General features: G+C 67.8%; 51 protein-coding genes, 1 tRNA gene and 1 riboswitch (2 of these 53 only partly in view). Of the genes, 21 read left to right on the forward strand and 31 right to left on the reverse strand.

Annotated elements, in window-relative coordinates; all coding sequences use genetic code 11:
• A protein-coding gene (locus BMY69_RS05370) for an ATP-binding protein (RefSeq protein WP_177191082.1) crosses the window boundary here: on the reverse strand, positions 1–2,391 show its 5' portion. The gene continues 1,161 nt to the left of window position 1, outside the view; 2,391 of the gene's 3,552 nt are visible here — the first part of the coding sequence; its start codon is at positions 2,389–2,391; its stop codon lies beyond the left edge, outside the window.
• 85 nt (positions 2,392–2,476) lie between these two features.
• Here BMY69_RS05370 and BMY69_RS19245 point away from each other — a divergent pair, with 85 nt between their 5' ends.
• On the forward strand, positions 2,477–3,121 hold the full coding sequence (locus BMY69_RS19245; RefSeq protein ID WP_090052789.1) for a response regulator: 645 nt from the start codon (positions 2,477–2,479) through the stop codon (positions 3,119–3,121).
• Between the two features lie 97 nt (positions 3,122–3,218).
• On the opposite strand, the gene BMY69_RS05380 is transcribed toward BMY69_RS19245, so the two are convergent.
• Positions 3,219–4,007, reverse strand: a complete 789-nt coding sequence (locus BMY69_RS05380; RefSeq protein WP_090175861.1) for a DUF3025 domain-containing protein — start codon at positions 4,005–4,007, stop codon at positions 3,219–3,221.
• A gap of 4 nt (positions 4,008–4,011) precedes the next feature.
• A complete protein-coding gene (gene rimO / locus BMY69_RS05385; RefSeq protein WP_090175863.1) occupies positions 4,012–5,328 on the reverse strand; it encodes a 30S ribosomal protein S12 methylthiotransferase RimO in 1,317 nt (438 codons plus the stop codon).
• Positions 5,329–5,463: 135 nt separating this feature from the next.
• On the opposite strand from rimO, the gene BMY69_RS19850 reads away from it, so the two are divergent.
• Together BMY69_RS19850 and BMY69_RS19855 are read left to right on the forward strand one after the other, a co-directional pair.
• Complete coding sequence (locus BMY69_RS19850) at positions 5,464–6,135, forward strand: dienelactone hydrolase family protein (protein WP_255364470.1); 672 nt, start codon at positions 5,464–5,466, stop codon at positions 6,133–6,135.
• Positions 6,132–6,551 (forward strand): HIT domain-containing protein, encoded by a 420-nt coding sequence (locus tag BMY69_RS19855; protein ID WP_255364471.1) that lies wholly within the window; start codon positions 6,132–6,134, stop codon positions 6,549–6,551. Before BMY69_RS19850 ends, BMY69_RS19855 begins: the two co-directional genes overlap by 4 nt.
• A 319-nt stretch (positions 6,552–6,870) precedes the next feature.
• Here the strand turns inward: BMY69_RS19855 and BMY69_RS05395 are convergent, their stop codons facing one another.
• The 3 genes from BMY69_RS05395 to apbC all read right to left on the reverse strand — a co-directional run bounded on the left by BMY69_RS05395 (position 6,871) and on the right by apbC (position 9,168).
• Complete coding sequence (locus BMY69_RS05395; protein ID WP_090175865.1) at positions 6,871–7,362, reverse strand: hypothetical protein; 492 nt, start codon at positions 7,360–7,362, stop codon at positions 6,871–6,873.
• An 87-nt stretch (positions 7,363–7,449) separates the two neighbouring features.
• Complete coding sequence (dcd, locus tag BMY69_RS05400) at positions 7,450–8,016, reverse strand: dCTP deaminase (RefSeq protein WP_090052782.1); 567 nt, start codon at positions 8,014–8,016, stop codon at positions 7,450–7,452.
• A gap of 66 nt (positions 8,017–8,082) precedes the next feature.
• On the reverse strand, positions 8,083–9,168 hold the full coding sequence (gene apbC, locus BMY69_RS05405) for an iron-sulfur cluster carrier protein ApbC (protein ID WP_090175867.1): 1,086 nt from the start codon (positions 9,166–9,168) through the stop codon (positions 8,083–8,085).
• A 159-nt stretch (positions 9,169–9,327) separates the two neighbouring features.
• On the opposite strand from apbC, the gene BMY69_RS05410 reads away from it, so the two are divergent.
• The 4 genes from BMY69_RS05410 to nth all read left to right on the forward strand — a co-directional run bounded on the left by BMY69_RS05410 (position 9,328) and on the right by nth (position 13,242).
• Positions 9,328–9,774 carry a DUF2147 domain-containing protein gene (locus BMY69_RS05410; RefSeq protein WP_090175869.1) on the forward strand — a complete coding sequence of 149 codons (447 nt, stop codon included), beginning with the start codon at positions 9,328–9,330 and terminating at the stop codon, positions 9,772–9,774.
• A 99-nt stretch (positions 9,775–9,873) separates the two neighbouring features.
• Complete coding sequence (gene metG, locus BMY69_RS05415) at positions 9,874–11,973, forward strand: methionine--tRNA ligase (RefSeq protein WP_090175871.1); 2,100 nt, start codon at positions 9,874–9,876, stop codon at positions 11,971–11,973.
• Between the two features lie 25 nt (positions 11,974–11,998).
• On the forward strand, positions 11,999–12,607 hold the full coding sequence (gene rsxB / locus BMY69_RS05420) for an electron transport complex subunit RsxB (RefSeq protein WP_090175872.1): 609 nt from the start codon (positions 11,999–12,001) through the stop codon (positions 12,605–12,607).
• 20 nt (positions 12,608–12,627) lie between these two features.
• Positions 12,628–13,242 carry an endonuclease III gene (nth, locus tag BMY69_RS05425; RefSeq protein ID WP_090176916.1) on the forward strand — a complete coding sequence of 205 codons (615 nt, stop codon included), beginning with the start codon at positions 12,628–12,630 and terminating at the stop codon, positions 13,240–13,242.
• A 161-nt stretch (positions 13,243–13,403) separates the two neighbouring features.
• On the opposite strand, the gene BMY69_RS05430 is transcribed toward nth, so the two are convergent.
• From BMY69_RS05430 to BMY69_RS05445, 4 genes are all read right to left on the reverse strand, one after another.
• Positions 13,404–14,921, reverse strand: a complete 1,518-nt coding sequence (locus BMY69_RS05430) for a SulP family inorganic anion transporter (protein ID WP_090175874.1) — start codon at positions 14,919–14,921, stop codon at positions 13,404–13,406.
• 17 nt (positions 14,922–14,938) lie between these two features.
• On the reverse strand, positions 14,939–15,628 hold the full coding sequence (locus tag BMY69_RS05435) for a carbonic anhydrase (protein ID WP_090175876.1): 690 nt from the start codon (positions 15,626–15,628) through the stop codon (positions 14,939–14,941).
• Positions 15,629–15,761: 133 nt separating this feature from the next.
• Positions 15,762–16,115: a hypothetical protein gene (locus BMY69_RS05440; protein ID WP_090175877.1), complete on the reverse strand. Its 354-nt coding sequence runs from the start codon at positions 16,113–16,115 to the stop codon at positions 15,762–15,764.
• 295 nt (positions 16,116–16,410) lie between these two features.
• Positions 16,411–17,793 carry a hypothetical protein gene (locus tag BMY69_RS05445; protein ID WP_090052766.1) on the reverse strand — a complete coding sequence of 461 codons (1,383 nt, stop codon included), beginning with the start codon at positions 17,791–17,793 and terminating at the stop codon, positions 16,411–16,413.
• Between the two features lie 210 nt (positions 17,794–18,003).
• Here BMY69_RS05445 and rnt point away from each other — a divergent pair, with 210 nt between their 5' ends.
• From rnt to phoU, 6 genes are all read left to right on the forward strand, one after another.
• Complete coding sequence (gene rnt / locus BMY69_RS05450; protein WP_090175879.1) at positions 18,004–18,672, forward strand: ribonuclease T; 669 nt, start codon at positions 18,004–18,006, stop codon at positions 18,670–18,672.
• Between the two features lie 146 nt (positions 18,673–18,818).
• Complete coding sequence (pstS, locus tag BMY69_RS05455) at positions 18,819–19,835, forward strand: phosphate ABC transporter substrate-binding protein PstS (RefSeq protein WP_090052762.1); 1,017 nt, start codon at positions 18,819–18,821, stop codon at positions 19,833–19,835.
• Positions 19,836–19,955: 120 nt separating this feature from the next.
• Complete coding sequence (gene pstC, locus BMY69_RS05460; protein ID WP_090175881.1) at positions 19,956–20,987, forward strand: phosphate ABC transporter permease subunit PstC; 1,032 nt, start codon at positions 19,956–19,958, stop codon at positions 20,985–20,987.
• The gene (gene pstA, locus BMY69_RS05465; protein WP_090052758.1) at positions 20,987–21,856 is read left to right on the forward strand and encodes a phosphate ABC transporter permease PstA; all 870 of its coding nucleotides are present in this window, start codon (positions 20,987–20,989) and stop codon (positions 21,854–21,856) included. Before pstC ends, pstA begins: the two co-directional genes overlap by 1 nt.
• Before the next feature lie 82 nt (positions 21,857–21,938).
• Positions 21,939–22,682, forward strand: coding sequence for a phosphate ABC transporter ATP-binding protein PstB (pstB, locus tag BMY69_RS05470; RefSeq protein WP_255364499.1), 744 nt, complete (start codon positions 21,939–21,941; stop codon positions 22,680–22,682).
• Between the two features lie 22 nt (positions 22,683–22,704).
• Positions 22,705–23,418, forward strand: coding sequence for a phosphate signaling complex protein PhoU (gene phoU / locus BMY69_RS05475; RefSeq protein WP_090175885.1), 714 nt, complete (start codon positions 22,705–22,707; stop codon positions 23,416–23,418).
• A gap of 135 nt (positions 23,419–23,553) precedes the next feature.
• On the opposite strand, the gene sugE is transcribed toward phoU, so the two are convergent.
• The 4 genes from sugE to rnr form a co-directional block, all read right to left on the reverse strand.
• Entirely contained in the window at positions 23,554–23,868 is a 315-nt protein-coding gene (gene sugE, locus BMY69_RS05480) for a quaternary ammonium compound efflux SMR transporter SugE (protein ID WP_090175886.1), read from the reverse strand.
• 203 nt (positions 23,869–24,071) lie between these two features.
• Positions 24,072–24,341, reverse strand: a complete 270-nt coding sequence (locus BMY69_RS05485; protein WP_090052751.1) for a CBU_0592 family membrane protein — start codon at positions 24,339–24,341, stop codon at positions 24,072–24,074.
• Positions 24,338–25,084 carry a 23S rRNA (guanosine(2251)-2'-O)-methyltransferase RlmB gene (rlmB, locus tag BMY69_RS05490; RefSeq protein ID WP_090175888.1) on the reverse strand — a complete coding sequence of 249 codons (747 nt, stop codon included), beginning with the start codon at positions 25,082–25,084 and terminating at the stop codon, positions 24,338–24,340. Before rlmB ends, BMY69_RS05485 begins: the two co-directional genes overlap by 4 nt.
• A complete protein-coding gene (gene rnr / locus BMY69_RS05495) occupies positions 25,081–27,543 on the reverse strand; it encodes a ribonuclease R (RefSeq protein ID WP_090176918.1) in 2,463 nt (820 codons plus the stop codon). Before rnr ends, rlmB begins: the two co-directional genes overlap by 4 nt.
• Before the next feature lie 218 nt (positions 27,544–27,761).
• On the opposite strand from rnr, the gene BMY69_RS05500 reads away from it, so the two are divergent.
• Positions 27,762–27,846 (forward strand) — tRNA-Leu (locus tag BMY69_RS05500).
• A gap of 71 nt (positions 27,847–27,917) precedes the next feature.
• On the opposite strand, the gene BMY69_RS05505 is transcribed toward BMY69_RS05500, so the two are convergent.
• Complete coding sequence (locus BMY69_RS05505; RefSeq protein ID WP_090052747.1) at positions 27,918–28,139, reverse strand: hypothetical protein; 222 nt, start codon at positions 28,137–28,139, stop codon at positions 27,918–27,920.
• 135 nt (positions 28,140–28,274) lie between these two features.
• Here BMY69_RS05505 and arsH point away from each other — a divergent pair, with 135 nt between their 5' ends.
• Entirely contained in the window at positions 28,275–29,012 is a 738-nt protein-coding gene (gene arsH, locus BMY69_RS05510) for an arsenical resistance protein ArsH (RefSeq protein WP_177191083.1), read from the forward strand.
• A 10-nt stretch (positions 29,013–29,022) separates the two neighbouring features.
• Here the strand turns inward: arsH and BMY69_RS05515 are convergent, their stop codons facing one another.
• Both BMY69_RS05515 and BMY69_RS05520 read right to left on the reverse strand, forming a co-directional pair.
• The gene (locus BMY69_RS05515; protein ID WP_090175890.1) at positions 29,023–29,697 is read right to left on the reverse strand and encodes an NAD-dependent epimerase/dehydratase family protein; all 675 of its coding nucleotides are present in this window, start codon (positions 29,695–29,697) and stop codon (positions 29,023–29,025) included.
• 61 nt (positions 29,698–29,758) lie between these two features.
• Positions 29,759–30,487 (reverse strand): TetR/AcrR family transcriptional regulator, encoded by a 729-nt coding sequence (locus BMY69_RS05520; RefSeq protein ID WP_255364500.1) that lies wholly within the window; start codon positions 30,485–30,487, stop codon positions 29,759–29,761.
• On the opposite strand from BMY69_RS05520, the gene BMY69_RS05525 reads away from it, so the two are divergent.
• Positions 30,479–31,210, forward strand: coding sequence for an SDR family oxidoreductase (locus BMY69_RS05525; protein WP_090175894.1), 732 nt, complete (start codon positions 30,479–30,481; stop codon positions 31,208–31,210). The two genes, BMY69_RS05520 and BMY69_RS05525, sit on opposite strands and share 9 nt — an antisense overlap.
• Positions 31,211–31,270: 60 nt before the next feature.
• Here BMY69_RS05525 and BMY69_RS05530 read toward each other — a convergent pair whose 3' ends face one another.
• The gene (locus BMY69_RS05530; protein WP_090175896.1) at positions 31,271–33,175 is read right to left on the reverse strand and encodes a ricin-type beta-trefoil lectin domain protein; all 1,905 of its coding nucleotides are present in this window, start codon (positions 33,173–33,175) and stop codon (positions 31,271–31,273) included.
• A gap of 378 nt (positions 33,176–33,553) precedes the next feature.
• A riboswitch (glycine riboswitch) is annotated at positions 33,554–33,648 on the forward strand.
• 28 nt (positions 33,649–33,676) lie between these two features.
• Between BMY69_RS05530 and gcvP the strand changes: the two genes are divergently transcribed.
• The 4 genes from gcvP (at position 33,677) to BMY69_RS05550 (ending at position 41,018) form a co-directional block, all read left to right on the forward strand.
• Complete coding sequence (gcvP, locus tag BMY69_RS05535) at positions 33,677–36,556, forward strand: aminomethyl-transferring glycine dehydrogenase (RefSeq protein ID WP_090175898.1); 2,880 nt, start codon at positions 33,677–33,679, stop codon at positions 36,554–36,556.
• A 217-nt stretch (positions 36,557–36,773) separates the two neighbouring features.
• Positions 36,774–37,439 (forward strand): carbonic anhydrase, encoded by a 666-nt coding sequence (locus BMY69_RS05540; RefSeq protein ID WP_090055614.1) that lies wholly within the window; start codon positions 36,774–36,776, stop codon positions 37,437–37,439.
• Entirely contained in the window at positions 37,436–38,311 is an 876-nt protein-coding gene (locus BMY69_RS05545; protein ID WP_090175900.1) for a bestrophin family protein, read from the forward strand. The genes BMY69_RS05540 and BMY69_RS05545 overlap by 4 nt, the downstream gene beginning before the upstream one ends.
• Positions 38,312–38,621: 310 nt before the next feature.
• Entirely contained in the window at positions 38,622–41,018 is a 2,397-nt protein-coding gene (locus tag BMY69_RS05550) for a GH92 family glycosyl hydrolase (protein WP_255364501.1), read from the forward strand.
• 116 nt (positions 41,019–41,134) lie between these two features.
• On the opposite strand, the gene BMY69_RS05555 is transcribed toward BMY69_RS05550, so the two are convergent.
• The 11 genes from BMY69_RS05555 to BMY69_RS05605 form a co-directional block, all read right to left on the reverse strand.
• Complete coding sequence (locus BMY69_RS05555; protein ID WP_090175904.1) at positions 41,135–43,459, reverse strand: heavy metal translocating P-type ATPase; 2,325 nt, start codon at positions 43,457–43,459, stop codon at positions 41,135–41,137.
• Complete coding sequence (locus BMY69_RS05560; RefSeq protein WP_090052732.1) at positions 43,456–43,872, reverse strand: heavy metal-responsive transcriptional regulator; 417 nt, start codon at positions 43,870–43,872, stop codon at positions 43,456–43,458. The genes BMY69_RS05555 and BMY69_RS05560 overlap by 4 nt, the downstream gene beginning before the upstream one ends.
• A gap of 91 nt (positions 43,873–43,963) precedes the next feature.
• Positions 43,964–44,923 carry an MBL fold metallo-hydrolase gene (locus BMY69_RS05565; RefSeq protein ID WP_177191084.1) on the reverse strand — a complete coding sequence of 320 codons (960 nt, stop codon included), beginning with the start codon at positions 44,921–44,923 and terminating at the stop codon, positions 43,964–43,966.
• A 128-nt stretch (positions 44,924–45,051) separates the two neighbouring features.
• A complete protein-coding gene (locus BMY69_RS05570; RefSeq protein WP_218143127.1) occupies positions 45,052–46,179 on the reverse strand; it encodes an MDR/zinc-dependent alcohol dehydrogenase-like family protein in 1,128 nt (375 codons plus the stop codon).
• A 20-nt stretch (positions 46,180–46,199) separates the two neighbouring features.
• On the reverse strand, positions 46,200–48,254 hold the full coding sequence (locus tag BMY69_RS05575) for a 2Fe-2S iron-sulfur cluster-binding protein (protein WP_090175910.1): 2,055 nt from the start codon (positions 48,252–48,254) through the stop codon (positions 46,200–46,202).
• 12 nt (positions 48,255–48,266) lie between these two features.
• On the reverse strand, positions 48,267–48,881 hold the full coding sequence (locus BMY69_RS05580) for a glutathione S-transferase family protein (RefSeq protein ID WP_090052724.1): 615 nt from the start codon (positions 48,879–48,881) through the stop codon (positions 48,267–48,269).
• A gap of 103 nt (positions 48,882–48,984) precedes the next feature.
• Positions 48,985–49,917 (reverse strand): LysR family transcriptional regulator, encoded by a 933-nt coding sequence (locus BMY69_RS05585; protein ID WP_090175912.1) that lies wholly within the window; start codon positions 49,915–49,917, stop codon positions 48,985–48,987.
• A 154-nt stretch (positions 49,918–50,071) separates the two neighbouring features.
• Positions 50,072–50,977, reverse strand: a complete 906-nt coding sequence (locus BMY69_RS05590; protein ID WP_090175914.1) for a helix-turn-helix domain-containing protein — start codon at positions 50,975–50,977, stop codon at positions 50,072–50,074.
• A gap of 153 nt (positions 50,978–51,130) precedes the next feature.
• Entirely contained in the window at positions 51,131–52,033 is a 903-nt protein-coding gene (locus BMY69_RS05595) for a LysR family transcriptional regulator (protein WP_090175916.1), read from the reverse strand.
• A gap of 51 nt (positions 52,034–52,084) precedes the next feature.
• Positions 52,085–52,978: a GMC oxidoreductase gene (locus BMY69_RS05600; protein ID WP_177191085.1), complete on the reverse strand. Its 894-nt coding sequence runs from the start codon at positions 52,976–52,978 to the stop codon at positions 52,085–52,087.
• Between the two features lie 184 nt (positions 52,979–53,162).
• The gene (locus BMY69_RS05605; protein ID WP_218143128.1) at positions 53,163–54,071 is read right to left on the reverse strand and encodes a LysR family transcriptional regulator; all 909 of its coding nucleotides are present in this window, start codon (positions 54,069–54,071) and stop codon (positions 53,163–53,165) included.
• Positions 54,072–54,190: 119 nt separating this feature from the next.
• On the opposite strand from BMY69_RS05605, the gene BMY69_RS05610 reads away from it, so the two are divergent.
• A complete protein-coding gene (locus tag BMY69_RS05610) occupies positions 54,191–54,541 on the forward strand; it encodes a hypothetical protein (protein WP_090052709.1) in 351 nt (116 codons plus the stop codon).
• A gap of 181 nt (positions 54,542–54,722) precedes the next feature.
• Here BMY69_RS05610 and BMY69_RS05615 read toward each other — a convergent pair whose 3' ends face one another.
• Together BMY69_RS05615 and BMY69_RS05620 are read right to left on the reverse strand one after the other, a co-directional pair.
• Entirely contained in the window at positions 54,723–55,913 is a 1,191-nt protein-coding gene (locus BMY69_RS05615; RefSeq protein ID WP_090175920.1) for an MFS transporter, read from the reverse strand.
• A gap of 72 nt (positions 55,914–55,985) precedes the next feature.
• Positions 55,986–56,269: the 3' portion of an NAD-dependent succinate-semialdehyde dehydrogenase gene (locus BMY69_RS05620; protein ID WP_090052705.1), read on the reverse strand. The gene runs 1,096 nt beyond the window's last position; 284 of the gene's 1,380 nt are visible here — the last part of the coding sequence; the start codon falls outside the window, past its right edge; it ends in the stop codon at positions 55,986–55,988.

The raw sequence follows: 56,269 nt of genomic DNA on the forward strand, positions 1-56,269 counted from the left end.
GAGCGCCGCGTCGATGTCGCTGCGCAGCGACAGGCCCTTCGCCTCCGCCTGCGCCTCCATGATGGCGATCGCCCCCTCGACGATCGCCCGGGGATCGGCGGGCTGCGGATCGAGCGCGAGGTGACCGGCCTCGATCTTCGAGAAGTCGAGCACGTCGTCGAGGATGTGCAGCAGCGCTTCGGCGGAATGCTCGATGGTGGAGACCATCTTGCGCTGCCGGGCGTCGAGCGGCGTGCGCTCGAGCACGTCGAGCAGACCGATCACGCCGTTCATCGGCGTGCGGATCTCGTGGCTGATCGTCGCGAGGAAGTCGCTCTTCGCGCGTGTCGCCGCTTTGGCTTCGTCGCGCGCATGCGCGACGCCACGCGAGGCGAGTTCCTGCGTCGTCACGTCGACCCAGTAGCCGTTCCAGCGCACGCTGCCGTCGGCGGCGGCCAGCGGCACGGCGTCGGAACTGAGGTAACGCACGCGCCCGCCGACCTGCGCCCGCACGGTCACGTGCAGCGGCGTGAGCTCGCGCGCCGAGCGCTCGAACGCGTCGCGGAGCCGCTCGCGATCGTCGTCGGCGACAGGCGCCAGCATCGTCGCGTCGCCCGCGAGCAGCGTGCCGGGCTCCAGGCCCAGGATGCTCAGCGGATCGCCGCCGACATAGGTCATCGTGTAGGCGCCATCGGTACCGCGCACCGCCTCGTAGACGACGGCTGGCACGTGCGCGGTGACCTCGGCGAGGCGCCGCTCGGTGCGTTCGCGCCGCCGGGTCTCGCGGCGAAGATTGAGATAGGCGTAGCTGATCGCCACGAGCGAAATCAGCAGCACGAGCACGAAGGGAAGGACGCGGCCAGCCACTTCGCGCCAGGTCGGGCCCACGACGTAGTGCGCGGCGAACCACGTGTTGCGGATTTCCTGCTGGCGATGGGTGGAGAGGTTCACCAGCACGCGGTTGATCAGCGGCAGCAGCGGCGCGAGGTCGCGACGGACACCGATCGCGATGGCTTCGGTGTCGCCGGTCGGCGCGGCGACCTTCAGCTGTCCGAGGAAGGCCTCGCGGATGTGGTAATCCACGGAGGCGAGGTTGCCGACGAACGCGTCGCCCTCGCCCGCCGCGAGGCGACGCATGCCTTCGAACTCCGTATCGACGGGCATCACGTGCACACCCGGAACGCGCGCGAGCAGGCGGCGGATGGGCTCGCGCGTGACGTTGCCGAGCACCCGCTTGCCCGACAGATCGTCGCTGCCGGCGATGGTGGGCGCGCCTTCGCGCGTCACGATCATGATCGGGAAATCGAGGTAGGGGACGCTCGGTTCGAGGAACGGCGATGTCGCACTCTGTGGGTTGTTGATGGCCGCGACGAGGTCGACGTCGCCCTTGCGCACGCGCTCGACGGTGCCCGACCAGTTCTCGCTGGGTACCTGCGTCAGCCGCAAGCCCAGCTCGGCGGCGATCTCGCGCACGTAGTCGAGCGCCAGCCCCTCGGCCTCGCCCTGCCCGGAGAGCAGGCTGAAGGGGGCGTAGCTCGGGTCGACGCCGAGGCGCAGCGGCGGCAACGCCTTCAGGTAAGCCTTTTCCTTCTCGCTGAGCGGAATGTCCGTTTCGCGCGGGCGAGGGGCGATCTCGCGTCCGACCCAGCGCGCGCGCAGACGCCCGTGATCGGCGGCCGTCAGTTCACGCAGGGCATGGTCGATCGCGTCGCCGAGCGGCGCGGCGTTCGCGGGCACGGCGAAGGCCAGCGCACTGATCGGCAGCGCCAGCGGCGCGCCGACCCGCAGTTCCTGCTCCAGACCCGCGCGCGAGACGAACTCGCGCGCCGAAAACGGGTTGTCGATGTAGGCCGTGACGTCGCCAGAGCGCACGCGGGCGAGGGCGTCCGCCGTGGAGTGGGTCTCCACCAGCGTCGTTTCCGGCAATTCCCGGCGCAGTGCCGCGAGGTCGAAGTAGCCCGTGTGCACGGCGAGACGCTTGCCGCGCAGATCGCCCGGCCGATGGATGATCGGCGCGTCGGCGCGCTCCACGAGCGATGGCAGGGATTCGAAGTAGGTGGCGCCGATGCGGATGCCCGGCATCCCGGCCTCCAGCGGCGTGACGGAGGTCGCCACGTCGATCTCCCCCCGGGCGAGGCCCGCCAGCAGCTCGGGCCAGGTCGCGTAGACCCGCGTCTGCAGGGTCACGCCCAGCTCTCCCGCGATCTGGCGCAGGTAGTCCGGGCCCAGGCCCTCCAGTTCCCCGTCGCGCAGCTCCTCGAACGGCGGATAGCCCTCGCGGTAGGCCCCGACGGTCAGCACCGGGTGGTGACGAAGCCATTCGACGTCCGCGCGCGGGAGCGGCGTCTCAGGCGCGGCCGCGACGGGCAGCGCGAGGATCGTCAGGATTAACAGCAGGAGGCGTCGGATCACGTCGTGGGCTTCGTAAGGGAAAGCTTCGTGGGCATAATCGGGCGGAGTACGCTGGTCCGCAAACGCAGTAAGGAGAACACGAGGCATGCCATCCAAGGCACTCAGGGTCATTCTGGCCGACGATCATCCGCTGGTTCTCGTCGGCGGCGCGCTGGCGTTGCAGAACGCCAACATCGACGTGGTCGGCAAGGCGAAGGCCGCGGACGAGCTCCTGGCCCTGCTGGCCGATCGCGAGTGCGACGTCGTCATTACGGATTTTCTCATGCCGAGCGACCGTCAGGACGACGGATTCGCCCTGCTCGACACCATCGTGAAGCAGTATCCGAACCTCGCGGTCGTGGTGCTGACGATGATCAACCGCCCGGCCGCCCTGCAGTCGATGCTCAATCGCGGCGTGCTGGGCATCGTCGACAAACGCGCGCCGATGGACGAACTGGCCACCGCGGCACGCGCCGTGGTCGACGGCGAGACGTACCTCAGCGAGACCCTGCTCGACATCCTCAACGAGGCCGACGAGGTCTCCGAGGCCATGCCCGGCGCCGCGCTGTCGCCGCGCGAGACCGAGGTGATCCGCCAGTTCGTCGCCGGCCGCTCGCTGCAGCAGATTGCCGACAGCGAGGGCAAGTCGGTCAAGACCATCAGCCGGCAGAAGCGCGACGCGATGCGCAAGCTCGGCGTCGACCACGACAGCCTGCTGGGCGACTACGTGCGGGATCACGGGCTGGTCTGACGGGCCGGGCCGATCGGCTCCCACCGGCTCGGCCGAAAGCCTTGCCTACCGAAGGGGTGGGAGCCGATCGTATCGGCGATGGGTGCTCGCCTCACCGCTACAGCGGCGCGGGATACACCCGCCCCGCGCGCAGCGGCTGGAAACAGGGCGCCGTGGTGTAGAACGCCTCGTCGCCGGTGTCCGGATGCCAGCCGGGAACGCCCGACACCGGCAGCGGCCGCAGTTCGAGCGGATCGTTGAGAATGGCGCCCGAGCCGATCGCCTCCGCGCATCGTGCCAGCGCATCGCCCTGCCCCATCACCACGAGCGCCTTGCCGACGAGAAGCTTGCCCGGCGTGAGCGCGTGCTCGAGCAGCGCGTGGCCGAACACCTCCACGCGCGCGTCGCCACGCAGCCACGCGTCGCGGAAGGTCCAGAACAACGCATGCCAGTCGTGGGTGTCCCACGCCGCCAGCATCGCCGGATCGCGCAGGCTCACCACCATCCCGGCCTCGTCGAAATGCGTGAGCGCACATTGCGGACGCGACCGCTCGCGCGGACCCATGATCGCGATTTCGGCGACCTGCCGCGCGTTCAGCGCGCGCTTGATCGGCCCGTGCCGCAGCCACACGAACGCATTGAAGAGGTCGTGCCAGTTGCGCGGCCGCGTGGCGATCGCGCCGCGTTTCGCGATGCGCTCCTCGTAATGCAGTCCGTCGGCAAGCAGCGCCTTGTCCTGCGTCACGAAACGGTGGCGCGACTCGCCACTCCAGCAGGCGTTGAGCGCGTGGACATCCGGCCACGCGTCGCCTTCGACGAAGGCCGCGTAGCCGGACCAGTGCGACAGCGGCGGCGACGCGAGGACGCGCCGGTCGAGCGCCTCGCGGGTCGGCGCCACGTAGCGCATGGGATCAGGCCAGGCGGCCGTAAAGATCGTGGGCGTCGGCGTCTTCGACGACCACGTCGACGAACTGGCCGGGCTTCAGCAGCTGACCGTCGTCGATGCGCACGGCGCCGTCGATTTCCGGCGCGTCGGCGCTGGAGCGTCCCCATGCGCCATCCGCGTCGATCTCGTCGACCAGCACCTTGATCGTGCGCCCGACCTTGCGCTGCAGTTTCGCGGCGGAGATCTCCGCCTGCACCGCCATGAACTGCTCGAGGCGATCTTCCTTCAGTTCCTCGTCGATCTGCCCCGGAAGATCGTTCGCCTTCGCACCGTCCACCGGCGAATAGGCGAACGCGCCGACGCGATCGAGCTCGGCTTCACGGAGGAAATCGAGCAGCTCCTGGAACTCCTGGTCCGTCTCGCCGGGGAAGCCGACGATGAAGGTGCTGCGGATCGTGAGGTCCGGCACCTGGCGGCGCCAGTTCTGCACGCGCTCGAGTGTCTTGTCGACGTTGCCCGGGCGCTTCATCAGCTTGAGGATGCGCGGGCTCGCGTGCTGGAACGGAATGTCGAGATACGGCAGGATCTTGCCATCCGCCATGAGCGGCATGATCTCGTCGACGTGCGGATACGGGTAGACGTAGTGCAGGCGCGTCCACGCGCCGAGCTCGGACAGGCCTTCGCAAAGCTCGGTCATGCGCGTGCGATACGCCTTCTCGCGCCACGTGTGCTCGGCATAGCGGACGTCGACGCCGTAGGCGCTGGTGTCCTGCGAGATCACGAGCAGCTCCTTCACGCCCCCGCGAACGAGGCGCTCGGCTTCCATCAGCACCTGGTCGACCGGGCGGCTGACGAGATCGCCGCGCATCGACGGGATGATGCAGAAGCTGCAACGGTGGTTGCAGCCTTCCGAAATCTTCAGATATGCGTAGTGCTTCGGCGTGAGCTTGACGCCCGTGTCGGGCACGAGGTCGAGGAACTTGTTGCGCGTCGGCGGGATCGCCGTGTGCACGGCGCTCATCACGCTCGCGTAATCCTGCGGACCGCTGATCGCCAGCACGTCCGGGTAGCTTTCGCGGATCAGCTCCTGACGCTTGCCGAGGCAGCCGGTGACGATCACCTTGCCGTTCTCGTGCAGCGCCTCGCCGATCGCGTCCAGCGATTCCTGCACCGCCGAATCGATGAAGCCACAGGTGTTGACCACGACGGCGTCGGCCTCGTCATAGCTCGGCACGATCTCGTAGCCCTCGACCTTGAGCTGCGTGAGGATGCGTTCGGAGTCGACGAGCGCCTTCGGACAGCCGAGGCTGACGAAACCGACTTTGGGAGCGGCCTGGGACATTGCCGTGGGTACCGGGGAGGGGAAACCGCGCATTATAGCCGGTCGGGCCGGCCGGGGCCGGCGAAGCGTCCGTAAGACCACCGACAGCCTCGTCCGGTTACCCTTGCCGGACTTTTCCCCACACGGAGTTTCCCCATGGGTCGCACCCTGAATCTCGATACCTCCCGGCCGCACGAAGACATGGACGCGTACCTCGCCGAGCCGGCCGGCACGCCCCGGGGCGGCATCGTGGTGATCCAGGAGATCTTCGGCGTCAACGCGCACATCCGCAGCGTCGCCGACCGCTTCGCCGCCGAGGGCTACGTCGCCATCGCCCCGGCCCTGTTCGACCCGATCGAGAAGGGCGTCGAGACGGGCTACGACCAGGAGGGCATGACCAAGGGCCTGAAATGCGTGGCCGAACTCGGGCTGCGTCGCCCGACGGACGACAGCGTCATCGCCGCGAAGTACCTGGCGGACAACTACAAGGTGAAGGTCGGAACCGTCGGGTACTGCTGGGGCGGCACCGTCGCCATGCTGGCCGCGCTCCGTCACGGCCTGCCCTCGGCGAGCTACTACGGGTCGCGCAACGTGCCGTTCCTGACCGAGCCGGCGAAAGCCGACGTGATCTTCCACTTCGGCGAGCGCGACCATTCGATCCCGCCGGACATGGTGGAAAAGCACCGCGAGCTGAAGCCGGAGATGGACACCTGGGTCTACCCCGCCGACCACGGTTTCAACTGCGACGTGCGCGCCAGCTACGACGAACCGAGCGCGAAGCTGGCCTGGGAACGCACCCTGGCGTTCTTCGCCCGCGAACTCGCGTGAGCGCTCCGTTCGACCTCGATCCGCGACTCGCCGGCGACACCCTCCTCGTCGGCGACCTCGCCTTGTGCCGCGTCCTCTTGATGCACGATGCGCGCTTCGCGTGGCTCGTTCTTGTGCCTCGTCGGGAGGGGCTGGTGGAAATCGCCGACCTGCCGGCCGACGATCGCGCCCGGCTCTGGCGGGAAGTGGACGAAGCGGCGGCGGCGCTTCGTGCGTCAGCCCCGTGCGACAAGCTCAACGTGGGCGCGCTGGGCAACGTCGTCCGGCAGCTGCACGTGCATGTCGTCGCCCGTCGCGAAGGCGATGCGGCGTGGCCGGGGCCGGTCTGGGGCTCGGGGACGGCGGAGGCTTATGCGGATGGTGTGGCGGAGCGGCTCGTGGAAGCTTTGCGCGCTGGATTGGATATCCAGGCCTGAGCCGTGCGCTCGCGGTGGGCCCGCTGCGCGGGATCGCCGATGCGATCGGCTCCCACCCTTCGGTAGGTGGCCTATCGCGAGGGTGCCCGCTGCGCGGGATCGCCGATGCGATCGGCTTCCACCCTTTCGGTAGACGGCTCGCCGCAGGCCTGCTACCGGAGGGTGGGAGCCGATCGTATCGGCGATACGGTGCGGAGCCGGACGTCGCAGGCCGTGAAACGACCGAGCCCCGCCGCGGCACCCTCGCGAGGGCCTGTGGCCTCCCGCGAGAAGATGTCGCGAGCAGGGCTCGCTCCTACAGAAGCGCTTGCGCGCTTTCTTACTGCTGCGTCTGCGGGTCGTAAGCGCCGCTCGAGGCTTCCTTACCCTGCATGCGATCCGGCAGCGCCGCCTTGTGCGGGGTGTCTTCCAGCTGGCGGGCGTTCTCTTCCACCGCGTTCAGGCGCACGAGCTCGCCCTTCTTGTCGTAGTACACGGTGAAGCCGTAATCCAGCTGCATGCGGGCCATGAAGCCGAGGTGGTTGTCGCGGATCTTCGAGTCGTCGCTCGGCAGCACCAGGACCGTTTTCGGCAGCTTGCCCTGGTCCTTCAGGTAGGCGAAGTGGCTGCCCGTGTCGGCGGCGGAAAGCACGGCGCCGTCGACCAGGAACTGGCCGCTCTTGTACGCCTTGATCGTGTAATCGAACTGGCCCTGCGTCGCCACGGCGGGGTCGGACTTCGAGGCGCCACGGTGGCAGCCGGCGAGCACCAGCATGCTGGCGAGGAGGATCGCCGCGGCGGCGCGGGCCATCAGGGTGGGAACTCGGATCATGCGGTGTCTCCGTGGATCGGGTGAGGCGTGGAAAGGGGCGAGTCTACCGCGTGGACGTGTCGCGCGCGGCGGAGACGTGAAGGCCGTTCAGGTGCTCGGCAGCGTGACGCCGCGCTGGCCCTGGTACTTGCCGCCACGGTCGGCGTACGACACTTCGCACTCCTCGTCGGACTCGAGGAAGAGCATCTGCGCCACGCCCTCGTTCGCGTAGATCTTCGCGGGCAGCGGCGTCGTGTTCGAGAACTCGAGCGTGACATGGCCTTCCCATTCCGGCTCGAGCGGCGTCACGTTCACGATGATGCCGCAACGCGCGTAGGTGCTCTTGCCGAGGCAGATCGTCAGCACCTTGCGCGGGATGCGGAAGTACTCGACGGTGCGCGCCAGCGCGAACGAGTTCGGCGGGATGATGCAGACATCGGACTTGATGTCGACGAAGCTGCGTTCGTCGAACGCCTTCGGGTCGACGATCGTCGAGTTGATGTTGGTGAACACCTTGAATTCGTCGGCGCAGCGGACGTCGTAGCCGTAGCTGGACGTGCCGTACGACACGAGCCGGTGGCCGTCGCGCTCCTTGACCTGGCCGGGGGCGAACGGCTCGATCATGCCGTGCTGCTCGGCCATGCGGCGGATCCACTTGTCGGACTTGATGCTCACTTGGGTCTCCCTCGCTGGAGCCGGAAAGGTATAGGAACGTCGGCGAACGTGCCAGCCGGCGTGTGCTTACGTGTTCTGGATGACGATCTTGGGGAACGAAATCGCCTTGTTGCGGGCCTGCAGCGACAATTTCGCCGCCGTGTGCCGGGCGATCGAACGGTAGCGCGCCGCGAGGTCGGACTCCGGCATGGCGACGACGGTCGGGTTGCCCTGGTCGGCCTGCTCGCGGATGCGGATGTCGAGCGGCAGGTCGCCGAGGTACGCGATGCCCGCGTCCGCCGCCATGCGCGCGCCGCCGCCCTGGCCGAAGATGTGCTCCTCGTGCCCGCAGTTCGAGCAGATGTGGGTCGCCATGTTCTCGACCACGCCGAGCACGGGCACCTCCACCTTGCGGAACATGCCCAGCGCCTTGCGGGCGTCGAGCAGCGCGATGTCCTGGGGCGTCGTGACGATGACGGCGCCCGACACCGGGACTTTCTGCGACAGCGTCAGCTGGATGTCGCCCGTGCCGGGCGGCAGATCGATGATCAGGTAGTCGAGGTCGTCCCAGCGCGTGTCGTTGAGCAGCTGCATCAGCGCCTGGGTGACCATGGGGCCGCGCCAGATCATCGGCGTGTCCTCTTCGATGAGGACGCCGATCGACATGGCCTGCAGACCGTGCGCGCGCATCGGCTCGATGCTCTTGCCGTCCGGCGACGCGGGCTTGCCGCTGAGGCCGAGCATGCGCTGCTGGCTCGGGCCATAGATGTCGGCATCGAGGATGCCGACCTTCGCACCTTCGGCGGCCAGCGCCAGCGCGAGGTTCACCGAGAGCGTGGACTTGCCCACGCCGCCCTTGCCCGAGGCGACGGCGACGATGTTCTTGACGCCCGGCTGCGGCGCCAGCTGCCCCTGCACCTTGTGCGCGTGCACGCGCCAGGTCACGGAAACCGCGGCGGCGGCGATGGCCGGATCCGCTTCGAGCGCGGCCCGCGCCTCGGCGGCGGCCTGTTCGACGTAACCGGCGGCCGGGTAGCCGAGCTGGATGTCGACCGACACGCGGTCGCCGTCCACGCCCACGGCGCGCACGGCGGCGCCGAGCGGCTGGCCCGAATGGGGATCGAGGACGCGGTCGAGGATGCCGCGGACGAGGGTTTCGCTGGCCTGGGTCATTGGGAGACGTGAGGAAAATCGAAGATCGCCCATTATGCCACCTCAACCTCCCACCGCCTTGTGGGAAGCGGACGGCGGTCTGGCGCATTGCAGCTTGACGCCCGCCCCGCCGCTCGTCAGGCTCCGGCCGTACCTGACCGTATGGGGAACGCGACGCCTATGAAGCACCTGATCCGTACCACTCTCGCCCTCGCGCTGGCCGCGAGCGCCCTCCCCGCCCTGGCCGACAGCACCACGCCGGTCGGCAAGTGGAAGACCATCGACGACAAGACCCACGAGGTGAAGTCGATCGTCGAGATCACCGAGAACGGCGGGCTGCTGGAGGGCAAGGTGCTCCAGGTGCTCAAGTCGGATCACGGCCCGCATCCGAAGTGCACCGAGTGCTCGGGCGAGCGCAAGGACAAGCCCATCGAAGGCATGACCATCATGTGGGGCCTGAAGAAGGACGGCGACGAATGGTCCGGCGGCCAGATCCTCGATCCGGCCAAGGGCAAGATCTACAAGGTCACGATCAAGCTGGAGGACGGCGGCAAGAAGCTGGACGTCCACGGCTACATCGGCTTCTCGCTCATCGGCCGCAGCCAGGAGTGGGTGCGGGCGGAATAGGCCCCAGCCCCCGCGGGACCGACGCGGGCCGCCCGAACGGCGGCCCGGCGCCGGCCGGCCATGCCATAATCCGCGGTCCATAAGCCGACCGTGCGAATCATGGCCCGCCGCATCCTCGTCACCAACGCCCTTCCCTACGCCAACGGCCCGCTCCACCTGGGCCACATGCTCGGCTACATCCAGGCCGATATCTGGGCGCGCGCGCAGCGAATGCAGGGCAACGAGGTGTGGTATGTCGCCGGCGAGGACGCCCACGGCACGCCGATCATGCTCGCGGCCGAAAAGGTCGGAAAGTCGCCCGAAGACTACATCGCGGGGATCCGCGCCGGTCACGAAGCCGACTTCACCGACTTCCATTTCAGCTACGACCAGTACCACACCACGCACTCGCCCGAGAACCAGGATCTCGCGACGGCGATCTACACGCGACTGCGCGACGCCGGCTACATCGCCCGCCGCGACATCCAGCAGCTGTACGATCCCGAGCGCGACATGTTCCTGCCGGATCGCTACATCAAGGGCACCTGCCCGAACTGCGGCACGCCCGACCAGTACGGCGACAACTGCGAGAACTGCGGCGCCACCTACGCGCCGACCGACCTCGTCAATCCGTACTCGGTGATGTCGGGTGCCACGCCCGTCCTGCGCGATTCGGAGCACTACTTCTTCGAGCTCGGCAAATTCGAGACCCTGCTGCGCGATTGGTTCGCCGGCAGGCTGACGAACGGCAAGCCGGTCGCGAACAGCGGCGTGTCCGCCAAGCTCGCGGAGTGGCTCGACGGTGGACTGCGCGACTGGGACATCTCGCGCGACGCGCCGTATTTCGGGTTCCCGATCCCCGAGGCGCCGGGCAAGTTCTTCTACGTCTGGCTCGACGCGCCCGTCGGCTACCTCGCCTCGTTCAAGGCCCTGTGCGAGCGCACGGGCCTGCGCTTCGACGACTTCCTCGGCACCGACAGCACCGCCGAGATGCACCACTTCGTCGGCAAGGACATCATCAACTTCCACGGCCTGTTCTGGCCGGCGATGCTGCACGGCGCGGGCATGCGCACGCCCACCGCGCTGCACGTCAACGGGTACCTCACCGTCAACGGCGCGAAGATGTCGAAATCGCGCGGCACGTTCATCCAGGCCCGCACGTACCTCGACGCGGGGCTCGATCCGGAAGCGCTGCGCTACTACTTCGCCACCATGCTCGGGCCTCAGCCGGTCGACGTCGACCTCGACCTGAAGTCGTTCGAGGAGCGCGTCAACTCGCACCTCGTGGGCAAGTGGGCGAACATCGCCAGCCGCACCGCGGGTTTCCTGCACACGCACTTCGGCGGCACGCTCGCCAACCGTTTCGATGTCGAGGCGACCGCGCTCTGGAAGGAGCTGCTCGCGCAGTACGACGGCATCGAGGCGGTATACGAAGCGGATGAATTCGCCGAGGTCTCGCGCCGGTTCGTCGCCATGGCCGACGCCGTCAACGGCTACATCGCCGCGAAGGCGCCGTGGGTGATCGCGAAGGACGAGGCCCGCCGCGACGAGCTGCAGCAGGTGTGCACGTTCGCCATCAACGCGTTCCGGCTGCTCTCGGGCCTGCTCAAGCCGATCCTGCCGATCACGGTCGCCGCCGCCGAGGCCTTCCTCGCGGCGCCGATCACCGGCTTCGACGACGCGCGCCGCGAGCTGTTCGGCCACACCGTCAACGCGTTCTCGCCGCTGTTCGGCCGCCTCGATCCGAAGAAGATCGACGCCATGGTCGACGCGTCGAAGGAATCCCTCTCGCCGGCGGAACAGGCCAAAGCCGTCGCCGCGGAAAACAAGCCCTCCAAGAAAGCCAAAGAAGCACCGAAGCCGATGACCGACGCCACGACCGACACCGCCACCATTTCCATCGACGACTTCGCGAAGCTCGACCTGCGCGTCGGCAAGGTGGTCGCCTGCGAGTTCGTCGAAGGCTCCGACAAGCTGCTGCGCTTCGAACTCGACGCCGGTCCGCTCGGCACGCGCCAGATCTTCTCGGGCATCCGCGCCGCCTATGGCGAGCCGGAGAAGCTCGTCGGCCGCAACGTCGTCTTCATCGCCAACCTCGCGCCGCGCAAGATGCGTTTCGGCATCTCGGAAGGCATGGTGCTGTCGGCCGGCGACGGCGGCAGCGACCTGTTCCTGCTCGACGCCGACCAGGGCGCGGCGCCGGGCGCGACCGTCCGCTGATTCCCCTCCCCGGCACGCGCCAGCCATGACGCCAACGCTCGCCGACCGTATCGACGACCTGCTGCCGCAGACGCAGTGCGAGCAATGCGGTTTCCACGGTTGCCGCCCGTATGCGGAGGCGATCGCCGCCGGCGAGGCGGCGATCGACCGCTGCCCGCCCGGCGGCACGCTCGGCATCGCCCGGCTGGCGGCCCTGCTCGACCGTCCGGCGATACCGCTCGATACCTCGCGCGGCATCGAAAAGCCGCGCACGCTCGCACGCGTCGTCGAAGCCGACTGCATCGGCTGCACGAAGTGCATCCAGGCCTGCCCCGTCGACGCGATCGTCGGCGCGTCGAAACAGATGCACACGGTGATGGCCGATCTCTGCACCGGCTGCGAGCTCTGCGTGCCCGCCTGCCCCGTCGACTGCATCGCGCTCGACCCGATGCCGCTGGCGCAGGCCGGCGACAAGGCGCACGCCGACGCCGCGCGCACGCGCTTCCAGCGCCGCGAGCGCCGCCTCGCCCACGATCGCGAACAACGCGAACGCCAGCTGGCCGCCAGCAAGGCCGACGTCGCGGCGCCCACCGCGCGAAACGCCGTACTCGAAGCGCTCGCACGGGCGAAAGCGAAGAAGAAGGATCCGACGTGAAGAAGGCCGACATCGTCGAGATGTTCACGCGCCTGCGCGAACTCGACCCGCATCCGAAAACGGAGCTGGAATACACGACCCCGTTCGAACTGCTGGCGGCCGTGGCGCTATCCGCGCAGGCCACGGACGTCGGCGTGAACAAGGCCACGCGCAAGCTGTTCCCCGTGGCGAACACGCCGCAAAAGATCCTCGATCTCGGCCTCGAGAAGCTCAAGAGCTACATCAGCACGATCGGCCTCTACAACAACAAGGCGAAGAACCTCATCGCCATGAGCCAGATCCTCGTCGACCGCTATGCCGGCGAGGTACCGACGACGCGCGAGGCGCTCGAGGAACTGCCCGGTGTCGGCCGCAAGACGGCCAACGTGGTTCTCAATACCGCGTTCGGCCAGCCGACCATCGCCGTCGACACGCACATCTTCCGCGTCGCGAACCGCACAGGGCTCGCGCCCGGCCCGGACGTTCGCAAGGTCGAGGACAAGCTCGAGAAGGTCATCCCGAAGGAGTTCATCCAGGATGCCCACCACTGGCTGATCCTGCACGGCCGTTACGTGTGCAAGGCGCGCAAGCCGGAATGCCCGACCTGCGCGATCGTCGACCTGTGCGCCTACCGGCACAAGACGAAAGCCTCCTGACCGCGACGAACCGCTGTGGGAGCCGACCTGGCCGGACGAAGCGCTGTGGGAGCGGACCTGGCCGCGACGGCTTTTCGCGATCGGCAGCAGGACCTGTTGCTCATCGCGAAGGGCTGTCGCGGCCAGGTCCGCTCCAACAGATGAGGGAGGACAGGCGGCCGTTATGCCGCCCGTCGCGCGCCTTCCACGCGTCGGCCGAGCTCCTGCCAGTCGACGATCAGTTCGCATCCGCGCTTCGACGCGTTCCGGCCCCACTCGCGGAGCAGTTCCAGCGACGCCTGATCGACGTGGTGCAGTCGATCCATCATCACCGACAGGCGGGTGTTCGGCGGGATCGCCTCCAGCGTACGGGCCATCGTCGGCACCTTCAGGAACGTGGCCGAGCCTTCGAGATGCAGCGTCGCCGTACCCGGCTCGTCGTGGTGCGTGACATCCATCTTCAGTTTCGACGAGAGCAAGGCGAGGCGCAGCAGCGACAGGCCGAAGCCGACGATCACGCCCGTGAGCAGATCGGTGGCGACGATGGCGACGGTCGTGGCGACGTACACCGCGGCCGTGCCCTTGCCGTAAGCCGCGAGATCCTTGATCTGCTTCGGGTTCACCATCTTCACGCCGGTGAACACGAGGATGCCCGCGAGGCACGAGACCGGCGTCATCCGCATCAGCCACGGCAGCAGCATCACGAACGCCAGCAACATGGCGCCGTGATAGATCGTCGCCATGCGCGTGGCCGAGCCGGCCTGCACGTTGGCGGCGCTGCGCACGATCACGCCGGTCATCGGCAGCGCGCCGAGGAAACCGCAGACCAGGTTGCCCACGCCCTGCGCCGTCAGCTCACGGTCGTAGTTCGTGCGCACGCCGTCGTGCATGCGATCCACCGCGGCCGCCGACAGCAGCGTCTCGGCGCTCGCGATGAACGCGAACGTCACGGCGGCGATCAGCAGGGTCGAGTCGAACAGGCCGAAGAGGCTGCCCATCGTCGGCAGCGACACCGCCGAGAACAGGTTGGCCGGCACGTCCACCCGCTTGACGTCGAGCGCGCCGAACTGCGCCGCCGCCGTCATCGCCACGACGGCCAGCAGCGCGCCGGGAACGAAGCGCACCTTCGCCGGACGAAGCTTTTCCCAGAAGAACATGATCGCGATCGTGCCGAGGCCGATCATCAACGCCGCGGGCGCCTGCCCTTCCGCCGCGCCGGTCACCGACTCCCACGCCGCCGCCGGCAGCGCGGCGAAGTTCTCGAGGCCGCGTGCCTTCGGGATGGCGTCGAGCAGCACGTGCGATTGCGACGCGACGATCAGGATGCCGATGCCCGAGAGCATGCCGGCCACCACGGCGGGCGAGGTCATCCGGAACCAGACGCCGACCTTGCACAGGCCGGCGACGAGCTGGATGAGGCCGGCCAGCAGCACGACGGGGCCGAGCGCGGCCACGCCGTGCTCGCGCACGAGTTCGAAGACCAGGACCGCGAGGCCCGCCGCGGGGCCGCTCACCTGCAACGGCGACCCGGCGATGGCGCCCACGACGATGCCGCCGACGATACCGGTGATCAGTCCCGCGCTGGGCGGCATGCCCGACGCGATCGCGATACCCATGCACAGCGGCAGTGCGACAAGAAAAACGACCACCGATCCGAGGAGGTCGCGGCCAAAGAGGCCCTGGGAGAAGTAAGCGCGCATGGCGTGATGTTCCTTGATCAGGCCGCCGTCGCCACCGGCAGCGGCGTGGAGAAGCGCGCGTGCGGGGTGGCATCCGGGTGGTTCGCGTCGTCGGCGAGGAGCGGACGGAAGCGGCCCTCCAGCGGATCGAACGCGGTGATTTCGGTCTTGGCGATGTCGTAGATCCAGCCGTGGATGCGCAGGCTGCCGTTGGCCATCGCGGCGGCGACCGCGGGCAAGGTACGCATGTGCTCCAGCTGGCCGACGACGTTCTCCTCGGTGAGGTAACGCAGGCCTTCCTCGCCCAGGATCGTCGGGCGGTTCTCGGCGACGACGTAGCGGGCGACATCGGCGTGCTTCAGCCACTGCTCGACGGACGGCTTGCCCTTGAGCGCCGCCGGGTTCTGCAGGGCCTTCATCGCGCCGCAGTCCGAATGGCCGCAGATCACAATGTGCTGCACCTTCAGCGCCGTCACGGCGTATTCGATGGCGGCGACGACGCCGCTGACGTGCTGCGCGTACGGCGGGACGATGTTGCCGACGTTACGGTAGACGAACAGGTCGCCCGGCTGGGCGTTGAAGATCATTTCAGGCATCACGCGCGAGTCGGCGCAGGTGATGAACATCGTGTGCGGCGTCTGGCCGGAGGCGAGGCGCGCGAAGGTGTCGCGCTGCTCGTCGGTCATGTGGCGGCGGAAGTGATCGAAACCCTGGATGAGACGTTCCATGGTGTATTCCTCGTTGGGGAAGCGGGATGGTCGGGCGCAGGCGCCCGTGGACTATCGGTCCTCGAGGACCGGCGTCGGGGGATGAGGCGATGCAAGGAAACCGTGCGCGGACGCGCACGGTCGGGCCGCTCGATCAGGCGATCGGAGGGCGAAGCTCGGCGTTGGGCGCGTGCGCGTGCGCGCCGGGAGCGATGCCCGGCGGACGCACGGCGATAAGGTGCGACACGGCGACCGCGTGCTCGGTCGGCACGTCGAAGGTGTCGTCGAGTCCGCCAGTATTGTCTTCGAGGGACGGGACGGCGTCCTGGTCGTCGGGCGCGACGCCATCGTCGGCCGCGGCGAGGAGCACCTCGTGCTGCGTCTCCGCGTTGGCCGGGGACGACGGACACGGCATGGCCTGCACGCCGCCGCACACGACGAACAGCGCGATCAGCACGAGGAACGTGCTGGCGATGCGTCGCAGGAGCGTGGCGGGATGGCGGTCCATGCGGCCGAACCTACGCAGCGCACGTAGCGATTGCAAGTGTGGCGACGCACCAAATTCAGAATCGATGCGTACCTTTCGCCAAAAACGTGATATGGCCACGGTTTTTCGCAGTTCGCGAACACGTTTACGGTGCGCTGCGTTCAGGGTTTGGACGTCCGAACGGCAGTCGCCGGACTGAGACGTTTCGCAATCTGGTCAGTGAACGCACCAGGTTTGCGAAAACGCTCAAAAGAAAACGGCGGGCTTGCGCCCGCCGTCGGTTCGTCCTTGAGTCGAACTCCTTTCCGATACCGGTTCAGAAGCTCAGCATGCCCCAGAAGCCGACTTCGTCGGTCTTGTAGTGGTACGGCGTCGCGAACGGGCCGTCGAGCTTGTTGTGCTTGTAGACGAGGGCGAGCTTGAGGTTCTTCAGCACGTCGTACGAGACGCCGGCGTTGTAGTACTTGTCCTTGAGCTTGCGCTCGACGTTCGTGAGGGTCGTGTACTTGTAGTCGACCTTGTCGTAACGGGCGAACACGGCGAACTGGTCGTAGAACTTCCAGTCGGCGAACAGCGAGTAGCCGTCGGCCTTATCCTTCTTCGTGCCCTGCGCCGTGCCCACGCCATTGCCGCTACCCGGGTACTTCAGGATGTCGTCCCAGTTTTCGGTGTGGAAGTACTCCAGACCGACACCCCAGGTCTTGTCGCGCCAGGCGACGAGGCCGTCGCCACGCGTCGCGGTGCGGGTCGGCGCGCCGTTCTCGACGTCGTTGCCGCGCTTGCCGGTGTAGCCGCCGACAGCCAGGATCAGCTGCTCGATCGGGGAGTAGGCGAAGCGGGCTTCGGTATCGACCGACTTGGAGCGGCTCAGGTTGCGGAAGCCACGGCCGTTGACCACCGAGACCTGGTAGTTGATCGAGTTGTCGCCGGTCGTCGCGCCCAGGGCGTGGACACCCCAGTCGGCCGAGTTGCCGAACGCGCCGACGCCGCCGGCGGTCGCGGTCGAGCCGCTACGACCGCCTTCGAACGAACGGTCGGTGATGGTGTTCTCGACGTAGCGATAGCCGTACACCTTCTCCACGAACGGGATCCAGGGCATGTCGGCCGAACCGAAGCGCACGGTGAAGAGCGGATCGAACTTGCCCTGCACGTAGGCCTTCTTCACGAAGAGGCTGGTCTGCGACAGCGTCGACTGGTAGTTGAAGTCGGTGGTCAGGTTGGCCGACCAGACATCGTCGAAGGTGTGGTCGACGATCAGGTAGAAGCGCTTGACGTCGAAACCGGTGCCGTTGACGGCGCCGTGGCCGTCCACCTGGCGGCCGCGGGCGTTGCCGACCTTCTCGTTGTGGTCGATATTCGACACGTCGAAGAACATCGTGCCGCCGACGTGGGTGTTGTCCACGACCTTGGCGAGCTTGTCGAGACGCTTTGTCAGATCGTCGGTCGGCTTGGCGGCGGCGACCTGGACGTCGTTGATCGTCTTGGCGGTCTCGACCTGCGCGTCGGCCTGCGCTTCCTGCTTGGCTTCCAGTTCGGAAACCTTGGCCTGGAGGGCGGCCAGCTGCGCCTGCAGCTGCTGGAGGGTGGCGGCGTCGACCGTGACCCGGGCCGGCTGCGACTTCGGCGTCGCGGCCAGGGCCGAGAAGCTGGTCAGGCCCAGACCGGCGGCGATGGCCACCGTGAGCAACTTGGAACGCATGGGATGTCTCCGCTTAAGGATGGAATGTGTGTGGAACCCCTGTCCCCCGGTCTGAGTTTTTTCTGTCCGAAAAACCTCAACGGGGCCAACGGCGCGAAGAATGGGCCGCGGCGTTTACGGTTCGATGCCGTTTTTGTGACAGAACGGCGACACGAGCACGTTTCCTTAACGCCCGTGCCCGTAGGGGCGCCGGACTGATATCCTTCGTGGATGGATACGACGAGTAACAGCACCGCTACGACCATGGCCGGGCGGTTCAGGGGATTCCTTCCGGTGGTGGTCGACGTGGAAACCGGCGGCTTCGACGCCGAGCGCGACGCGCTGCTGGAGATCGCCGTCGTCACCATCGCGATGGAACCGTCCGGGCTGCTGGTGCCCCAGCCGGTCGTGGCGGCGAACGTCGAGCCGTTCCCGGGCGCGAACATCGATCCGCGCTCGCTCGAGGTCACCGGCATCGATCCCGACCACCCCTTCCGCGGCGCCCTGCCCGAGCGCCAGGCGCTCGATCACGTGTTCAACGCGGTGCGCGAGGCGGTGCGGGTCGCCGGCTGCCAGCGCGCGGTGCTGGTCGGCCACAACGCCGCCTTCGACCTCGCTTTCCTCAACGCGGCCGTGCGCCGCGTGGCGCACAAGCGCAACCCGTTCCATCCCTTCAGCTGTTTCGACACGGCCACCCTCGGCGGCCTGGCCTATGGGCAGACGGTGCTGAGCAAGGCCGTGCTGGCGGCGGGCATCGACTTCGACACCCGCGAGGCCCATTCGGCGATCTACGACGCCGAGCGCACCGCCGAGCTCTTCTGCGAGATCGTCAATCGCTGGCGTCGGCTGGAGCTCGCCGCCGCCGAAACGGCCGTTCCTCTGGTCGCGCAAGGCGCTTGAGGGATTTCGTAAGTTCCTGAATATGACAGCAAAGCGGCGGCTGTCATACCGCTGCAACATTCGGTACGTCTCATTGCAACACGGCAGGGCTGGAATACGGCCCCGGGCGGGCCTCGCCCGACACTTTCTCCACCGAGGATCACTCCGTGTTCACACGCAAACTCCGTATTGCCGCGCTGGTCGCCGCCTCCATCTTCGGCATGGGCGCCGCTCAGGCCACCGACATTACCGGTGCCGGTTCGAGCTTCGTCTATCCCGTCCTCTCGAAGTGGTCGGCCAAGTACGCCGAGGCTACGGGTAACAAGCTGAACTACCAGTCCGTGGGCTCGGGCGCCGGTATCGCCCAGATCAAGGAAGGCACCATCGACTTCGGCGCCTCCGACGCCCCGATGAGCAGCGAAGACCTCACCAAGTTCGGCCTGGGCCAGTTCCCCAGCGTCGTCGGCGGCATCGTGCCGGTGGTGAACATCCAGGGCATCCAGGCGGGCCAGCTGAAGCTGACCGGCGCCGTGCTCGCCGACATCTACCTCGGCAAGATCGCCCGCTGGAGCGACCCGGCGATCGCCGCGCTGAACCCGGGCGTGAAGATCCCCGACGTCAAGGTGACGGTCGTGCACCGCTCGGACGGTTCGGGCACCTCGTTCAACTTCACCAACTACCTGTCGAAGGTGAGCCCGGAGTGGGCGTCGAAGGTGAAGTTCGGCACGGCCGTCGAGTGGCCGGCCGGCGTGGGCGGCAAGGGTAACGAAGGCGTCGCGCAGTACGTGCGCCAGATCCCGGGCTCGATCGGTTACGTCGAATACGCCTACGCGAAGAAGAACAACATCGCCTTCGCGCAGATGCAGAACGCCGCCGGCAAGTGGGTGCAGCCGAACGCCGAGTCGTTCGGCGCCGCCGCCGCCACGGCCGACTGGGCCTCGGCCAAGGACTTCAACGTGATCATGACCAACGCCTCGGGCGACCAGGCATGGCCGATCACCGCGACGACCTGGATCATCATGTACAAGAAGTCGAAGAACGCGTCGCACACCAAGGTGGCGTTCGACTTCTTCAAGTGGTCGCTCGAGAAGGGCCAGGCCGACGCCGCTTCGCTCGACTACGTCGCGCTGCCGGCCACGCTGTCGCAGAAGATCCAGGCCTACTGGGCTTCGGACTTCAAGTAATCGGCCGGCCCCTGCCATCCGGCTGACACATCGGCCGGTCAGGGTTACGACCTACCGGGGTCGCCGCCTCCTCGCGGGGCGGCGACCTTCAAGCTTGCAAGAGCCAGGAATCGCATTCGCATGCACGCCACCGTCAGCACCGCCGTTCCCAGCGCCGAACGCGCTTCCGAAGCGGCCCGCAACGCGAAGGACTCGCGCGACGACCGCCTCTTCGGGTGGGTCCTCAAGGGTTGTGCCCTGCTCGTCCTGCTGGCGCTCGTCGGCGCCGCCGGGTCCACGCTGTGGCTCGGCATGGACGCCTTCCATACCTTCGGCTTCGGCTTCCTCACCAGCGCCGCCTGGGATCCGAGCAACGACCAGTACGGCGCGCTCGTGCCGATCATGGGCACCGTGGGCACCGCCTTCATCGCCCTGCTCTTCGCCGTGCCGGTGAGCTTCGGCATCGCCCTCTTCCTCACCGAGATCGCCCCGCAGTGGCTGCGCGGTCCGGTCAGCTCCGCCATCGAACTGCTCGCGGGCATCCCGTCGATCATCTACGGCATGTGGGGCCTCTTCATCTTCGCGCCGTTCGTCGCCGAGCACGTCAAGCCGTGGCTGATGAACAACTTCAGCGCCGATCCGCCCGACGGCCAGGTCTCGTGGATCGTGCAGCACGTGCCGTGGATCGCGAAGTTCTTCGCCAGCGAGTACCCCTTCTTCGGCGCGGGCGTCTTCACGGCCGGCCTCGTGCTGGCGGTGATGATCATTCCCTTCATCTCGTCGGTGATGCGCGAGGTATTTCAGACGGTGCCGACCCGCCTGAAGGAATCGGCATACGCCCTGGGCTCCAGCACGTGGGAAGTGGTCTGGGACATCGTGGTGCCCTATACGCGCACGGCGGTCATCGGCGGCATCTTCCTCGGCCTCGGCCGCGCGCTCGGCGAGACGATGGCCGTTGCCTTCGTGCTCGGCAACACCTTCAAGTTCTCCTGGTCGCTGCTGGAGACGGGCAGCTCGATCGCCTCGACCATCGCCAACCAGTTCGGCGAGGCGCAGGGCCTGCAGCGCTCCGCGCTGATGGCGCTGGCCTTCCTGCTCTTCGTCGTGACCTTCATCGTGCTGCTCATCGCGCGCCTGATGCTGCGCCGCCTGGCCACGAAGGAGGGCAAGTAATGTCCACGGCCCTCTACACCACGCGCCGGATCAAGAACGTCATCGCGATGGCGCTGAGCATGGCGGCCACCGCGATCGGCCTGCTCTTCCTGGCCTGGATCCTCTGGGAGACCCTCAGCCAGGGCATCGCCGGCCTCAAGCCGCAGCTGTTCACCAAGATCACCGCGTACCGCGAGGAAGGCGGTCTGGCCAACGCCATGGTCGGCAGCCTGATCCTCAACATCCTCGGCATCCTGATCGCCACGCCGATCGGCGTGGCCGCCGGCACGTGGCTGGCCGAGTACTCGATGCGCTCGAAGCTCGGACCCACCATCCGCTTCCTCAACGACATCCTGCTTTCCGCACCGTCGATCGTGCTGGGTCTGTTCGTGTACACCGTGGTCGTGCTGCCGTCGAAGTGGCTGACCAACGGCGACGTGACGTTCTCCGGCATCGCCGGCGGCATCGCGCTGGCCCTGATCGCCCTGCCCGTCATCGTGCGCACCACCGACGAGATGCTCCGCCTGGTGCCGGGTACCCTGCGCGAGGCCGCGCTCTCGCTCGGCGTTCCGCAGTGGAAGCTCACGATGCAGATCCTGGTCCGCGCGGCGCGCTCCGGCATCGTCACCGGCGTGCTGCTGGCGCTGGCGCGCATCAGCGGCGAGACGGCACCGCTGCTCTTCACGGCGTTCGGCAACAACTTCATGACGTTCAACCCGATCGACAAGATGCCGAGCCTGCCGCAGGTCATCTACGAATACACGAAGGACCCGAGCCCCGACATCAACGTGCTCGCCTGGGCCGGCGCCTTCGTCCTCACCATGTTCGTGCTGGCGCTCAGCCTGATCGCCCGCTTCGCCTTCTCGCGCTCCAAGGTGTCCCATGACTAACATGAACGAAGTCGCTTCCCAGCCGGGCTTCGGCACGTCGCCCCACGCCGCGACCGCGGACCTCGACCAGGCGGCGCCGAAGATGGTCGCGCGCGACGTGAACTTCCACTACAACGATTTCCACGCGCTCAAGCACATCTCGATGGACGTGCCGGAGAAGAAGGTGACGGCCATCATCGGCCCGTCCGGCTGCGGCAAGTCCACCCTGCTGCGCATCTTCAACCGCATCTACGCGATCTATCCGGGCCTGCGCGCCAGCGGCGAGATCATCCTCGACGGCGAGAACATCCTCGATCCGAAGTACTCGCTCAACCGCCTGCGCAGCAAGGTGGGCATGGTGTTCCAGAAGCCCGTGCCGTTCCCGATGACGATCTTCGAGAACGTCGCCTACGGCATCCGCCACCACGAGAAGCTGTCGCGCTCGGAGATGGAAAGCCGCGTCGAGCAGGCGCTGCGCGGCGCCGCGCTGTGGGACGAGGTGAAGGACAAGCTCAAGAACAGCGCGCTCGGTCTGTCCGGCGGCCAGCAGCAGCGTCTGTGCATCGCGCGCGGCATCGCGCTGAAGCCGGAAGTGCTCCTGCTCGACGAGCCGACCTCGGCGCTCGACCCGATCGCGACCAGCCGCATCGAGCAGCTGGTGGAAGAGCTGAAGAAGGATTTCACGATCGTCATCGTGACGCATAACATGCAGCAGGCCGCGCGCGTCTCCGACATGACCGCGTTCATGTACATGGGCGAGCTGATCGAATTCGACCGGACGGAAAAGATCTTCACCAAGCCGGACAAGAAGCAGACCGAAGACTACATCACCGGCCGTTTCGGCTGAGCCCCCGACTCCGAGGCAAGCGATGAACACCACGCACCAGCACATCATCAAGAGCTACGACGACGAACTGAAGCGCCTGACCCGCGAGATCGTCCGGATGGGCGAGCTCGCCATCGCGCAGCTCGAAGCCGCCATCGACGTCGTCGAGCGCCGCGACGAGCGCGCGGCGCAGCGCGTGGTCGACAACGACGACGCCATCGACTCGCTCGAGCAGGAAGTCAGCCAGGACGTGGTGCGCCTGCTCGCGCTGCGCGCCCCGATCGCCGGCGACCTGCGCAACGTGTTCGCCGCGCTGCGCATCGCCGCCGACATCGAACGCATCGGCGATTACGCCGCGAACGTGGCCAAGCGCTCGATCCCGCTCAGCCGCGTCGCCCCTATCACCGCGGCCGGCGGCCTCGCGAACCTCGCCGAACTCGCCGCCGACCAGCTGCGCAACGTGCTCAAGGCGTACGACGAGCAGGACGCCGAGGCGGCGTACGAAGTGTGGAAGTCCGATGCCGAGCTCGACGAGGCGTACACCGTGGTGTTCCGCGCCCTCCTCACCTACATGATGGAAGACCCGCGCAACATCACGCCGTGCACGCACCTGCTGTTCATGGCGAAGAACATCGAACGCATCGGCGACCACGCGACGAACATCGCGGAGAACGTCTGGTTCGTGGTGCACGGCGAACCGCTGGTCGCGCCGCGCACGAAGCGCGACACGACCGCGAATCCGGACTTCGAGAAATAAGCGCCGAATCGTCGTAGGAGCGCGCCCTGCGCGCGACATCGTTTCGCGAAAGCGTCCGGGGCCTGCGCGCCTGGCCTCAAAACATGTCGCGCGCAGGGCGCGCTCCTACCGGCGACGGCACGCGTGCGATGGGGGTCAGGCCGTCAGCTTCAGCCCGACGATCCCCGCCACGATCAAGCCGACGCACAGCAGCCGCAACGGCTGCGCGGACTCGCCAAACAGCACGATCCCGAGCGTCACGGCACCCACGGCTCCGATGCCGGTCCACACGGCGTAGGCCGTGCCGAGCGGCAGTTTCTTCGCCGCGAGCGCCAGCAACACGATGCTGACGACCATCGCCGCGCCGGTCAGCACGCTGGGTACGAGGCGGGTGAACCCTTCGGTGTATTTGAGGCCGATGGCCCAGCCGATCTCGAACAGGCCGGCGACCACGAGGACGATCCAGTACATGGCTTTGACTCCGCGTTGCGCGGGGTCGTCCCCGAATTCGACAGGCGCCGGCGGGTCGTCCCGCCAGGCGGCATCGCGCGATGCCGTCGTGCATTTTACGGCGTCAGCCTGACCGCGCCGTAACCCGTATCGCCGATGCGATCGGCCGCCCACCTACCGAAGGGTGGGAGCCGATCGTATCGGCGATACGAGCCGCGACGGCGTCAGGGCACGACGGTAGCGGCTTTCCTCGCCCGCACGCCCCGCACGATCCCGTAGACGCTGATCAGGAACCACGCCAGCTCCTGCAGGAACGCCGACAGGTTGAACATGCCGAAGATCAGCGACAGCAGGATGCCGAACGCACCCACCAGGTTCATCCACTGATAGGGATACCCCTGCCCCGAGAGCTTGTGCGCCTGGAGCAGGAAGAACGCCAGGAGCACCAGCGCCACGCCGATCAGGCCAGCCCAGTCGTGCCAGAACAGGTTCATCGCTTGACTCCTCGCTGACGCAGCGCCTCGAACAGGACGATGCCGGTGGCCACGGACACGTTGAGGCTTTCCATGCCCCCGGGCATCGGAATCTTCGCCACGAAGTCGCAGGTCTCGCGGGTGAGACGACGCATGCCGTCGCCCTCGCTACCCATCACCAGCGCGACCGGCCCCTTCAGGTCGATGTCGTAGATCGACTGGTCGGTGTCGCCGTCCAGCCCCGTGATCCACACGCCGGCGTCCTTCAGCAGCCGCATGGCACGCGCGAGGTTGGTCGCCGCGATCACGGGCACGAGATCCGCGCCGCCGGCGGAGGCGCGCCGCACCGTCGGCGTGATGCCCACGGCGCGATCCTTCGGCACCACGACCGCCGTGACGTTCGCCGCCGCCGCGCTGCGCAGGCACGCGCCGAGATTGTGCGGATCGGTCACGCCGTCGAGGACCAGCACCAGCGCATCGGCGCCGGCCTTCTCGAGCAGCGCGGGCAGGTCGTTCTCGCCACGCAGCGGCGGCGTTTCGTAACGCGCGATCACACCCTGGTGGCGCGCCTCGCCACCGAGCTTCTCGAGCTGCTCCTTGCCCACCGGTTTCACGGGCAGGCCCAGCTTGCGGGCCTGCGCGGCGATCTCGTTGACGCGCGCGTTCTTCGAATTCTGTTCGATCAATACTTCACGGACACGATCCGGGTCGTTGGCGAGGGCGCTTTCGACCGGATTGATGCCTACGATCCACGTCTCGCTCATACCTGCGGCTTGCTCCTGGGTTTACGCGGTGCGGTCTTCGCCGCCGTCTTCGCGGTGGCACGCTTCGCCGGTGCCCTGGGCTCCGGAGCGGCCTTCTTCGTCGCCGCCTTCGCGACTGTCTTCTTCGGGGCGGCCGCGGCCGGCTTCGTCTTCGTGCCGAACAACTTGCCGACGGCTTTCTTCGCGGCGCGGCCGATGGCCTTGCCGGCGGCCGCCATGCCCGAACGGGGCGCCGGTGCCGGCGGCGGCGCGAGCACCGGCGGAGGTGGCTTCGGCAGCGCGTCGAGGCGCGCGACCAGACGGAAGTCGATCTTGCGATCCTCCAGGCTCGCGCGCAGCACCTGCACGCTGACGTAATCGCCAAGGCGATAGCGCGCCCCCGTGCGCTCACCCGACAGCAGGTGACGCACCGGATCGAACTTGTAGTAATCGTTCGGCAGCTGCGACACGTGCACCAGCCCCGAGACGCGCGACGCCGCGAGCTCGACGAACAGGCCGAACGACGTGACGCCCGTGATCGTGCCGGCGAATTCCTCGCCGACGTGCTTCTCCATCCAGGCGCACTTGAAGCGCTCGTCCACGTCGCGCTCGGCCTCTTCCGCACGACGCTCGCGCTGCGAGCAGTGCACGGCCATGGAGGCCATCTGCGCTTCGCTGTACGTGTAGTCGGCCGGCTTGCCCTTGGTCAGCGCGTAGCGGATGGCGCGGTGCACGAGCAGGTCGGGATAGCGGCGGATCGGCGAAGTGAAGTGGGCGTACGCATCGAGCGCGAGGCCGAAGTGGCCCTGGTTCTCGGGGTGGTACACGGCCATGCTCTGCGCGCGCAGGAGCACCGACTGGATCAGCTCGGCCTCGGGACGGTCCTGCACTTTCTTCAGCAGCGCCGAGAAATCGGCCGGGGTCACTTCGTCCGCCGGCGGCATCTTGAGCTTGAACTCGCGCAGGAACTGCAGGAGGTCTTCGTACTTCTCGGCCGGCGGTGGCGCGTGCACACGATAGAGCGCGGGAATCCTGCGCTTCGAGAGGAACTTCGCCGCCTGCACGTTCGCGGCGATCATGCATTCCTCGATGAGCTTGTGCGCGTCGTTGCGATCGGTGGCGCCCATCGACACGACGTCGCCCGACGGCGCGAGGCGGAACTTCACCTCCGGCGTCTCGAAATCGATCGCACCGCGGCGCTTGCGCGCCTTCGCCATCGACTTGTACAGCTTGTACAGCGTCTCGACCTGCGGCAGCACGTCCGCGATCTCGTCGCGCACGTCGGCGTCGCGCTCGCCGACGGCCTGCCAGACCTTGTTGTACGTGAGGCGCGCATGCGAGTACATCACCGCCTCGTAGAACTTCGACCGCACGACCTCGCCGTCCTCGTCGACCTCCATGTCGCACACCATGCAGAGGCGTTCGACCTTCGGATTGAGCGAGCAGATGCCGTTGGACAGCGTCTCGGGCAGCATCGGCACGACGAAGCCGGGGAAATACGTCGACGTGCTGCGGTCGTACGCCTCGACGTCGAGCGGCGTGCCCACGGGCACGTAGTGCGACACGTCCGCGATCGCCACGATGAGACGGAATCCACCGCCCTTCAGGGACTCGGCATAGACCGCGTCGTCGAAGTCGCGCGCATCCTCGCCGTCGATCGTGACCAGCGGCAGCTTGCGCAGGTCGACCTTGCCCTTGCGCTCTTCCGCGGTGACCTTCGGCTCGACCTCCTCCGCCTGGCGGACGACCTGTGCCGGCCATTCGTGCGGCAGGTCGTGGCTGGCGATCGCCATCTCCACCACCAGCGACGGCTGCAGGCGCTCGCCCAGCACCGCGCGGATCGTGCCCAGGGGACCACGGTGCGGCGTCGGCGGATCGGTGATCTCTGCCACGACGATCTCGCCCGAGCGGGCACCCGCGTCGCGTCCGGCGGGAATCATGATGTTCTGATGCAGGCGGCGGTCGTCGGGTTCGACGAGCGTCACGCCGTTCTCCACCACCACGCGCCCGACCAGGCGCGGCGAGCGGCGTTCCAGCACCTCGACGATCGCGCCCTGCCGGCGTCCGCGACGGTCGATGCCGACGACGCTGGCGAGCACGCGGTCGCCGTGCAGCACGCTGCGCATCTGCGACGGCGACAGGTAGAGGTCTTCGCCGCCCTCGTCGGGCCGCAGGAAGCCGTAACCCTCGGCGTTGGCGATGACGCGGCCGGGAATGAGGCTGAGCTTCTGCGCCGGCGCGTAGCCGCCGCGGCGGTTCCGGAGCAGCTGCCCGTCGCGGACCATCGCGCCGAGGCGCCGGTCCAGCGCATTGATCTCGTAATCGGTGAACAGACGCAGCGCGCGCGCGATGTCCTCGGCCATCAGCAGCTCGCCGCGCTCCTCGAGCAGGGCGAGGATCGCCTCGCGGCTGGGAATGGGCTTTTCGTAGCGCTGCGCTTCGCGATCGGCGTGGGGATCGACGACCGCGGGGGCCGGCATGCGGTCGCGGTACTTCGCCAGCGCCTTGCCGGGTCGGCTGGCCTTGGCTTTGCGGGGGCCGTGACCGGCTTCCGCACCTTTCTTTTTCTTCGTCACGTAAGGACCTTTGAGGAGGGACGCGAAATAGTTTCACATCCTGAGTTAAAATCGTTGACAAGTTTCCCCGACCTACCTAATCTACGCGGCTCACGGGGCGGCAACATCGCTTCGGGACACCTGCCCAGGTGGCGGAATTGGTAGACGCACTAGTTTCAGGTACTAGCGGGTAAAACCGTGGAGGTTCGAGTCCTCTCTTGGGCACCAATTATAGACGAAGCCCCGCGGCGATGCGGGGCTTTGTTGTTTTCAGGGTCTCGTATTCGCGCGTCGCGCTTTCAGCGCCGCGATTTCACGACCATCAGCACGATGAGCGCCGCGGTCAGCGCGAGCTTGATCGAGGCGTCCATGACGCGATGCGCGCCGTCGGTGGAAAGGGCCGACGACGCGATCATCAGCGCGACGTACGCGGCGATCGCCAGCCATCCTTCCCAGCTTCGGGGCCCGATGCCCCAGCCCACGCGCTTCCTGCCGAACCATGCCTTGCCCGTCGCATTCATGACCGCACGCTCTCCGAAGCAGTGGTCAGGCGATGCTAGCGCGGCACGGGGCGGTACGCCACGTGGCGAGCCTGCATCGATTGCCTCGTCATTTCGATAAAACTAGAATAATCGAGACTGATGCCGGGCATGCCGATGACAACCACCGTACCGCACCTGGAAATCGACCACCTTCCCCTGCCCGACGCTGCGCGACTGCGGACGCCGGACGACGGCGGCCATCCGCCGCGGATCCTGATTCTTTACGGCTCGCTGCGACCGGTTTCGTATTCGCGGAAGCTCGCCCTCGAGGCGGAACGCATTCTGCGCCACCTCGGTGCCGAGACCCGGGTATTCGACCCGCACGATCTTCCGATGCTCGACAGCGTCCCGGCGAGCCATCCGGAGGTCCAGCGACTGCGGGAGCTCTCGCTGTGGTCCGAGGGACAGGTGTGGGTCAGCCCGGAACGGCATGGGACGATCACCGGCGTGTTCAAGAACCAGATCGACTGGCTGCCGCTCGACGACGGTAGCGTGCGGCCGACGCAGGGGCGCACGCTCGCGGTGATGCAGGTATCGGGCGGCTCGCAGTCGTTCAACGTGGTCAACGCGCTCCGCGTGCTGGGCCGGTGGATGCGCATGGTCACGATCCCCAATCAGTCGTCGGTCGCGAAGGCCTGGCAGGAGTTCGACGAGGACGGACGGATGAAGCCGTCCGCTTATTACGATCGCGTGGTCGACGTCATGGAAGAGCTCGTGAAGTTCACGCTGCTGGTGCGCGGCAGGAGCGACTACCTGGTGAGCCGCTACAGCGAACGCAAGGGCGACGCGGCGCAACGGCGCCTCGCGGAAGCGGCGGGCGCGGTGGAGGCGCCCGCGCGGGATCGTTCGTGATTCGTGCCGCTCAGAACGACCGGGCGAGTTCCTTCATCCGGCCATTCTCCAGAACGACGACTCCCCTCTCCCCGTCGTCCTGCCTCGACACGGCGACGAACGCGCGTGCGATGTCGTCCTGATCGACGACGCCGAACTTGCCCGGCACGAGGCGGCCCAGCCACGCGACGTAGCCGGGCGTGTGGGCGTTGCCGGCGATGATGCCCGGGCGAAATATCGCGAGGCGCGGGAAACCGACTGCTTTTACCGCCTCTTCCTTCAGGCCCATGACCCTGACGTAGCGGAACCTGCTGTTCGACGTACTGCCGACCGCCGAAAGCAACGCGAATCGATCGACTCCGCCGGCGCGGCAGCCACGAGCGAAAGCACCGACGACGCCGACTTCCAGGGCGATCAACGCGTCTTCCGACCACTTCAGGCTGCCGGCTCCGACGCCGACGCACGAGACACCGACGACCGGTTCGCCCGATGCCTGCATGTCGCGCGCCAGACGCGCCACGGCGTCGGCGAAGGAGACGGACGACGTGTCGAGCGTGACATGGCGGAGGCGGGCGTCGGTGGAAGGGCCGACATCGCGGCGATTGATCTGCACGACTTCGGCGCACGCCGGCTCGGCGAGCAGTGAACGCAGGACGGCGGCGCCGACCTGCCCCGTGCCTCCGATGATCAGCACCCGAAATGCCATCGCCCACCCCTTACGATCATGTTGAGGATATTCCCGCCACGCGACGGTACGCCATCGCGCGTCACGGCTCGACCAGACGAGCCGACGCCTGCAGGTACGCGCGACACATGACGGGGAGTTCCGTTCGCAGCATCGCGAGCGCGCGCGGCGATACGTCGTTTTCGAGTATCGCGCGGACGACGCCGCCGAGCATCGCGCGAAACGCGTCGGTGACACGCGCAAGGTCGTCGAAGCGGACGTCGCTGGCGGTGGCGAGCATGCGTGCGATGGGCGCCTCGCATCGGGCGCAGATGTCACCCATCAGGTCGGTCGTCTCCAGTTCGGTGGCGACCACATAAAGGACCTGCGCGCCCGGCAGATGGCGCATCTTGGCATCGAGATACGCGTGCACCAGGCCATCGGACATCTCGGCGAGGGGCAGGCCCCGGTAACGATCCGATGCGGTTTCGAGCGCGCCGACGACATCGTCGAGGTAGTCCTCGAGCACCGCGTACAGCAGGGCGTCCTTGTGCGGAAAGTACTGGTACATCGTGCCTACCGATACCCCTGCCCGGCCGGCCACCCGCGTCGTCGTCAGGCCAGCGAGTCCATCGGAGAGCAAAACCTGAATCGTCGCCTCGAAAATGGCCTCCACCGTGGCGGCCGAACGGGCCTGGCGCGGTCGTTTACGGGGTTTCAGGGCGTGCTCGGGGGCGGCGGGCATATGCGAATGGCAAAGGCAGGCGGCGATACCTAAGTCGAGGGATGGGGATACCCCGCCCGTATTCAACAAGGAACCGCCATGAATCACCAAGACCGCGTCACCCTCGTCACCGGTGCCAACAAGGGCATCGGTCTGGAAGTGGCCCGCCAGCTCGGCAAGGCCGGCCATCGCATCCTCCTCGGCGCCCGCGACGCCGGCCGCGGCCAGGCCGCCGAGGCCACGCTACGTGGCGAGGGGATCGACGTCCGTTTCGTTCCCCTGGACCTCGGCGACAAGGCCTCGCTGTCCCGTGCGGCGGCCGACATCGAGGCCAACGAGGGGCGGATCGACGTCCTCATCAACAACGCCGGCGTGGCGCTCGAAGGCGACGGCAACGTGGCGTCCGCGAACCTGGACGCCGTGCGGCGCGTCTTCGACACCAACTATTTCGGTACCGTGGCGGCGACGCAGGCGCTGCTGCCGCTGGTGAAGAAGTCGGCCGCCGGGCGCGTGATCAACGTCTCCAGCCGCCTGGGCTCGATCACCTACAACGCCGACCCGGCCTGGGAATTCGCCGCGGTGAAACTGCTCGGTTACAACGCGTCGAAGGCCGCGCTGAACATGTTCAGCGTGATCCTCGCCGACGAGGTCAGGAACGACGGCATCACCGTCCATGTCGCCTGCCCGGGCTACACGGCCACCGACCTCAACGGCAACAGCGGCTCGCAGACGCTGGAGGAAGGCGCCGAAGAGATCGTCCGGCTCGCCTCGACCGCGAACCCGGCGCCCACCGCGTCGTTCACGGGTCGCGAAGGCCCGGCTCCGTGGTGATGCGCGGTACGCGCTGAGCGGGAACGACGTGGCGATGGCATCCATCGCCACGTCGTCGCCTCAGAGCCCCTGTCGGAGCACTTCGACGTACCAGCGCTGGTCGTCGCTGACCGGTGCGAACGATGCCCACGCGTCGTCGATGGGAATGGGCCGCGAGCCGGCCGGTGCCGGCTGCAGGTCCACGCCCGGGCGCGGGGCGTTCGGGTAGTTGGTCCACGGTTCGAGTGGCGTCGCGAAGGGGTTCACCGGGTAGTCCTGGAACCGTCCCGGCGGCGCCTGGAAGCGTACCTGCCCGTTCTCGACGTACAGGCGGTAACGCCCGTGGTCGACGAGCGAGTGCAGGCGATCGGCCCGCCATTGCCACTGCTTCTCGAACGTGACGTTCTCACATGCCTCGGTGACCACGTTGCCGCTGGCGGGCTGCGTCGCGAGGCAGCGCCCCGTGGCCCGGTTCACGTATCGCTTCGCCGCGTCGAGACCCCACATCTGCCGCCTGTCCGTGGCGTTGCACGGGGCGAGCCCGACCACGTCGCCCCCGGTGAGGCACGGCCCCGAACCGACCGCGGAACGGATCAGCACGGTGGTCTCCGCCGAAAGGTAGGGATCGGACATGTCGATCGCGAACGATGCCGGAACGTCGCGCTCGTCCTGCGCGAACGTGTGCACCAGATCGACCCGTTTCCAGCGCCACTCGTTGCGATCGAGCGTGTAGCCGGCGGCCACCGTGACGGTCGCCATGCCCTCGAAGCCACCCGGCAATTTCCACTGCGACAGCGTTTCCAGTGTCGCCGAACGCATCATCGGCGTCATCCACTCCTCGGTGAGCTGCGGCTCGTTCGCACGCACGCGTTTCACCAGCACGTTGATCAGTTTGGGTGCCAGCAGCGCGGTCCAGCGGACCGACCGGTTGGCCTCGGGCGCGGCGAGCAGCGAATAGTCCTTGAAGGTGGTGGTGACACTGGACTGCCACTTGTGCTCATAACCGAACGACAGGTTGAACGGCAATTTCGCCGCGAGCAGCTCGTCCGGCTTGCCCGAATGACTGACCTCGGATCCCGTGGAGCCGCCGACCGTGAATCCGCGCATCTTCGTGTCCGTCTGCGTGAACTCCGTCCTGCCGTCGGTGACGGGAAAGTGGTCGACGTACACCGGCGTGGCACCATCCGCGTCGATCGAGTGAGCTACCCGATAACGCGTGGGAAGCCATGTCGCCCAGAGGTTCTGTCCGGTCAGCTTTCCGTCGCTGATCCCGTTCTTCGCGGTGGTCACCGTCGCCTTGGAGGTGATCGTGACGAACTTGATGTCCGCGGCCGCCGTGCGACTACGCAGCACGTCGATCCCGGTGACACCCGAGACCTCGCCGGCGGCGTCCACGAAGTTCACGTCGAAATGCCGCGCGGGCAGCAGCGGGGTGTCGCCTGCGGTCGCGCTCTCCAGCCGAGCGGAGAAGCGCGCCACGTCCCTGCCCTGGATCGCCGGCGCCGACGCGGCGCGCGACGAGCCTTCGCGGTCGGTCGCCATGGCCAGGAGCAGGTCGGCGTCGTCGGCCCCAGCCGTCGGCGCGTAGACGCGGATTCCGCCGTCATCGCGACGGCGCAGGACGACATCGCCGCCCGTCGGCGCGATGCCGAAGATCTCGGTCACCCGCGCGAGGTCGGCGGGGCCGGTCTGGTCCATGTGGAGCAGGACCGGAACGCCTTTCGAGAACAGCTGCCGGAGCGTGGTCGACTCGGCGGCGGAGAGGGGCAACGCGGCGGTGTCCAGCTGGGATAGCACGGTGCCCGCCGGGGCCGACGCGAGGGCATCGATGCGTTCGGGCGTCAGGCGGCTGGCGGACGTGGCCGCGCCGTCGTCGCCGAAAGTGATCAGGGTGGGCGCGGCAGGATCGGTGTGGGCGGAAGCCGTCGCGGACAGCGAGACGGCGATGGCGACGGACAGAGCGGGGATGCACGGGGGGAGTTTCATGGGGGACCTCCTTGTGTAGTCCGGAGACGACGTTATTCCCGCGATTTCACCGCCGCGTGAGAACACTCTCATCAGATCACGGAGAGCGTTGAGAACCGGCGCACCATGTTCACCGCCGTTCGCAGCCCGATCGCTGGAGATGGAAGCAGCCCGACCCGAACACGAGGCGACCGGCACGCGACGCTGGCCCGGATCCCGACACGGCACCACGTCACCGCCCTACCCGGCTCGGGACCGGACGCCGCGTTCCGGCGTCCGGCGAACACGGCTGGCGGCCTGCCTGTATAATCGGCGGGGTAAAGCTCGGTGGGAGAAGCGGACGGACCCGCTGCCGAAGGCGCAACGCCCGTAATCGCTCAGGCCCCCATACCACCGCGCGGTCATCACTCTGGAGAGACCGGTTCGATCCGGCGCCGAAGGTGCAAGAGGCTTCCCGCCTCCAAACTCTCAGGCAAAAGGACAGAGGGGCGCCCCACGTGCCGGCACGGCGCGTTCTTCCGGATGCCTCCCATGAGCCAGAAAACCTCTCCTTCGCTGCGCGACCTCGAGCACCATGGCGCGTTCATCGAACGCCACATCGGCCCCAACGACGCCGAGATCGGCGACATGCTGGCCGTGGTCGGCCACGCCTCGCTGGACGCCCTGACCGACGCCATCGTTCCCGGCTCGATCAAGTCCCCCGCCCCGCTCTCGCTGCCGCGCGCCGTGACGGAAGAAGAAGCGCTGGCGAAGATCCGCGCCATCGCCGACAGGAACACCGTGTTCCGCAGCTTCATTGGCCAGGGCTATTACGGCACGCTCACCCCGAACGTCATCCTGCGCAACGTGCTCGAGAACCCGGCGTGGTACACGGCCTATACGCCGTACCAGGCGGAAATCTCGCAAGGCCGCATGGAAGCCCTGATCAACTTCCAGACGATGGTGGCCGACCTCACCGGCATGGACATCTCCAACGCGTCGCTGCTCGACGAGGGCACCGCGGCCGCTGAAGCGATGACGCTGGCGAAGCGTTCCGGCAAGTCGAAGTCGAACGTCTTCTTCGTCTCGCAGGACGTCCATCCGCAGACCCTCGACGTGCTGCGCACGCGCGCCGACGGCGTCGGCATCGAGCTGCACGTCGGTCCGGACGCCGAGGCCGGCACGGTCGACAGCTTCGGCATCCTGCTGCAGTACCCGAACACCTACGGCCGCATCAACGATTACAAGGCGCTCGCCGACGCCACGCACGCGCGCGGCGCCGTGGTCTGCGTCGCCACCGACCTGCTCGCCCTCACCCTCATCGCCTCGCCGGGCAGCTGGGGCGCGGACATCGTGGTCGGCAACACGCAGCGCTTCGGCGTGCCGTTCGGCTTCGGCGGCCCGCATGCCGCCTACCTCGCCTGCCGCGACGCCTATAAGCGCTCGATGCCGGGCCGCCTCATCGGCGTGTCGATCGATACCGAGGGCAAGCCGGCCTACCGCCTCACGCTGCAGACCCGCGAGCAGCACATCCGCCGCGAGAAGGCCACGTCCAACATCTGTACCGCGCAGGTGCTGCTGGCCGTGATGGCGAGCATGTACGCCGTGTATCACGGTCCGGAAGGCCTCGTCCGCATCGCGCGTCGCACGCATCGCCTCGCGGCGATCCTCGCCGGCGCGCTGGGCAAGGCCGGCGTCACGGTCGGCGGCGATTACTTCGACACGCTGCACGTGACGGGCATCGACGCGAAGGCGCTGCACGCGAAGGCCGCCGCCGCTCGCGTCAACCTGCGCGCGATCGACGCCTCCAGCGTCGGCATCTCGCTCGACGAAACCACGACGCGCGCCGACATCGTCACGCTCGCCGGCCTCTTCGGCGCGGATGCGAACGACATCGACGCGCTCGACGCCGCCACGCCGGACGCCCTGCCCCGCGGCCTGCTGCGCGACGTCGATTTCCTCCAGCATCCGGTGTTCAACACGCACCACAGCGAGCACGAACTGCTGCGCTACCTGCGCGGCCTGGCCGACAAGGACCTCGCGCTCGACCGCACGATGATCCCGCTGGGCTCGTGCACCATGAAGCTCAACGCCACCGCCGAGATGATCCCGGTGACGTGGCCGGAGTTCGCCAACATCCATCCGCTGGCGCCCGCCGACCAGGCGCAGGGCTACAAGCAGCTGATCGACGAGCTCGAAGCCATGCTGGTCGAGTGCACCGGCTACGACGCCGTCAGCCTGCAGCCGAACTCCGGCGCGCAGGGCGAATACGCGGGCCTGCTCGCGATCCGCGCCTACCACCGCTCGCGCGGCGAAGGCCATCGCGACATCTGCCTCATTCCGGAATCGGCGCACGGCACCAACCCGGCGTCGGCGCAGATGTGCGGCATGACGGTCGTGGTCACGCGCTGCGACGCCAACGGCAACGTCGACGTCGACGACATCCGCGAGAAGGCCGAGAAGTACGCCGACCGCCTCGCCGCGATCATGATCACCTACCCGTCCACCCACGGCGTGTTCGAGGAAGACGTCGTGGCGATCTGCGAAGCCGTCCACAAGCACGGCGGCCAGGTCTACACCGACGGCGCCAACATGAACGCGCTGGTCGGCCTCGCCAAGCCGGGCAAGTGGGGTTCGGACGTCTCGCATCTGAACCTGCACAAGACGTTCTGCATCCCGCACGGCGGCGGCGGCCCAGGCGTCGGCCCGTGCGCGGTCAAGTCGCACCTGGCTCCCTTCCTGCCTCGCGCCTTCGGCGGCGAGGGCGAGGTGGGCATGGTCAGCGCGGCCACGTTCGGTTCGGCATCCATCCTGCCGATCTCGTGGATGTACATCACGCTGATGGGCACGGAAGGCCTGCGCAAGGCGACCCAGGTCGCGCTGCTCAACGCCAACTACGTGGCCAAGCGCCTCGAGCCGTACTTCAAGACGCTCTACACCGGCCGTAACGGCCTGGTGGCGCACGAGTGCATCCTCGACCTGCGTCCGCTCAAGGACGCCACGGGCGTCGGTGCGGAAGACGTCGCCAAGCGCCTCATCGATTTCGGCTTCCACGCGCCGACCCTGAGCTTCCCCGTCGCGGGCACGCTGATGGTCGAGCCGACCGAGAGCGAATCGCTGCACGAGCTGGACCGCTTCATCGACGCCATGATCCAGATCCGCGAAGAGATCGCCGCGGTGCAGGACGGCCGTCTGGATCGCGAGGACAACCCGCTGCGCAACGCCCCGCACACCGCCACCATGGTGACGGGCAGCGAGTGGACCCACGCGTACCCGCGCGAGCTGGCGGCGTTCCCGCTGCCGTCGCTGAAGCTGTCGAAGTACTGGCCGCCGGTGTCGCGCGTCGACAACGTCTACGGCGACAAGAACGTGATGTGCGCCTGCATCCCGATCGACGCCTATAAGGAAGACGTGGAGGCGTAAGGCCTCCGCGGCACCCGGTGCGCTCCCTCCTCGCCGTAGGAGCGCACCTGGGCGCGATTGCTATTCGCGATGGCTTCTCGCGACAGCGTCACACGGCCGGATCGGTTCCCACGTCCGCCGCTCCATACCCTCACGCATTCCGTCCCGCCCGCTTTGGCTTAAACTTCCCGTTCGAGCCGCCATGCATTCGCACGGCGCACATGTCGAAGGTGAAGCCATGAGCCAGGAAACCCCCAGCGACGACAGCCTCGTCGGCCTGTTGAAGGGCGTCGAAGACTTCAGTCGGAACGTCTTCCCGGAAACCCAGCAGCTGTTCAGCGAACTGGCCGAAGGCCAGAGTCCTCACACGCTCTTCATCACCTGCGCGGACTCGCGCGTGGTGCCGGAGATGATCACGCAGACCCAGCCGGGCGAACTCTTCGTCTGCCGCAATATCGGCAACATCGTGCCGGGCTACGGCGAGATGCTCGGTGGCGTGTCCGCCGTCGTCGAATTCGCGGTCGCGGTGCTGCGTGTGCGCCACGTCGTCATCTGCGGCCATAGCGACTGCGGCGCGATGAAGGGCCTGCTCAACCCCGAATCCACGAAAGACCTGCCGACGGTCGAGGCGTGGCTGCGCAACGCGCAGGCCGCCCGCAGCGCCGTGTTCGCGCGCAAGATCGAAGGGCCCGAGGCCATCGGCGCCGTGATCGAGGAAAACGTGCGCCTGCAGCTCGTCCACCTGCGCACGCATCCGGCCGTGGCGGCCGCGCTGGCCAACGAGGCGATCCAGCTGCACGGCTGGGTCTACGACATCGGCGAAGGCACCGTCTCGGTCCTCGACGCGGAGTCCGACCGCTTCCTTCCGCTCGCGGACGCGATCCGCCGGGAAAGCCGCGGATGATCGTTCCGGGGCGGGCTCACCTCGGACACATCCTGCGTTACGTCGGGCGGCCGCTGGTCTGGCTGCTCGCGTGGGACATCGCGGTCACGGCGTTCTGGTACTTCGTGGGCGCCCATTGGGTGGAATTCCCCGCGCTGCCGCTCACCCTGCTCGGCTCCGCGGTCGCGGTGTACCTGAGCTTCCGCAACACCACCGCGTACGCGCGCTGGTGGGAGGCCCGCACGCTATGGGGCGCGATGGTCAACGCGTCGCGCACGCTCGCCCGAGAGGCCCTCACGCTGCTGCCCGACCGCGGCCTCGCGAAGGATGTGATCCACCGGCAGATCGCCTACGTACACGCGCTGCGCCTGCACCTGCGACGCCAGCAGCCGTGGGACGAACTCGCCCACCGCCTGCCGACCGCCGACCTCAGCGCGTTGCGCGCCGTCGCCAACGTGCCCAACGCGATCCATGCCCGTACCGCCGGACTGATCGCCGACTCGCGCCCGGATCCGATCCTGCTGGCGACCATCGCGCGCACGCTGTCGGACATCTCGAACGCGCAAGGCGGCATGGAACGCATCAAGAACACGCCGCTCCCGCAGCAGTACGCCACCTACCCGGCGATCTTCACGCACGGCTTCTGCCTGCTGCTGCCGCTGGGCCTGGTCGAGACGCTGGGCCTGTACACGCCGCTCGGCTCGACCGTGGCGGGCTTCCTGTTCCTCGCACTGCTGCAGATCGGCAACGACATCCAGAATCCGTTCGAGAACCTGGAAGACGACGTGCCGCTGACCACCCTCACGCAGGCCATCGAGATCGACCTGCGCGACGCCCTCGGCGAAAACCACGGCCTGGAGCCGTGCAAGCCGGTGAACGGCATCCTCTGGTAAATCGCATGTGGGAGCGGACCCGGCCGCGACAGCTTCCGCATGCCCTTGTGGGAGCGGACCTGGCCGCGACAGCTTTTCGCCGTGCCCTGGAGCTGGCGCGCAAGACCACATACCGCCGCGAGCGGCCATCGCGGCCAGGTCCGCTCCAACAGCGACATCCTGCGTCGCGGCCAGGTCCGCTCCAACAGGGACATCCTGTGTCGCGGCCAGGTCCGCTCCAACGTCACCATGACCCATGGCACGGGACATCCGGTCCGCCAGCGATTTCAATCGATATAAGTACCGGTCCCACGGAGAATCCCCCTTGCGCGTGTTTCGTCCGATCGCCCTCGCCGCCGCTCTCGTCCCCGCCGTCGCCGCCGCGTCGTCGGGCCCCGCCGACCTCGTCAACCCGCTGATCGGCACCACGAACGGTGGCAACGTCTTTCCGGGCGCGGTCATGCCGTTCGGCATGTTGCAGTTCAGTCCCGAAGCGTCGCCGCTGCCGGGCAAGAAGGCGCCGATCGCCGCGCCGGGCGGTTACGAATACCGTGCCGATGCGATCCGCGGATTCAGCCTGACCAATGTCGAAGGCTGGGGCTGCGCCGGCGCGTCGGGCGATGTGCCCTTGATGCCGGTCACGGAAGACATCGTCGCGTCGCCGTCGACCGACTTCCGCCATGCGTATGCGTCGAAGTTCTCGCACGCCAACGAAACCGCGAAAGCCGGCCACTACCGCGTCGCTCTCGACAACGGCGTGACGGCCGACCTCACCGCCGCGTTGCACTCGGGTGCGGCGCGGTTCGCCTTCCCCGCCGGCAAGCCGGCGAACGTCCTCGTGCGGGCGTCGGATTCGGAGGTGGGATCGGAGCGCGCATCCGTCACGGTCGACGCGGCCAGCCGCCGCGTCAGCGGCCAGGTGACCAGCGGCAACTTCTGCGGCTACATCAACGAGGCGGACCGCCGCAGCTACTACACCCTCTACTTCGTGGCGGAATTCGACCAGCCCTTCGCCTCGACCGGCGCCTGGCAGGACACCACGGTCACGAAGGGTGGCACGCACGCCGAGGGCGGCACGGGTTACGGCCCGAAGGGATTTCCCGAAGCCGGCAAGGGTTCGGGCGCATGGGTGGGATTCGCCAAGGGCACCGGCGCCGTCAACGTGCGCGTCGGCATCTCGTACGTGAGCGCCGCGAACGCGCAGGCGAACCTCGACGCCGAGATCCCGAAAGGCACGACGTTCGAGTCCCTGCGCGACAAGGCCGTCGCCGCGTGGAACGAGCGCCTGTCCCGCATCGACATCGAAGGCGGCACGCCCGACCAGCGCACGGTGTTCTACACCGCACTGTACCACTCGCTGATGCATCCGAACGTTTTCAGCGACGTCAACGGCGAATACCGGGGATTCGATGACAAGGTGCATCGCGTCGCCGGCATGCAGCGGGCGCAGTACGCGAACTTCTCCGGTTGGGACGTCTACCGCTCGCAGCTGCCGCTGGTCGCATGGCTGGAGCCGGACACCGCCAGCGACATCGCGCAGAGCCTCTTCAACCAAGCGCAGCAGAACAACGGCGTGTGGGACCGCTGGACGCACAACAACGGCGGCACGCACGTAATGAACGGCGACCCGGCGGCGCCATCGATCGCCGGTATCCACGCCTTCGGCGCGCGCGGGTTCGACGCGAAGGGCGCCCTCGCCTCGCTGGTGCATGCCGCGGACAACCCCACGGCACTCGATACGTCGCACGACGGCTGCGAAGTCGAATGCGTGGGCCAGCGTCCCGGTCTCGACGCGTGGCTCAAGCTGCATTACATCCCGGTCGGCGCACCCGCCTGGGGTCCGGCGGCCGACACGCTCGAAACGGTCGCCGCCGAGTTCGGCATCAGCGCGCTCGCGCAGCGCCTCGGCGACGACGCCACATCGAAACGATTCCTCGATCGCGCGCAGTACTGGCGCAACCTGTTCGATCCGCAGGCCACGCCGGAGGGCGGCTACATCCGCAACCGCAACGCGGACGGCAGCTGGGCGCTGGTGAAGGACGACGACGACAAGGAAGCCCATGCGTTCACGCCCGCCACGGGCGACGGGTTCGTCGAAGGCAGCGCCGCGCAGTACGTGTGGATGGTGCCCTTCAACGTCGGCGGTCTGTTCGATGCGATGGGCGGTCGCGAGAAGGCGCGCAAGCGTCTCGACGCGTTCTTCTACCAGCCCGACGGCAGCTTCGCGGTGACGAAGTCCGGTCCGCTGCATGCGGAACTCGACAACGAGCCGTCCATCGGCACGCCGTGGCTCTACAACTACGCCGGCCAGCCCTGGAAGACGCAGGAACTCGTCCGCCGGGTGCTCGACACGATCTGGCTCAACGCCCCCAACGGGATCCCGGGCAACGACGACCTGGGCGAGATGTCGTCGTGGTATGTGTTCGCGTCGCTCGGCGTCTATCCGGCCATTCCGGGTCGCGCGGAGCTCGTGGTGGGCAGCCCGCTCTTTAAGCGAGCGACGATCCATCGCGCGAACGGCGATGTCGTGATCGACGCGCCGAATGCCGGGGCGGGCAAGCCGTACGTCGTCGCGCTGAAGGTGAACGGCAAGCCGTCCGCCCGCTCGTGGCTGCCGGAGGATTTCGCGCTCAAGGGCGGCAGGCTCGAGTTCGATCTCTCGACGAAGCCGAACAAGGCGTGGGCGTCGAAGGCGTCGGACGCACCGCCTTCGTTCGACGTTCGCTGACGCGGCGACCGTCTCGGGTTCCCATCGCCGATACGATCGGTTCCCACGCTTGGGTAGCTACGTGGCTACCGGAGGGTGGGAGCCGATCGTATCGGCGATCCGGCGCCGCGACCCCGTCAGATCGTCTCGGAACGCAATCGCAACGCGTTGCCCACCACCGACACCGAACTCAGGCTCATCGCCAGCGCGGCGAACATGGGCGACAGCGTGATGCCGAACAACGGATACAGCGCGCCGGCCGCGAGCGGCACGCCGATGGCGTTGTAGACGAACGCGAAGAACAGGTTCTGGCGGATGTTCTTCACGGTCGCCTCCGACAGCGCCCGTGCGCGCGCGATGCCGGCGAGATCGCCCTTGAGCAGCGTCACGGACGCGCTCTGGATCGCGATGTCGCTGCCGTCGCCCATGCCGATGCCGATATCGGCGGCCGCGAGCGCCGGCGCGTCGTTGACGCCGTCGCCGGCCATAGCGACCACCGCTCCGTCGGATTTCAGCGCGGCGACGAGACGCGCCTTGTCCTCCGGCGAGACACCCGCGTGCACCTCGTCGATCGGCAGCGACGCCGCCAGCGCCTTCGCCGTCGCCTCGTTGTCGCCCGTGGCCATCACCAGGCGCACACCCGCCTCGCGCAAGGCCTCGAGCGCGGGCGCCGTCGACGGCTTCACCGCGTCCGCGAGGCAGATCAGCGCCGCGAGCCGTCCGTCGATCGCGAGATACATCGCCGTGGCGCCCTTGCGCCGGGCGCGGTCGGCGGCGTCGTGCGCCGCACCGATCTCGACGCGCTCGTCGTCCATCAGGCGCGCATTCCCCAGCGCGAGGTCGTGACCGTCGACGCGACCCGACACGCCGCGTCCCACGGCGACGCGGAAGCCGGAAACGGCGGATGTCGCCAGACCCTCGGCTTCCGCGGCCGCGACGATGGCCCGCGCCAGCGGATGCTCGCTCGGACGCTCCAGTGCCGCCGCCAGCGCGAGCGACTCCGCGCGGTCGCGAGCGAACGTCACGATCTCCGTGACCACCGGACGACCTTCGGTGAGCGTGCCCGTCTTGTCGAACACCAGGACGTCGACCTCGCGCAGGCGCTCGATCGCGGCCGCGTCGCGAAACAGCACGCCCGCGCCGGCACCACGACCGCTCGCCACCATGATCGACATCGGCGTGGCGAGACCCAGCGCGCACGGGCACGCAACGATCAGCACGGACACCGCGGCCACCAGCGCATGCGCGAGGACGGGTTCGGGACCGAGCAACCACCAGGCCACGAACGCGGCGAGCGCGATGACCACCACCGCCGGCACGAACCAGGCGGCCACCCGGTCGGCCAGTCGCTGCAGCGGCGCACGCGAGCGCTGGGCTTCGGCCACCATCGCGACGATGCGCGAGAGCACCGTGTCGGCACCGACATGCCCGACGCGCATCGTCAGGGCGCCGTGCTGGTTCTGCGTGCCGCCGGTGAGCCGGTCATGCGCCTTCTTCGCCACCGGCATGGGTTCGCCGGTCAGCATCGATTCGTCGACATGGCTCTCGCCGTCGACCACGTCGCCATCCGCGGGCACCTTCTCGCCCGGGCGCACGCGCAGCGTATCGCCGACCCGCAGCGCTTCCAGCGGCACGTCGTGCTCCGACCCATCGGCGTCGATGCGCCGGGCGGTCTTCGGCACGAGGCCGAGGAGTCCGCGCAGGGCTTCGCCCGTCCGCCGACGCGCACGCAGTTCGAGGAAGTCGCCCAGCGTCACCAGCGCGACGATCACGGCCGCGGATTCGAAATAGACGGCGACATGGCCGTGCATGTCGCGCAGGGATGCCGGGAACAACGACGGCGCCACGAACGCGACCGCGCTGTAGACCCACGCGACGCCCGTGCCCAGCGCGATCAGCGTGTACATGTTCGGCGACCACGGCACGAGCGAACGCCAGCCGCGCGCGAAGAACGGCGCACCGCCCCAAAGCACGACGACGGTCGCCAGCACGGCTTCGATCCACCGCGCCGCGCTCGCCCAGGGTTCCGGCCACATCCAGCCGAACAGGTGCGGGCCCATCGCCACGACGAGCACAGGCAGCGTCAGCGCCACGAGGGCGGCGAGGCGACGCCCGAGCGAGCGCACCTCGCCATCGTCGTCGTCCAGCGACGGCATCGCCGGTTCGAGCGCCATGCCGCACTTCGGGCACGATCCCGGGCCGACCTGGCGCACTTCCGGGTGCATCGGGCAGGTGTAGACGGTGCCGGCCGGGACGTCGGCCGGCGCGGGCTTCGGCGCCAGGAACGTCGCTGGCGCGGCGACGAAGCGCTCACGGCAGCGTGCGCTGCAGAAGTGGTATTCGTGGCCCTCGTGCGTGGCGTGGTGCGCCGTCTTCGCCGGGTCCACGGTCATGCCGCAGACGGGATCCAGCACAGTCGCGGCGGCGTGAGCGGTGTCGTGCGAACAGCAGCCGTGGCTCATGCGACCGGCTCCACGAGGGCCTTGAGGATCGGGCAATCCTCGGGCGCACCGTGACCGGGACAGGCATCCACCAGCTCGGCCAGCCCCGCGCGCACCCGCTGAAGTTCCGCGATGCGGTCGTCGATCGCACGCAGCCGGGTGCTCGCCCGTTCCCGCACGCCTTCGACGCCGCCCTGCCGATCGGTGGACAGGGCGAGAAGTTCGCGGATCTCGTCGAGCGTGAACCCGAGGTCCTTCGCCTTGCGAATGAAGCGCAGGCGCGCCACGGCGCTGGCGTCGTATTCCCTGTAGCCGGAAGGCCGGCGGCGGGGCTCGGGCAGCAGCCCTTCCCGCTCGTAGAACCGGATCGTGTCGATGGCGACACCCGCGCTGCGCGCGATGCGGCCGATGGTGAGGGCGGATTGAGTGGTCATGAATAAAGTCTAGACCCTTGATATAGGTCGAGAGTCAAGAGAGTCCGCGGAGCGCTGCGGCGCTCCGCGGGACGGATGGCCCGGGCCGGGCCTACTTCAGGCCGTCGTAGACGATCCGGGTGAAGAAATCCGGGTCGATCACGAAATGCCCGTAGACGGCGTCGTACTTCGCGGTGGGCTTGGCCGCGATGACTTCATCCCGCGACTTGCCCTGCTTCTTGAGCGCGGCGACGTTGTCGCGGATACCGGCGAGCATGTCCCGGAAATCCTGCAGCTGCTTCTTCGTGCCGACCGGGCCGTGCCCGGGAACGAGGACGACGTCTTCGTTCAGCTGCGCGAGGATCGCGTCGTTCGCCTTGATCATGCCGTCGATGCCGCCACCGTTCTCGTTGTCGATGAACGGATAGACACCGTTCCAGAAGAGATCGCCCAGCGAGGCGACGTTCGCTTCCTTGAAGAACACGTACAGGTCGGTGTCCGTGTGCGAGGGATCGATCAGCCGGATTTCCACGGTCTGCCCGTCGAAACGGATCGTCCGGTTCGCCTTGACCACGTCGGTCGGGATGCCCGCCTTCGCCATCGGCTTGAACGTGTAATCCCAGTCGTCCACGCGCGTCGACGTCGACACGCGGCGCACCGTGCCCGCCGTCGCGAGGATCGTCGCGCCATCCTCGTGCACCCACGGATTGCCGTCCGTATGGTCCCAGTGGTAGTGCGTGTTGATCAGGTACTTGATCGGCCCTTTCCCGAGCGCGGCGATCGCGGGTTCGAGGCGCGGCCGCGACACGGCGATGCCCGCGTCGACGAGCAGCTTGCCCTCCTTCCCGACCAGCACCGTGATGTTGCCGCCCGAACCGGACAGCATGCTCAGCGGTCCGCGCAACGGCGTCGTATCGATCGGCGTGGTCGCGGCCGCTTCGTTGATCTTGATGACCGGGCTCACCGGCCTCGCCGTGTCGGCCGCATGAAGCGGACTGCAGGCGAAGGCGACGGCGAACGCGGCGAGGACGGCCGTACCGACGCGGCCATGGTTCGACGAGAGGTGTTTCATGTTGGTTCTCCCTGGTGAGGCAGGGCCGGTAACGGCGTCGCCGGTCCGCACGCCATTCTGGATCCCTCCACACGCCCGATCTTGTCGGATCACGCGATAAACGCCCCGAAGCATCCGCCGCGAGCGCATCACGCGTTCCCGCCGTTGGGCAACACGAGGTACTTCCGGTTCGTGCCGCGACGCATGCACTCGCTCAGCGCCTCGACGCTCAGCAACCCGGTGAGCGTGAAGCCGCCCTTGTAGTGGCTGGCGAACGTGGTGCGGATCTCCCTTGCGACACGCGCCTTCATCGCATCGACCGTCGCGGCATCCAGCTTCGCGAGTTCCCAGACCATCAACCAGCCGCCGATGCTCCATGCGGTGCCGACGTCGAGGTCGACGATGCGCGGAGCGGCATCGAGCAGACCGTAGTTGAAGACCTGCTTGCGGACCGGCGAACCATAGGCGCTGTACGAGCTCATGGTGTCCTTTCCGACGCGCTCCATCGCGGCGAGGATGATCGATGCCGTGCGACCGCCACCGATCGCGTCGAAGGCGAGAGTCGCGCCCGACGCGCGCACCGCATCGGTCAGCCGGGGCACGAAATCGGCGGCGGAGCTGTCCACGACGTGCCGGGCGCCCTGCGCGCGAAGCAGCGCCACCTGCTCCGCCGAGCGCACGATGTTGACGAGCGGAACATCTTCCGCGATGCACAGACGGTTGAGCATCTGTCCGAGGTTCGATGCGGCCGCCGTATGCACGAGCGCGGCGTGCCCTTCACGCCGAAGCGTCTGGAGCATGCACAACGCCGTGAGCGGATTGACGAACGCGCTGGCGGCCTGCTCGGGCGTCACGCCGTCGTCGACGACGATGCAATCGCGGAGCGAAACCACACGATGCGTGGCATAGGCTCCTCGCGCCGTGAGGAAGGCGACCGTGCGACCGACGAGATGGCGCGCGTCCTCTCCCGCCGCGACGACGACACCCGCGCCCTCGTTGCCCACGGGCACGCGCTGCCCGAGTCGCGCCGACACGCTGCCCAGTGCCATCGGCGGCACCATGCCCTCCACCACCGCGCCGTCGCCTTCGCCCACGACCTTGAGTGTCGTCGGATCGACCGGACCCAGCAGCAGGCGCAGGTCGGATGGATTGACCGGTGCGGCACGCACCTCGACGACCAGTTCGTCGCGGCCCGGCGGAGGCAATTCGGCATCCTCCAGCGAAAGGCGCAGCGTGCCGCCGGCGTCGATGGTGGAACGCAGTTCGCGAGTCTTCATGAAACGCATCGCAAGGGTTCTCAGAGTTCGAGGTGCAGGGGTGCGGAGCCTTCGGCCGGTACCGCGCTGCAGATGAGTACCTCGTCGTCAGGCACCTTCAGGGCGGTGGGAACCGGATACGTCACGGCACCGCTGATGAGCTTCGCGCGGCAGCTGCCACAGGTGCCGCTTCGGCAGCTGAACTCCGGTGTCAGTCCGCGCTGTTCCGCGAGATCGAGCAGGCTGCCACTGTCGGGCGTCCAGCGTGCTTCCTTTCCGGAGGCCATGAAGAGCACGGGAACGGACGTCGTGGAAGCAGGCACGACGGGTACCGCGGGCGCACCGGCATCCGGCTGCCGCGCGAGGGACGACGGACCGAAACTCTCGGCGTGGATGCGGGCATCGGAAACGTTCAGTTTGCGCAGGCCGTCGTAGACGTCCTGCATGAAACCCGCCGGTCCGCAAACGTAGAAGTCGTAGTCGTCGAACGGCAACGTCGACTTCAGCAGGTCCGCGCTGAAGCGGCCCTCGACGTCGTAGTCGCTGCCGATCGTCGCATCCTCGACGTTCGCCAGGATGCGGATGTGACGCAGGCCTCCCTTCGCTTCCGCGACCAGCGCGGCGAACTCGTCGGCGAAGGCGCGCTCGCGACGGGAACGCGCCGCCTGGAACACCCAGGTAGGCCGCAAATAGCGCGTGCGCAAACCTTCCCGCACCACATGGCGCGCCATCGCCAGCGCGGGCGTCACCCCGACGCCGGCGGCGATCATCACGGCGGGCCTGCGCACGCGCGAGTCCATCGTGAACGCGCCGTCGGGCGCCCGGGCCTCCAGGAGGTCGCCCACGCGCAGCACGTCGTGCAGATGGCTCGACACCGCACCTTCCCGCTTCACACTGATGCGCAGGCGCGGGTCGGACGGTGCGCTCGACAAGGTATACGTGCGCAGCACGGGCGACGCCGAGCCTGGCAACGCCACCCGAATCGGCAGGTGCTGGCCGGGAAGCGACGCCGGCAGACCCGCGCCGTCCGCCGGCGACAGATGGAACGAGCGGATCGACTCGCTCTCGTCGACGATGGCCTCCACGCGGTACGGACGCCACTGGCGCGCCAGTTCGGCGGCCCGGACGCGGGCTGCCGCATCCTCCCAGCTGCCGGTGATCGTCGCGTTCGGCGAGGCGCCGCCGTCGACGTCCTGCCAACGTAGCGGGAGCCCCGCGGGCCGGTGGATCACGCGCTCGGGACGGAAGCGCCACAGACGTTCCGCGCCCACGAACGCGGCGATCTCGGGCGCGTCGAGGATGACCTCCGCGCTACCCGTCATCTGCAGCAGGTCGCCGGTGGCGAAGTCCACGAAGACCATGCCCGCGCGTGGGTTGAGCAGGAAGTTGCCCAGCGTGTTGAAGAAGAGATTGCCCGAGAAATCGGGAATGGTCAGGACGCCGTCGTCGTCGATGTGGACGAAGCCCGGCTTGCCGCCGCGATGCGACGCGTCGACCTGGCGCGCACCGTCGCGCACCACATAGGAAGCGACATAGAAGCTGTCGGCGGCGCGGATCATCCGCAGCGCCTTTTCGTCGAGGCCGCTCGACTCCGTTACATCTCCCGGCGGTGCCGCGTCGAAGCGGTACTGGCGCAACTGGATGTACTGCGGGCAGTTGCCGTAGCTTTGCGTGGGGACGATACGGAATCCGCTATCGCCCTTTCGCTCGACGTTGCCGTTGAGCCGGTTGCGTCGACGCGTGTGGAGCTCGATACCGAGCATCCCGATGCCGTCGCCGTCCTCCATGCCCGCGTCCGCCGGATCGCGCGGCTCGCGCGGCAGATCGAACACGAGGCTGCGCGGATCGGGCGAGTGCATGAAGCCCTCCGGGCCGGCACGCAGCGTGGCCCAGACGTCGCCCTTCGGGTCCACCGCGCCGAGCACCACGAACGGCAGCTGCGCGTAGAACTCGCGATGCTGGTCGGGCATGAAATCCCGGGCCATCTGTCGCTGGCCCGGAATCTTCATGCGCTCCTCGACGCCGACGCTGCGCTGCAGCGTCAGCTCGCCTTCGTGCCAGGGAGACGCGGTGACGGGATTCAGTAGCGTCTCCATGACACGCCTCCTTCAGGCCAGGACCAGGCCGACCGCGGTCTTGTCGAACGGCACGAAGCCGGGCAGCGCCTCCACGCGATCGAGCCAGGCGAGCACGTTCGGGTAATCGGAGGTATCGACGTTGCCCTCGGGTGCCGCGGAGATGTAGCTGTACAGCGCGACGTCGGCGATCGTGGGCTGCGCGCCGGCGAGCCAGTCGCGGGTCCGCAGCTCACTCTCCATCACGGCGAGAAGCGCATGGGCCTTCTTGATCGCGAGGTCGGCATCGAGCTTCGCGCCGAACACGGTGACCAGACGGGCGGCCGCCGCGCCGTTGGCGAGTTCGCCGGCGGCGACGGAAAGCCAGCGTTGCACGCGGGCGGCTTCGACCGGCGTCTCCGGGAGCCACTCGGTGCGACCCGTCTTCTTCGCCAGGTAGACGAGGATCGCATTGGAATCGCCGATCGACGTGTCGCCGTCGACGAGCGCGGGCACCTGTCCGAACGGGTTGATGCGCAGGAACGACTCCGTCTTGTGCTCGCCCTTCATGAGGTCGACGAAGACCGGCTCGTAGTCGGCGCCGAGCAGGCCGAGGAACAGGCGGGTGCGGTGCGAGTGACCGGAAAGGTTGTGGTAGTAGAGCTTCATGGTGTTGTCCCTGGGTCGGTGTGAGTGTCGGTGGAGAAAGTGTCGACGCATCGCCCCGCCCGAGAAACCACGCGGTGCGCAATTGATTCTTTCGCCGGGCGGTTCAATCGCCATGCGCCATGCGGGCGTCCGCCTGCCAGTGCAGCAGCCTGTCGTCGCGCAGCGACTGGCTCGCGAGATCGACGAAGGCGCGTACCTTTCGGGCCGCGTGCCGGCCCTCGTGATGCAGTACGTGCACGGGAAGAGGCACCGATTCGTGGTCCCGCAGCACTTCCACCAGGCGCCCCGACGCCAGGTGATCGTCCACCATGTAGGACACGACGCGTGTCAGACCGAAGCCCGCGAGCGCGGCGCCGATCGCGGCCTCGTTGCTGGATACCGTCATGCGCGGGCGCACGCGGACGACCGTCGCCTGATCGCCCACGACGAACCGCCAGTCGACGGATGGGGTGATGCCGTTCGCCATGACGACCGTGTGATCCACGAGGTCCGCCGGACTGGAAGGCGCTCCGTGGCGGGCGACGTAGCAAGGCGAGGCGCAGACGACGCGTCGCACGCGTCCGACACAGCGGGCCTGGTAGGCGGAGTCCTGGAGGGGGCCGATCCGCACGGCCACGTCCACGCCTTCGTCGATCATGTTGACGACGCGATCGACGAAACGGCATTCCACCTCGGCTTCTGGATAACGACGAAGGTATTCGGTGACGATGGGCGTGACGCGCATCGGACCGAACACGCTCGACGCTGTCACCACCAGACGTCCGCGCACTTCACCGTGCGATCCGGCGGCGGCCTCCTCGGATTCGGCGACGTCGGCGAGGATCCGCCGGCAGTCGTTGGCGTAACGCGCACCTGTCTCGGTCACGCGCACGACGCGCGTCGTGCGCGTCAGCAGACGCACACCCATCGCATTCTCGAGCTCGCTCACGGCGCGCGTCGCCATGGGTGCCGACAGTTCCAGTTTCCTCGCGGCGGATGCGAAGCCCCCCTCCTCCACCACCGCAAGGAAGATCGCCATCGCCTGTAGTCGGTCCATTCGCCCTCGCGCCCGTGAACGTCATCAAACGGCAAGGCGACATTCTTGCCGCGGTGCCGAGCCGTGGCTTGCACGTTAAACCCATGTGGAAAACAGCTTTTCAGCCGCTTTCGTGCGTGCCGGAAGCATTCGCTCCCGCGACGGAGTTCACGCGTCAGGGATAACGATTTTCGCCATCGGCATGGTCGCACGTGGCTTCGCGTCGCCACACCAGCGGCGTCGTGCGCACACGCCGCGAGAACGCTCGCGTGAAATGCGTCTGGTCGGAGAATCCGCACGCATATGCGACTTCGCACAGAGGCAACGTCGTGTCCGCGAGCAATGTCTTCGCTCTTTCGATCCGCTGGTCGAGCAACCACTGGTAAGTGCTCAAGCCGGTCGAGACCTTGAAGAGTCGGCTGAAATAGCTTGGAGAGAGACCGCAAGCGCTGGCGATCTCCGGCAGCGAGACCCGCTCCGAGAGTCGGGAAAGCATCAGATCGGTCGCCCGTCGCACCTGCCACGCAGCGAGGCCTTCCTGGCGACGCTGCGCGTTCGCGGGGTCGGCCCCTCGGGTGCCGACGAGATGGGCGACGAGCGCACGGACGAGGTGCTCGATCGAGTCGCCGTGCGCATCGATGTCCTTCGCGAGCGAGACGAGCGCGCCGGCCATCTGTACCAGGGGTCGGTCCACGCACGGCAGGCCGGGCGCATCCGCCCAGGCGAGTCCCTTGAGTGCCTTCCCGGTGACATCGACGCAATGCATGACCAGCACTCGACCCGGGGATCCCGCGCCTTCCACTAGCCATGGCCGGTTTCCCGGGCGGAGGCGAACCACTCCGGCGTCGACGTCGTCGTCGCGATCGACGGCACGCACGCGGAATTCCGTAGCTTCGTCCAGGGAGACGAACAGGACCTGGGCGTCCGCGCCCAGCGCGGCCACATGACGAATGACACCCGGCCCCACGCTGAGAACGCCGCCATGGCAGAGCGTTTTGCCAGACGCGTCCACGGTCCAGTCTTCGGGCGGAAAAGTTGCCCCTGAAACGATTGTCGCGTCGATTTCTTCGACGTGTGCCATGCGCTGTCCCGTGATTCACGCCGACTCCGGCGCGAACACGATGGCTGCTGCGCGGGACCGCGTATCGAACGTCCCGATGGTAAGCGCGCTAGGGAGAGGCTATCTATCCGTCGTTTTGAAACGCACCGTTTCAGAATCGTGAAGCATCGCCCATCACGGACGCGACCGCGTTTCGGTCGAGGACGGGTCGGCCACGTCGTGGGTGCTGAACTCCTCGACCAGCATGTCGAGAAAGGCGACGACCTTGGGCGACCCGCGACGCTGTTCGGGGTAGAGCGCCCATACCTCGATAGGACGACCGACGCGCTCGCCCCACCGCACGAGGCGGCCTTCGCGGATGTCGTCGCGAACGAGCGACGCGGGAAGGATGGCCGCGCCGAGGCCTTCGCGAACGGCGTCCCAGATCATCGGCAGCGACGACAGGCACAGCACCTCGCGCGGATGCGTGACGAGGACCCCCTCCTCCGTGTCGATGTGCCACGTCCGCTGCGCACGCGCGGCGCTGAGGAAGATGGCGGGGAACCCCTCGCCGTCCTTCGGCACGGGAATCGAAGGCGCCGCGACGATGACGGCGCGGTCGCGGCGGAGACACCGCCCCGCCAGTTCGGTGTTCGGCTCCGGGTTCGCGCGGATGACGAGGTCGAATCCATCCTTGAACGCGTCCACGAAGCGATCGTCGACGACGATCTCCAGCTGGACGTCCGGATAGCGGCGGGCGAATCGCGCCGCCATCCTGCCGATGCCGCGATGCGCGAACAGCATGGGCGCGCTCACGCGCAGGCTCCCCCTGGGATGTTCGGCCGTCGAGGCGAACTCCGTCGCGAGGTCGTCGATGCGATCCAGCATCGCGCGTGTCTCCTCGTGGAAGCGCACACCTTCGTCGGTCAGGCGGAACGGCTTCGCGCCGCGGTCGACGAGGGCGATCTTGAGAAATTCTTCAAGCTCGCGAACGCGGCGCGACAACGACGCTTTCGGCCGCCCCGTCTTGCGGCTTGCCTCGCTGAAGCCGCCATGCAGGGCGACCACGTTGAAATCGGAAAGCGACTGGAGGTCCATGCGATGCCGGCTCGGGAGATGCAGGCAGTGTCATCCAGGCGATCACGACACTCAAGCGCCCAGCGGGTCGAACACCCGAAGCCCTTCCACACCGTGGACGGATCCGGACGCGTCCGCGATGTCCTCCAGCTCCATCGGGATACGCGGCGACGGCGACGCGGCGGACGCGAGCTGTTCGAGGATCATCGCTTCGAGATGCTCGTCCGATGTCGCGACACCGGGAACCCGCTCTTCCCCCAGCATCGTCGAAAGCTCGCCCTGCCGCGCGAGGGCCCGGGCGAGACGCACGCCCCCGAGCATGCGCTTCCTGTCCCCCGCCGTCGCCAGCAGGTTGTAAGTCACACGCGGCGCGATGCGCGGATCGCGTGAGCGAAGCCGCAGGTAACCCACCGATTCCGGGCGGCTCATCGACACGACCAGCGCGATCGAGCGAAGCGCCGGATCGTCCTGCGCGTTCCCGATGTTCAGCGGAAGAAGGGAAAGATCGATGTCCGTGCCGGGAACCGGACAGGCGTAGACCGCGTGGGCCTCGACGTTGCCCTCGTCCTGCCCCCGATGCGGCAGCCCGTACACGATGTGGTAACGCGGTTTGACGAGGAGGCGCTCGCCGACGGGAAGGTTGCGGACGACGGGAATGCCGAACTCTTCGAGGCGCGCCGCCGGTCCGATGCCCGATCGAAGCAGGATGGCGGGGCCGAGCATCAGTTCCGCCGAGAGCACGACGTTCGCCGATCGGTGCAGGCGCCCGTCGGCGTCGACGACGCCGGCCACGCGGTGGCCATCGAAGACGACGCGATCGGCGGCGACGCGTGTGCGCGCTGCAAGCAGCGAAGGCGGCCCGGCCCCGTCGGCGATCGGCGAAGCCACGTCTCCCGGAGCGCGCCATTCCATGTGTAGCACACGCAGTCCACGTCCAAGGCCGGCGTGGCGCGCCAGCGTGTCCATGGAGCACGTCCGGCCGACGAGGATGACGTCATATCCCATGCACACCGAGCGAACCCCTGGACGGCCGAACACGTCGGACCCTTGTCACCGGATACTAGGCCGGCCGTCGCGGATAGGCTTGCATTCCGACGCAGTTCTTGACGAAAGCGCCACATCGATCGTCACGTAGCGCAGTGATCGACATTCATACGACCCGGCGGTCGAACGACGAGGCTTCTTCCGAGAGCCGCGCGCGCAGCCGTGGCGTGACGAACTCGAGGAAGGCCGCCAGACGCCGCGGCATGCGCTGCAGCCCCTGGTACACGACGTGGACCGGCCAGGCGGGCAACTCGTAGCGTTCAAGGACGATCTCCAGGCCGCCGCGGCGGACCGCGTCGCCAACCTGGTAGGAAAGGAGACGGGTGATGCCGAGCCCGGCTTCGGCGGCGTCGAGCGCGGCTTCCGCGGCGCTGACGACCAGACGGGAACGGACCGGCACGCTGCGCGTCGTGCCGCCTTCCATGAACCGCCATGCCTCGGGCGTCGCCAGGTTGTCGAAGGTGACGCAATCGTGGACCGCGAGGTCGTCGGGTACGCGTGGCATGCCACGGCGAGCGAGGTAACGCGGGCTTGCGCAGGTGACGCGGCGCACGCTGCCCACTTCGCTGGCGATGAGCGTGCTGTCCGGAAGGTGGCCGATGCGTATCGCGAGGTCGAGCTGCTTGTCGACGAGCGGGATGACCTTGTCGGACAGCTGAAGGCGCACGTCGACCTCCGGATGCATCGGGAGGAACTCGGCGATCAGCGGGCCAATGTGCGTGCGCCCCATCACGACGGGCGCGGTCATGTAGATCGCCCCCTTGGCCTCGCTGTAGGCACCGGCCGCGGCCTGCTCGGCCTGCCTCAGCAGATCGAGGATGCCGCGGATCGAAGCGACGTAAGCCTCGCCGGCCTCGGTAAGCATCGTACGCCGCGACGACCGGACCAGAAGACGCGCGCCGAGTTGTGCCTCGAGTTCGCTCAGATGACGGCTCACCGTCGCGATCGGGATGTCGAGGTCGCGCGACGCGGCGGAAAGGCTTCCCGTCTCCACCACCTTGAGCAGCAGCTGCATTGATTCGAACCGATCGATGCCGCGGCTCCTGGAAGGCTGGTTTCTGATTGTCATACGGCACGGCCCGGAAAAGTGTGATGAAATGCCGTTGCAGGGTCCCCTGCCGTCAGGACCAAACGATGTCTACCGAGCCGTTCGTCATCGATGCGCTTCGCGCGATCAGTCACGACACCATCGCTCTGGTCCGGCTGTTCGAAGCAGGAAATTACGAAGATGCCGCGCATTGCGCACGGCGCATCGTGACCCTTGCGCACGATGCCCGGTTGATGCGCGTATGGTCTGCGGCGATCGTCGTGCAGACGACGCTCGCCCGGGATGATCGCGCGATGCCGCATCCGGTGGACGCGGGCGTGGTGGGCCTCGTCGAGGAAGTCGAACGCGCATCGGCCGCGCTCGACAGCGATTCGCCTGGCGACGACGGTCCCTCGCCCCTCCATCGGGAGAGCGACCTCCACATCACGTCTTTCTAGGCTTGTGCGCCCTCGCCGGGTGCGTCGATCGACCATGGTTCTCCCCGCAGCGCGGCGCGGCGCAACGCTTTCGCGCCACCGGGCGAACACCCGACGGCTGGACACCGAAGTCTACGGAACCCTGCCGTCCGCTTTATCGGACGAAGCATCGATAATTGTTCATTCCCGGCGACGGTACCGATCAGTCCGCCGCCGACCGGTCGCCCGCGTTGCGCCAGGCGACGACGAGCGCGATGGCGCTGAGCAGGCAGAGCAGCACGCACACGGCCGTCCAGCCATCGAGGCGCCAGGCCTGGATGCCAAGCGTGGTTCCCAGCGCGCCGCCCGTGAAGAACGTCGCGATGTATACCGTGTTGATCCGGCTGTTGGCCAACGGATCCAGCGCGTAGACCTGCGCGAGGCTGCTGACCTGCGTCGCCTGCACGCCGACGTCGATGACGACCGTCGCGAGCGCGAGGACCCAGACGGATGACGCCCCGGCCGCCGCGAGCAGCGTGCCGACGAGCAGGACGCCGAGCGTGACGAGCTGCATGCGCGACGGCTTCAGCCGGTCGGAGAGCTTTCCGGCCAGCGGCGAAACGGCCGCGCCGAGCACGGCCGCGATGCCGAAGAGGCCGATCTGCCGCGTATGGAAGCCGAACGCGGCGCGCAGTTCGAACGTCAGCGTCGTCCAGTAGGCGCAGAAGACGCCGAAGGTGAGCGCACCGAGCAGCGACACCCGGCGCAGCGTCGCGAATCGTCCCCACTGGGCGGCCGTCGACGCGAGCAGTCTGAGGTACGGCTGCCCATGGCGGACGCCCTCGGACGGCACCATCGCGGCGGTCAGGCACGCGACGCCCGCGGCGGCGGACGCCGAGAGTTCGAAGATCGCGCGCCATCCCCACGATGCCGCCACCAGTCCGGCGACGATCCGCGCGGACAGGATGCCCGTGAGCGTGCCCGTGAAGACCTGGCTGACCACGTGCCCCCGCCGTTCCGGCGGAGCGAGCGTCGCCGCGAGCGGCACGATCACCTGCACGGCGGTGGCGCAGACGCCCGTGAGGAACGCGGCGACGTAGACGGCGAGAAGGGTCGGCGCGACGCCGAGCGCGAGCAAGGCGACGCAGAGCATCGCTTCCAGCGCGATGACCAGCCGCTTGCGATCGATCAGGTCGCCGAGCGGCGCGACGAACACGAGGCCGATCGCGAACCCGGCCTGCGAAAGGATGGGCACGACGCCCGCCTGCGCGCCGGTCACGTGAAGTGACGCCGCCATGTCGCCGAGGATCGGCTGGCTGTAGTAGAGGTTCGCGACGGTCGTGCCGGTGGCGACCGCCATGCTCGCGACCTGCGCACGCGTGAGCGTGCCGGCGATCGACGGGATCGTGGACATGGGAATCCTGAAGACGAAAGCGCCGTCGCGCGGTGACCCGGACGACGGCGCGGGAGGGGGGAACGGGCGACGTTACTTGTCGAGGCCCGCCATCAGCGTGTACTTGACGCTCACGTATTCCTGGATGCCGTAATAGCTGCCTTCGCGTCCGTAGCCCGACTGCTTCACGCCACCGAACGGCACCGATTCCGTGCCGACCGAACCGCTGTTGAGGATCACCATGCCGGCCTTGATGTCGCGCGACATCCGGAACGCGCGGCCGAGGTTCGGCGTGAAGGCATAGGCGACGAGGCCGTACTCGCTGTCGTTGGCGCGCCTGACCACTTCCTCTTCGGTCGTGAACCGGTAAAGCGGCA

The organism is Luteibacter sp. UNC138MFCol5.1, from assembly GCF_900110505.1.
Classification (GTDB): domain Bacteria; phylum Pseudomonadota; class Gammaproteobacteria; order Xanthomonadales; family Rhodanobacteraceae; genus Luteibacter.

What these genes read in the sequence shown, in the direction of transcription:
- BMY69_RS05580 (WP_090052724.1), bottom strand. Translation starts at nt 48,881, where the DNA reads ATGAAGCTCTACTACCACAACCTTTCCGGTCACTCGCACCGCACCCGC.
- BMY69_RS05430 (WP_090175874.1), bottom strand. Translation starts at nt 14,921, where the DNA reads ATGCGCGCTTACTTCTCCCAGGGCCTCTTTGGCCGCGACCTCCTCGGA.
- nth (WP_090176916.1), top strand. Translation starts at nt 12,628, where the DNA reads ATGTTCACGCGCCTGCGCGAACTCGACCCGCATCCGAAAACGGAGCTG.
- BMY69_RS05410 (WP_090175869.1), top strand. Translation starts at nt 9,328, where the DNA reads ATGAAGCACCTGATCCGTACCACTCTCGCCCTCGCGCTGGCCGCGAGC.
- phoU (WP_090175885.1), top strand. Translation starts at nt 22,705, where the DNA reads ATGAACACCACGCACCAGCACATCATCAAGAGCTACGACGACGAACTG.
- BMY69_RS05555 (WP_090175904.1), bottom strand. Translation starts at nt 43,459, where the DNA reads ATGAGCCACGGCTGCTGTTCGCACGACACCGCTCACGCCGCCGCGACT.
- gcvP (WP_090175898.1), top strand. Translation starts at nt 33,677, where the DNA reads ATGCCTCCCATGAGCCAGAAAACCTCTCCTTCGCTGCGCGACCTCGAG.
- BMY69_RS05515 (WP_090175890.1), bottom strand. Translation starts at nt 29,697, where the DNA reads ATGGCATTTCGGGTGCTGATCATCGGAGGCACGGGGCAGGTCGGCGCC.
- BMY69_RS05560 (WP_090052732.1), bottom strand. Translation starts at nt 43,872, where the DNA reads ATGACCACTCAATCCGCCCTCACCATCGGCCGCATCGCGCGCAGCGCG.
- sugE (WP_090175886.1), bottom strand. Translation starts at nt 23,868, where the DNA reads ATGTACTGGATCGTCCTCGTGGTCGCCGGCCTGTTCGAGATCGGCTGG.
- BMY69_RS05540 (WP_090055614.1), top strand. Translation starts at nt 36,774, where the DNA reads ATGAGCCAGGAAACCCCCAGCGACGACAGCCTCGTCGGCCTGTTGAAG.
- BMY69_RS05590 (WP_090175914.1), bottom strand. Translation starts at nt 50,977, where the DNA reads ATGGCACACGTCGAAGAAATCGACGCGACAATCGTTTCAGGGGCAACT.
- rnr (WP_090176918.1), bottom strand. Translation starts at nt 27,543, where the DNA reads ATGCCGGCCCCCGCGGTCGTCGATCCCCACGCCGATCGCGAAGCGCAG.
- apbC (WP_090175867.1), bottom strand. Translation starts at nt 9,168, where the DNA reads ATGACCCAGGCCAGCGAAACCCTCGTCCGCGGCATCCTCGACCGCGTC.
- BMY69_RS05615 (WP_090175920.1), bottom strand. Translation starts at nt 55,913, where the DNA reads ATGTCCACGATCCCGTCGATCGCCGGCACGCTCACGCGTGCGCAGGTC.
- BMY69_RS05595 (WP_090175916.1), bottom strand. Translation starts at nt 52,033, where the DNA reads ATGGACCTCCAGTCGCTTTCCGATTTCAACGTGGTCGCCCTGCATGGC.
- BMY69_RS05570 (WP_218143127.1), bottom strand. Translation starts at nt 46,179, where the DNA reads ATGAAGACTCGCGAACTGCGTTCCACCATCGACGCCGGCGGCACGCTG.
- BMY69_RS05435 (WP_090175876.1), bottom strand. Translation starts at nt 15,628, where the DNA reads ATGGAACGTCTCATCCAGGGTTTCGATCACTTCCGCCGCCACATGACC.
- BMY69_RS05575 (WP_090175910.1), bottom strand. Translation starts at nt 48,254, where the DNA reads ATGGAGACGCTACTGAATCCCGTCACCGCGTCTCCCTGGCACGAAGGC.
- BMY69_RS05565 (WP_177191084.1), bottom strand. Translation starts at nt 44,923, where the DNA reads ATGAAACACCTCTCGTCGAACCATGGCCGCGTCGGTACGGCCGTCCTC.
- BMY69_RS05440 (WP_090175877.1), bottom strand. Translation starts at nt 16,115, where the DNA reads ATGGACCGCCATCCCGCCACGCTCCTGCGACGCATCGCCAGCACGTTC.
- rnt (WP_090175879.1), top strand. Translation starts at nt 18,004, where the DNA reads ATGGATACGACGAGTAACAGCACCGCTACGACCATGGCCGGGCGGTTC.
- arsH (WP_177191083.1), top strand. Translation starts at nt 28,275, where the DNA reads ATGACAACCACCGTACCGCACCTGGAAATCGACCACCTTCCCCTGCCC.
- rimO (WP_090175863.1), bottom strand. Translation starts at nt 5,328, where the DNA reads ATGTCCCAGGCCGCTCCCAAAGTCGGTTTCGTCAGCCTCGGCTGTCCG.
- BMY69_RS05610 (WP_090052709.1), top strand. Translation starts at nt 54,191, where the DNA reads ATGTCTACCGAGCCGTTCGTCATCGATGCGCTTCGCGCGATCAGTCAC.
- BMY69_RS05505 (WP_090052747.1), bottom strand. Translation starts at nt 28,139, where the DNA reads ATGAATGCGACGGGCAAGGCATGGTTCGGCAGGAAGCGCGTGGGCTGG.
- BMY69_RS19245 (WP_090052789.1), top strand. Translation starts at nt 2,477, where the DNA reads ATGCCATCCAAGGCACTCAGGGTCATTCTGGCCGACGATCATCCGCTG.
- BMY69_RS05605 (WP_218143128.1), bottom strand. Translation starts at nt 54,071, where the DNA reads ATGCAGCTGCTGCTCAAGGTGGTGGAGACGGGAAGCCTTTCCGCCGCG.
- BMY69_RS05525 (WP_090175894.1), top strand. Translation starts at nt 30,479, where the DNA reads ATGAATCACCAAGACCGCGTCACCCTCGTCACCGGTGCCAACAAGGGC.
- BMY69_RS05585 (WP_090175912.1), bottom strand. Translation starts at nt 49,917, where the DNA reads ATGGACCGACTACAGGCGATGGCGATCTTCCTTGCGGTGGTGGAGGAG.
- rlmB (WP_090175888.1), bottom strand. Translation starts at nt 25,084, where the DNA reads ATGAGCGAGACGTGGATCGTAGGCATCAATCCGGTCGAAAGCGCCCTC.
- BMY69_RS05545 (WP_090175900.1), top strand. Translation starts at nt 37,436, where the DNA reads ATGATCGTTCCGGGGCGGGCTCACCTCGGACACATCCTGCGTTACGTC.
- BMY69_RS05395 (WP_090175865.1), bottom strand. Translation starts at nt 7,362, where the DNA reads ATGATCCGAGTTCCCACCCTGATGGCCCGCGCCGCCGCGGCGATCCTC.
- rsxB (WP_090175872.1), top strand. Translation starts at nt 11,999, where the DNA reads ATGACGCCAACGCTCGCCGACCGTATCGACGACCTGCTGCCGCAGACG.
- BMY69_RS05530 (WP_090175896.1), bottom strand. Translation starts at nt 33,175, where the DNA reads ATGAAACTCCCCCCGTGCATCCCCGCTCTGTCCGTCGCCATCGCCGTC.
- BMY69_RS05600 (WP_177191085.1), bottom strand. Translation starts at nt 52,978, where the DNA reads ATGGACACGCTGGCGCGCCACGCCGGCCTTGGACGTGGACTGCGTGTG.
- metG (WP_090175871.1), top strand. Translation starts at nt 9,874, where the DNA reads ATGGCCCGCCGCATCCTCGTCACCAACGCCCTTCCCTACGCCAACGGC.
- BMY69_RS05380 (WP_090175861.1), bottom strand. Translation starts at nt 4,007, where the DNA reads ATGCGCTACGTGGCGCCGACCCGCGAGGCGCTCGACCGGCGCGTCCTC.
- pstC (WP_090175881.1), top strand. Translation starts at nt 19,956, where the DNA reads ATGCACGCCACCGTCAGCACCGCCGTTCCCAGCGCCGAACGCGCTTCC.
- BMY69_RS05485 (WP_090052751.1), bottom strand. Translation starts at nt 24,341, where the DNA reads ATGAACCTGTTCTGGCACGACTGGGCTGGCCTGATCGGCGTGGCGCTG.
- pstB (WP_255364499.1), top strand. Translation starts at nt 21,939, where the DNA reads ATGGTCGCGCGCGACGTGAACTTCCACTACAACGATTTCCACGCGCTC.
- BMY69_RS19850 (WP_255364470.1), top strand. Translation starts at nt 5,464, where the DNA reads ATGGGTCGCACCCTGAATCTCGATACCTCCCGGCCGCACGAAGACATG.
- pstA (WP_090052758.1), top strand. Translation starts at nt 20,987, where the DNA reads ATGTCCACGGCCCTCTACACCACGCGCCGGATCAAGAACGTCATCGCG.
- BMY69_RS05445 (WP_090052766.1), bottom strand. Translation starts at nt 17,793, where the DNA reads ATGCGTTCCAAGTTGCTCACGGTGGCCATCGCCGCCGGTCTGGGCCTG.